The sequence below is a fragment of the Enterobacter cloacae complex sp. IR5418 genome (genome assembly GCF_049238105.1).
GTDB lineage: Bacteria > Pseudomonadota > Gammaproteobacteria > Enterobacterales > Enterobacteriaceae > Enterobacter > Enterobacter hormaechei.
In genome coordinates, this window is record NZ_JBMKHS010000005.1 from 169,133 (window position 1) to 212,652 (window position 43,520).

Annotated in this window: 42 protein-coding genes and 1 pseudogene (1 of these 43 cut by a window edge); 21 read left to right on the forward strand and 22 right to left on the reverse strand. The window is 55.2% G+C overall.

Features of this window, described 5'->3' with window-relative positions:
• On the forward strand, window positions 1-25 hold the 3' end of the coding sequence (locus ACOTX7_RS06505) for an NADP(H)-dependent aldo-keto reductase (protein ID WP_221256417.1). Its footprint begins 1,016 nt before the window's first position; only the last 25 of its 1,041 coding nucleotides appear in the window; its start codon lies beyond the left edge, outside the window; it ends in the stop codon at window positions 23-25.
• A gap of 93 nt (window positions 26-118) precedes the next feature.
• On the opposite strand, the gene lplT is transcribed toward ACOTX7_RS06505, so the two are convergent.
• Window positions 119-1,312 (reverse strand): lysophospholipid transporter LplT, encoded by a 1,194-nt coding sequence (lplT, locus tag ACOTX7_RS06510; protein WP_221256418.1) that lies wholly within the window; start codon window positions 1,310-1,312, stop codon window positions 119-121.
• Window positions 1,305-3,464 carry a bifunctional acyl-ACP--phospholipid O-acyltransferase/long-chain-fatty-acid--ACP ligase gene (gene aas / locus ACOTX7_RS06515; RefSeq protein WP_221256419.1) on the reverse strand — a complete coding sequence of 720 codons (2,160 nt, stop codon included), beginning with the start codon at window positions 3,462-3,464 and terminating at the stop codon, window positions 1,305-1,307. Before aas ends, lplT begins: the two co-directional genes overlap by 8 nt.
• Before the next feature lie 617 nt (window positions 3,465-4,081).
• Between aas and galR the strand changes: the two genes are divergently transcribed.
• Window positions 4,082-5,104, forward strand: coding sequence for an HTH-type transcriptional regulator GalR (gene galR, locus ACOTX7_RS06520; protein WP_221256420.1), 1,023 nt, complete (start codon window positions 4,082-4,084; stop codon window positions 5,102-5,104).
• On the opposite strand, the gene ACOTX7_RS06525 is transcribed toward galR, so the two are convergent.
• From ACOTX7_RS06525 to ACOTX7_RS06540, 4 genes are all read right to left on the reverse strand, one after another.
• Window positions 5,059-5,535 carry a GNAT family N-acetyltransferase gene (locus ACOTX7_RS06525; protein ID WP_221256421.1) on the reverse strand — a complete coding sequence of 159 codons (477 nt, stop codon included), beginning with the start codon at window positions 5,533-5,535 and terminating at the stop codon, window positions 5,059-5,061. The genes galR and ACOTX7_RS06525 overlap by 46 nt on opposite strands.
• Entirely contained in the window at window positions 5,532-6,305 is a 774-nt protein-coding gene (locus tag ACOTX7_RS06530; RefSeq protein ID WP_003862809.1) for a GntR family transcriptional regulator, read from the reverse strand. Before ACOTX7_RS06530 ends, ACOTX7_RS06525 begins: the two co-directional genes overlap by 4 nt.
• A 78-nt stretch (window positions 6,306-6,383) precedes the next feature.
• Window positions 6,384-7,811 (reverse strand): glycoside hydrolase family 1 protein, encoded by a 1,428-nt coding sequence (locus ACOTX7_RS06535; protein ID WP_221256422.1) that lies wholly within the window; start codon window positions 7,809-7,811, stop codon window positions 6,384-6,386.
• Window positions 7,812-7,818: 7 nt separating this feature from the next.
• Window positions 7,819-9,144 (reverse strand): PTS sugar transporter subunit IIC, encoded by a 1,326-nt coding sequence (locus tag ACOTX7_RS06540; protein ID WP_006811828.1) that lies wholly within the window; start codon window positions 9,142-9,144, stop codon window positions 7,819-7,821.
• A gap of 299 nt (window positions 9,145-9,443) precedes the next feature.
• Between ACOTX7_RS06540 and ACOTX7_RS06545 the strand changes: the two genes are divergently transcribed.
• Complete coding sequence (locus tag ACOTX7_RS06545; protein WP_032674031.1) at window positions 9,444-10,481, forward strand: LacI family DNA-binding transcriptional regulator; 1,038 nt, start codon at window positions 9,444-9,446, stop codon at window positions 10,479-10,481.
• Here the strand turns inward: ACOTX7_RS06545 and lysA are convergent.
• Window positions 10,451-11,713, reverse strand: coding sequence for a diaminopimelate decarboxylase (lysA, locus tag ACOTX7_RS06550; protein WP_001137906.1), 1,263 nt, complete (start codon window positions 11,711-11,713; stop codon window positions 10,451-10,453). The two genes, ACOTX7_RS06545 and lysA, sit on opposite strands and share 31 nt — an antisense overlap.
• A gap of 120 nt (window positions 11,714-11,833) precedes the next feature.
• On the opposite strand from lysA, the gene ACOTX7_RS06555 reads away from it, so the two are divergent.
• A complete protein-coding gene (locus tag ACOTX7_RS06555; RefSeq protein WP_221256423.1) occupies window positions 11,834-12,760 on the forward strand; it encodes a LysR family transcriptional regulator in 927 nt (308 codons plus the stop codon).
• Here the strand turns inward: ACOTX7_RS06555 and ACOTX7_RS06560 are convergent.
• Window positions 12,755-13,447 carry an aspartate/glutamate racemase gene (locus tag ACOTX7_RS06560; protein ID WP_221256424.1) on the reverse strand — a complete coding sequence of 231 codons (693 nt, stop codon included), beginning with the start codon at window positions 13,445-13,447 and terminating at the stop codon, window positions 12,755-12,757. The two genes, ACOTX7_RS06555 and ACOTX7_RS06560, sit on opposite strands and share 6 nt — an antisense overlap.
• A gap of 135 nt (window positions 13,448-13,582) precedes the next feature.
• Here ACOTX7_RS06560 and ACOTX7_RS06565 point away from each other — a divergent pair, with 135 nt between their 5' ends.
• Window positions 13,583-13,906 carry a cupin domain-containing protein gene (locus tag ACOTX7_RS06565; protein ID WP_000469517.1) on the forward strand — a complete coding sequence of 108 codons (324 nt, stop codon included), beginning with the start codon at window positions 13,583-13,585 and terminating at the stop codon, window positions 13,904-13,906.
• Between the two features lie 34 nt (window positions 13,907-13,940).
• Here the strand turns inward: ACOTX7_RS06565 and wzz(fepE) are convergent, their stop codons facing one another.
• Window positions 13,941-15,077: an LPS O-antigen length regulator Wzz(fepE) gene (wzz(fepE), locus tag ACOTX7_RS06570; protein WP_047353882.1), complete on the reverse strand. Its 1,137-nt coding sequence runs from the start codon at window positions 15,075-15,077 to the stop codon at window positions 13,941-13,943.
• A gap of 545 nt (window positions 15,078-15,622) precedes the next feature.
• Between wzz(fepE) and ACOTX7_RS06575 the strand changes: the two genes are divergently transcribed.
• From ACOTX7_RS06575 to ACOTX7_RS06590, 4 genes are read left to right on the forward strand one after another with little or no spacing between them, the layout of a single operon-like run.
• Window positions 15,623-16,513, forward strand: a complete 891-nt coding sequence (locus tag ACOTX7_RS06575; RefSeq protein WP_063451951.1) for a carbohydrate ABC transporter permease — start codon at window positions 15,623-15,625, stop codon at window positions 16,511-16,513.
• Window positions 16,506-17,408, forward strand: coding sequence for a carbohydrate ABC transporter permease (locus ACOTX7_RS06580; RefSeq protein WP_221256426.1), 903 nt, complete (start codon window positions 16,506-16,508; stop codon window positions 17,406-17,408). The genes ACOTX7_RS06575 and ACOTX7_RS06580 overlap by 8 nt, the downstream gene beginning before the upstream one ends.
• 12 nt (window positions 17,409-17,420) lie before the next feature.
• Window positions 17,421-18,548: an ABC transporter ATP-binding protein gene (locus ACOTX7_RS06585; protein WP_205924561.1), complete on the forward strand. Its 1,128-nt coding sequence runs from the start codon at window positions 17,421-17,423 to the stop codon at window positions 18,546-18,548.
• A gap of 13 nt (window positions 18,549-18,561) precedes the next feature.
• Window positions 18,562-19,848 (forward strand): ABC transporter substrate-binding protein, encoded by a 1,287-nt coding sequence (locus ACOTX7_RS06590; RefSeq protein ID WP_006811837.1) that lies wholly within the window; start codon window positions 18,562-18,564, stop codon window positions 19,846-19,848.
• An 84-nt stretch (window positions 19,849-19,932) separates the two neighbouring features.
• Here the strand turns inward: ACOTX7_RS06590 and ACOTX7_RS06595 are convergent, their stop codons facing one another.
• The 3 genes from ACOTX7_RS06595 to kduI all read right to left on the reverse strand — a co-directional run bounded on the left by ACOTX7_RS06595 (window position 19,933) and on the right by kduI (window position 23,322).
• A complete protein-coding gene (locus ACOTX7_RS06595; protein WP_006811838.1) occupies window positions 19,933-21,348 on the reverse strand; it encodes a sugar porter family MFS transporter in 1,416 nt (471 codons plus the stop codon).
• Between the two features lie 312 nt (window positions 21,349-21,660).
• Window positions 21,661-22,422, reverse strand: a complete 762-nt coding sequence (kduD, locus tag ACOTX7_RS06600) for a 2-dehydro-3-deoxy-D-gluconate 5-dehydrogenase KduD (RefSeq protein ID WP_221256427.1) — start codon at window positions 22,420-22,422, stop codon at window positions 21,661-21,663.
• 63 nt (window positions 22,423-22,485) lie between these two features.
• Window positions 22,486-23,322 carry a 5-dehydro-4-deoxy-D-glucuronate isomerase gene (gene kduI / locus ACOTX7_RS06605; protein ID WP_214592091.1) on the reverse strand — a complete coding sequence of 279 codons (837 nt, stop codon included), beginning with the start codon at window positions 23,320-23,322 and terminating at the stop codon, window positions 22,486-22,488.
• Between the two features lie 300 nt (window positions 23,323-23,622).
• Here kduI and ACOTX7_RS06610 point away from each other — a divergent pair, with 300 nt between their 5' ends.
• The gene (locus ACOTX7_RS06610) at window positions 23,623-24,798 is read left to right on the forward strand and encodes an oligogalacturonate lyase family protein (protein ID WP_125358953.1); all 1,176 of its coding nucleotides are present in this window, start codon (window positions 23,623-23,625) and stop codon (window positions 24,796-24,798) included.
• 154 nt (window positions 24,799-24,952) lie between these two features.
• Here ACOTX7_RS06610 and ACOTX7_RS06615 read toward each other — a convergent pair whose 3' ends face one another.
• The 3 genes from ACOTX7_RS06615 to ACOTX7_RS06625 all read right to left on the reverse strand — a co-directional run bounded on the left by ACOTX7_RS06615 (window position 24,953) and on the right by ACOTX7_RS06625 (window position 28,093).
• Window positions 24,953-25,636, reverse strand: a complete 684-nt coding sequence (locus ACOTX7_RS06615; protein ID WP_003862842.1) for an oligogalacturonate-specific porin KdgM family protein — start codon at window positions 25,634-25,636, stop codon at window positions 24,953-24,955.
• A 319-nt stretch (window positions 25,637-25,955) separates the two neighbouring features.
• Complete coding sequence (locus ACOTX7_RS06620) at window positions 25,956-27,134, reverse strand: acetyl-CoA C-acetyltransferase (RefSeq protein WP_047355222.1); 1,179 nt, start codon at window positions 27,132-27,134, stop codon at window positions 25,956-25,958.
• 92 nt (window positions 27,135-27,226) lie between these two features.
• Window positions 27,227-28,093, reverse strand: coding sequence for a LysR family transcriptional regulator (locus ACOTX7_RS06625; RefSeq protein WP_047355221.1), 867 nt, complete (start codon window positions 28,091-28,093; stop codon window positions 27,227-27,229).
• Window positions 28,094-28,194: 101 nt separating this feature from the next.
• Between ACOTX7_RS06625 and ACOTX7_RS06630 the strand changes: the two genes are divergently transcribed.
• Window positions 28,195-28,659 carry a multidrug/biocide efflux PACE transporter gene (locus ACOTX7_RS06630; RefSeq protein WP_205924557.1) on the forward strand — a complete coding sequence of 155 codons (465 nt, stop codon included), beginning with the start codon at window positions 28,195-28,197 and terminating at the stop codon, window positions 28,657-28,659.
• Between the two features lie 116 nt (window positions 28,660-28,775).
• Window positions 28,776-30,005: an amino acid permease gene (locus tag ACOTX7_RS06635; RefSeq protein WP_221256428.1), complete on the forward strand. Its 1,230-nt coding sequence runs from the start codon at window positions 28,776-28,778 to the stop codon at window positions 30,003-30,005.
• Between the two features lie 33 nt (window positions 30,006-30,038).
• Here the strand turns inward: ACOTX7_RS06635 and ACOTX7_RS06640 are convergent, their stop codons facing one another.
• Together ACOTX7_RS06640 and yjdI are read right to left on the reverse strand one after the other, a co-directional pair.
• Entirely contained in the window at window positions 30,039-30,311 is a 273-nt protein-coding gene (locus ACOTX7_RS06640; protein WP_006811846.1) for a GNAT family N-acetyltransferase, read from the reverse strand.
• Between the two features lie 10 nt (window positions 30,312-30,321).
• Complete coding sequence (yjdI, locus tag ACOTX7_RS06645; protein WP_006811847.1) at window positions 30,322-30,552, reverse strand: 4Fe-4S mono-cluster protein YjdI; 231 nt, start codon at window positions 30,550-30,552, stop codon at window positions 30,322-30,324.
• 453 nt (window positions 30,553-31,005) lie between these two features.
• Here yjdI and ACOTX7_RS06650 point away from each other — a divergent pair, with 453 nt between their 5' ends.
• The 7 genes from ACOTX7_RS06650 (at window position 31,006) to ACOTX7_RS06680 (ending at window position 37,361) form a co-directional block, all read left to right on the forward strand.
• Window positions 31,006-31,194 carry a general stress protein gene (locus ACOTX7_RS06650; protein WP_000840442.1) on the forward strand — a complete coding sequence of 63 codons (189 nt, stop codon included), beginning with the start codon at window positions 31,006-31,008 and terminating at the stop codon, window positions 31,192-31,194.
• Between the two features lie 92 nt (window positions 31,195-31,286).
• The gene (locus ACOTX7_RS06655) at window positions 31,287-31,784 is read left to right on the forward strand and encodes a ferritin-like domain-containing protein (protein WP_001056449.1); all 498 of its coding nucleotides are present in this window, start codon (window positions 31,287-31,289) and stop codon (window positions 31,782-31,784) included.
• A gap of 62 nt (window positions 31,785-31,846) precedes the next feature.
• Window positions 31,847-32,353, forward strand: a complete 507-nt coding sequence (locus ACOTX7_RS06660; RefSeq protein WP_001017015.1) for a ferritin-like domain-containing protein — start codon at window positions 31,847-31,849, stop codon at window positions 32,351-32,353.
• Between the two features lie 17 nt (window positions 32,354-32,370).
• Window positions 32,371-33,243: a manganese catalase family protein gene (locus ACOTX7_RS06665; RefSeq protein ID WP_006811848.1), complete on the forward strand. Its 873-nt coding sequence runs from the start codon at window positions 32,371-32,373 to the stop codon at window positions 33,241-33,243.
• 70 nt (window positions 33,244-33,313) lie between these two features.
• On the forward strand, window positions 33,314-34,717 hold the full coding sequence (locus tag ACOTX7_RS06670; RefSeq protein ID WP_221256429.1) for a cytochrome ubiquinol oxidase subunit I: 1,404 nt from the start codon (window positions 33,314-33,316) through the stop codon (window positions 34,715-34,717).
• Window positions 34,717-35,727: a cytochrome d ubiquinol oxidase subunit II gene (cydB, locus tag ACOTX7_RS06675; RefSeq protein ID WP_221256430.1), complete on the forward strand. Its 1,011-nt coding sequence runs from the start codon at window positions 34,717-34,719 to the stop codon at window positions 35,725-35,727. The genes ACOTX7_RS06670 and cydB overlap by 1 nt, the downstream gene beginning before the upstream one ends.
• An 8-nt stretch (window positions 35,728-35,735) precedes the next feature.
• Entirely contained in the window at window positions 35,736-37,361 is a 1,626-nt protein-coding gene (locus tag ACOTX7_RS06680) for an alpha-amylase family protein (RefSeq protein ID WP_221256431.1), read from the forward strand.
• On the opposite strand, the gene ACOTX7_RS06685 is transcribed toward ACOTX7_RS06680, so the two are convergent.
• From ACOTX7_RS06685 to ACOTX7_RS06700, 4 genes are read right to left on the reverse strand one after another with little or no spacing between them, the layout of a single operon-like run.
• Complete coding sequence (locus ACOTX7_RS06685) at window positions 37,362-38,348, reverse strand: SDR family oxidoreductase (protein ID WP_213828027.1); 987 nt, start codon at window positions 38,346-38,348, stop codon at window positions 37,362-37,364.
• A gap of 16 nt (window positions 38,349-38,364) precedes the next feature.
• Entirely contained in the window at window positions 38,365-38,883 is a 519-nt protein-coding gene (locus ACOTX7_RS06690) for a 2-oxo-tetronate isomerase (RefSeq protein WP_047355216.1), read from the reverse strand.
• 11 nt (window positions 38,884-38,894) lie between these two features.
• On the reverse strand, window positions 38,895-39,341 hold the full coding sequence (locus ACOTX7_RS06695) for a DUF421 domain-containing protein (protein WP_221256432.1): 447 nt from the start codon (window positions 39,339-39,341) through the stop codon (window positions 38,895-38,897).
• Between the two features lie 9 nt (window positions 39,342-39,350).
• Window positions 39,351-39,854 (reverse strand): hypothetical protein, encoded by a 504-nt coding sequence (locus ACOTX7_RS06700; protein ID WP_006811855.1) that lies wholly within the window; start codon window positions 39,852-39,854, stop codon window positions 39,351-39,353.
• A 139-nt stretch (window positions 39,855-39,993) separates the two neighbouring features.
• Between ACOTX7_RS06700 and ACOTX7_RS06705 the strand changes: the two genes are divergently transcribed.
• On the forward strand, window positions 39,994-40,383 hold the full coding sequence (locus ACOTX7_RS06705) for a YdeI family stress tolerance OB fold protein (RefSeq protein WP_047355214.1): 390 nt from the start codon (window positions 39,994-39,996) through the stop codon (window positions 40,381-40,383).
• A gap of 61 nt (window positions 40,384-40,444) precedes the next feature.
• Window positions 40,445-41,329 (forward strand): SDR family oxidoreductase, encoded by an 885-nt coding sequence (locus ACOTX7_RS06710; protein WP_006811857.1) that lies wholly within the window; start codon window positions 40,445-40,447, stop codon window positions 41,327-41,329.
• A 102-nt stretch (window positions 41,330-41,431) separates the two neighbouring features.
• On the opposite strand, the pseudogene ACOTX7_RS06715 reads toward ACOTX7_RS06710, so the two are convergent.
• A pseudogene (locus tag ACOTX7_RS06715) lies at window positions 41,432-43,414 on the reverse strand (alkyl/aryl-sulfatase).
• Window positions 43,415-43,520: the final 106 nt, after the last annotated feature.

The window sequence follows — 43,520 nt, forward strand, 5'->3', positions numbered from 1 at the left end:
GGTTTATACCTACCCGGCACCGTAATAAAAGCAAAACGGCAACGCACGTTGCCGTTTTTAGGGTTTTCACCCTCTCCCCGTGGGAGAGGGCCGGGGTGAGTGCATCAGGCCGCACAATTCACCGCCGACGCTGCCAGACCCACAGCCCGCTAATCGCCAGCGCGAACAGCGCGCCGAATCCCACACCGATTGCCACAACCGGCGCACCTGCTTTTACCGCCAGCGAGTAAATCCCCAGCATCAGTAACATCGCCATGTTTTCACCAAGGTTTTGCACTGCAATGGCGTTGCCCGCCCCAACGGTCTGCTTGCCGCGCTCCTGTAACAGCGCGTTTAGCGGCACCACAAAGAAACCGCCTAATATGCCAATCAGTAACAGCAGGGCATAGGCTGGCAATAGGGCATGTTGCAGGGAGAAGAACAGAACACCGACGCCGATCAGGATCCCCGCAGGCATGCAGCGCGCGACGGTTTCCAGCGTCACCAGTTTTGCCGCAGCCCCGGCCCCGACAACAATCCCGACGGCGACCATGGCATTCAGGTAAGTCGGCGTGGCGTTGTCAGTTATACCCAGCGCCACCGGCACCCACAGCACCAGCAGGAAACGCAGCGTAACACCGGCCCCCCAGAACATGCTGGTGCCCATCAGTGAGAAGCGCGTTTCACCGTTACGCCACAGTACGCGGCAGGCGTTGAAGAAGCTGCCGGTCATGGGCCCGAAGCGCCAGGATTGCCCCGGACGCGCCACGGCCAGTTTGGGGATAAACAGGTTGGCGATCACCGCGCCGCCGTACATCAGGGCGCAGATGCCAAGCGCGGCGAGCACATGCCAGTCTGCCAGTACGCCTCCCGCCACCGAACCCAGCAGAATAGCCGCAATGGTGGAGGACTCCATCAGGCCGTTGGCCTTCACCAGCTTATCACCGGTGGTCAGTTCCCCCAGAATGCCGTATTTCGCCGGGGAGTAGGCTGCCGCGCCAATGCCTACCAGCGTGTAGCCGACAAACGGGTTGATACCAAAGCAAATGCTTGCCGCGCCCAGAAGCTTAAGGCTGTTGGCAAACATCATGACCCGACCTTTCGGGAAGCTGTCCGCCACCTGCCCGACAAACGGTGCAAATACAATGTAAGCACCCACAAACACCATCTGTAGGATCGGCTGGCTCCAGTCGGGATAAAACTCCGCTTTCAGCAACGCCAGCGTGGCAAACAGCAACGCGTTATCGCCGAACGCGGAAAGAAACTGGGCGGCAATCACCGCCATCATGCCTTTCGACCAGATTGAAGTGTTAGTGTGCACTGACTCACGCATTTTGCTGTTCCGCCTCTTCAACCATGCCCTTTAGGGTCACGAAATCGGGTTTACCGCTGCCCAGCACCGGTAACTGTTTGAGGTAGCGAATATCGCGGGGCACCGCCAGCTCGGGGATACCGTGTTCGCGCGCATACCTGAGCAGCGCGTCACGCTTCAGTTCACCGTCGGTGGTAAACAGCACCAGCGCCTCGCCTTTACTGGCATCACTTTTCACCACGGTCGCATGCATTTTCTCCGCTGAGACGGCGGTTGCCAGCGTCTCGACCATTTCAAGTGAGACCATTTCCCCGGCGATTTTGGCGAAGCGTTTTGCACGTCCCTGGATCTGCACGAAGCCCTGATCGTCGAAGCGCACGATATCGCCCGTGTCGTACCAGCCCGTTTCAACCTCGCCGTTGACGTTTTCAGCCGTCGGCGCCTCAAGCACGCCCGGATTTTCCACACGCAGATAGCCGTTCATGACGTTCGGCCCTTTCAGCTGAAGGCGTCCGCCATCTTCAATGCCCGGCACCGCCAGCAGACGCGCATCCAGCCCAGGCAGAATGCGGCCAACCGTGCCCGGTTTTGCCGCCATCGGTACGTTGATGGAGACCACCGGGGCGCACTCCGTCACGCCATAGCCTTCCAGAATGCGCAGGCCAAACTTGTCCTGCCAGATCTGGCGCGTGCTGTCCTGGAGTTTTTCCGCCCCCGCCACCACGTAGCGCACGCGGAAGAAATCATACGGGTTGGCGAAGCGCGCGTAGTTACCGAGGAAGGTGGATGTCCCGAACAGCACGGTACAGTTACGGTCATAGACCAGCTCCGGCACAATGCGGTAGTGCAGCGGGCTTGGATAGAGGAACACTTCGGCACCGGTCAGCAGCGGCGTAAAGAGCCCCACGGTCAGACCAAATGAGTGGAACAGCGGCAGCGCCGACATAAAGCGATCGTTGGCGGTAAAATCAGCGATAGTTTTAATCTGTTCGACGTTCGCCAGAATGCTTTTATGACTGTGAACCACACCTTTCGGATGACCTTCAGAGCCGGAGGTAAAGAGGATAATGGCATCGTCTTCCGGCTGCTGCCTGACCTGCGCCAGACGTGGCATCAGCAGGTGCGCGAAAATCCACAGCTTGTCGGCGGCCGTGACGTCTGCTTTCAGATCTTCCAGGAACACCCAGCGCACCTGAGTCAGCTGTTCCGGCAGGTGCCACAGCTTGCCTTTTTCCAGGAACTGGCGGGAGGTAAAGACGGTGTTGATTTGTGCTGCGGTAATCGCGCTGGAGAGCCCTTTCACGCCCGCCGTGTAGTTCATCATCGCCGGAATGCGGCCCCGGGAGACGGCACCAAAGATCACCGCCGCGCTGATCCCCGCGTTCGGCAGCATCAGGCCGATCTTTTCACCCTGTTTGCTGTACTTCTCGAGGATACGCCCGACAAACAGCGTTTTGGTCAACAGCTTACGGTAGGTATCCGGCGTGAAGTTGATGTCTTCAATGCAGTTTTTCTTCGCGCCGTAGCGATACTGCGCCGACAGCAACGATTCATACAGCGTTTCGCGCGGACGAACGGCCATACGCGCTTCCATCATAATCTGGTGCAGCATTTCTCCGGCGATTTTACGGCGGTCACGCGCGCGCGGCGCCTCGGGCATCGGCAGTGACGTCGGCGGTAAAATATGCAGCGTGATTTTCGGGAACAGACGCTGCTTCACCAGCCCTTTCAGGCGGCTGAAAAAGGTCAGCTCGGCCCCATCAATGCGTAGCGGCACGACGGTGGCCTGAGACTTCGCCGCGACAAAACCGGCTCCGTCATAAATTTTCATCAGGGAGCCCGTCACCGAAATCCGCCCTTCCGGGAAGATAACCACCGGACGCCCCTGCCCAATCAGACGCACCAGATGTTTAATCATCATCGGTTTGGTTGGGTCGAGCGGCACAAAATCAATCAGCGGCCTGAGCCAGCGCATGTACCATTTTTCACTGATGGAGCTGTACACCGCGAAGACGGGCCGCACGGGCAAGAACAGCGCCAGCAATACGCCATCAATAAAAGAGACGTGATTCGGTGTGATTAGAACACGCTCGCCATAAAGTGCCTGCGTATCGCCAGTTACGCGGATGCGAAACAGGAGACGGAACAGTGTGCGGAAGAACCCAAAAAGCATTTCAACTCCCTTTGCCAGCCAGTGTGAAAGGTATAAATGGTGGCAGATTACACGAGAAGTCGTGAGGGGGCGATAGCAAAAACAGAGGCAAAAAAAAACCTGCGCATCCGCGCAGGTTGGTGCAAGAGAAGAGTACGAAAACGTACCAGAAATTCTCACCAATCAATACCTCTGGGATCTTGATTGTGGCCTCCGGCGACGGGCTTCGCCAGCGGGAAAACGCAAGGGAATGAGCCGAAATGCAACCAGGTGTGAATATTCTCTGTTGCTGTTACAGGTTGAACTTACAGGCAAAAAAAAACCTGCGTAAAACGCAGGTTGGTGTAAATCGTGTTAATCAACCGAAGTTGATTCCACCTATCAATACCTCTGGGATCTCGACTCTAGCAATTCACGGTGCATCGTTGCTAACGGACAATCGCAACAGCCTGAGGCAAAGTGTAACTAAAGGTTCGGAATGACATTATTCAGACATGACTGGCCGTGTAACGCTTACACCGCGAGGGATGTTCTGCATCACGTTTGCAGTGGACGCTCACCCGCTCCCCTTGAATGCGCGCCGCTTTTCCGCAACACTAGCTAGTGTGTAAACGCTTACCCCTATAAGAAGGTATTGAATGGCGACAATTAAGGATGTGGCTCGTCTGGCGGGTGTTTCCGTCGCGACCGTCTCCCGCGTGATCAACAACTCCCCTAAAGCCAGTGATGCATCGCGCCAGGCCGTGCAGGACGCCATGGAAAACCTGAATTATCACCCAAACGCCAACGCGCGTGCCCTTGCCCAACAGTCGACAGAAACCATCGGGCTGGTGGTCGGGGATGTGTCCGATCCGTTTTTTGGTGCGATGGTCAAAGCCGTAGAGCAAGTCTCTTATCACACCGGTAATTTCCTGCTGATTGGTAATGGCTACCACAATGAACAGAAAGAGCGCCAGGCCATTGAGCAACTGATTCGTCATCGCTGTGCGGCGCTGGTGGTCCATGCCAAAATGATCCCCGATGCCGAGCTGATCCATCTGATGAAACAGATGCCGGGGATGGTGATTATCAACCGTATTATTCCCGGTTTCGAAACCCGCTGTGTGGCGCTCGACGACCGTTACGGCGCATGGCTCGCAACCCGTCATCTCATCCAGCAGGGCCATACCCGAATTGGTTATCTGTGCTCCAACCACCCAATTTCCGATGCGGAAGATCGCCTTCAGGGCTATTACGACGCGCTGCGCGAAGCCGGTCTGCCGTGCAACGATCGTCTTGTGGCGTACGGTGAACCGGATGAAAGTGGCGGCGAGCAGGTGATGACGGAGCTGCTGGGCCGCGGGCGAAATTTCACCGCCGTGGCCAGCTATAACGACTCCATGGCCGCAGGCGCAATGGGCGTGTTAAATGACAACGGGATTGACGTTCCGGCCGAAATTTCGCTGATTGGTTTTGATGATGTGCTGGTGTCGCGCTACGTGCGCCCTCGCCTGACCACCGTGCGCTACCCGATTGTAACCATGGCCACGCAGGCGGCAGAACTGGCGTTAGCGCTGGCCGAGCGTCGTCCGCCACCGGAAATTACTCACCTGTTCAGCCCAACCTTAGTGCGCCGTCACTCGGTGGTCTCGCTCGCGGAAGCCGCAAGCGAGCAGCGATAGAGATGGACGGTTTTATCCGGGTATTCCAGCGCATCGCCGATGTAGTGCCAGCCGTAACGTTCGTAGAAGTCGCGGCAGGCAGACCAGAGATGAAGCTCGTGATACCCGGCGCGTCGCGCATAGCCCTTCACATGCTCCTGAAGTTTTCCCGCCAGCCCGTTTCCCCGGGCCGCTTCATCGACATACAGCGCAGCCAGCCACGGGTGGAGATCCTGCCGGGAAATCAAATCGCAGCGCCACAGCCCAACGGTGCCCAGCAGCTGGTCATTCTCAACGGCAATAAAGGTGAGCGGTAACGCGCCTGGCGTCAGGCTGTGCCCGACGATGCTCTGGAAAAAGGCGCGCGGCAATCCTTCACCAAAAGCTTCCCAGATCCAGTCGATTACCTGCTCTGTAAACTGCGGCGCAGCGTGAAGCGGCAGAATATTCACACCAGCTTCCCCTGGAAAAGGGGAACCGATTCGAAGAGATAGCCGTCAAAATCCGGTGCGTCTTCGTCTGACAGTTCAAGCAGGCTCTTTTTGACGTTTTCAAGATGCTGGAACATCGCCTGCCATGCTCCCATTACGTCGCGGCGGCGGAGCGCAGCGAGAATGGTTTGCCTGTCGCCGAGCCACTTCAGACGCCAGGCGCGGCTGGCGATGTGGCCGTTGAACTGCTGCCACAGCGGGCTGCTGTCCATGTGATGCCAGACGCTCTCAACGGTCGCCAGCAGCATCTGGTTTTGTGTGGCCCCCGCCAGCACCAGGTGGAACATTTTGTTGTTGTCCTGGCTGCGGTCGTCGGCGGCAATCGCCCGTTGCTCCTGCTCGATGATGCGGCGCAGGTTATCGATATCCGCCCGCGTCGCCATTTTTGCGGCAAAGGCAGCAATGTTGCTTTCAAGCAGCTGACGCGCCTGGAGAATTTCAAACGGACCCACGTCACTGTTCAGAAAACGCTCCTCCTCGTTTTCATGCTCCTCCGGAATGCGCATCACGTACACGCCCGATCCCTGACGAATATCCACCGTCCCCTGTAGCTCAAGCATCAGCAGCGCCTCTCGCACAATAGTGCGGCTCACGCCATACGTCTCGGCGATGTTGCGCTCCGGCGGCAGACGCGATCCCACGGGATAATGTCCCTGGATAATCTGCGCCCGTAAATCCTCGCCAATCTCCTGGTACTGTTTTTTTTCCGGCAGGATGACAGCCTTATCCACGTTTTCACCTGTGTTTTTCAGTTAATGCGCGGGCCGGACGTCCTCCCGGCCAGTTTGTGCGCTATTTTACCAGAAGGCTTACTTCCATTCATCGTCTACCCTGAGCGTCAGCACACGCTCATCGCGCAACTGGCGGAACCAGGACGCTGATTTCTTTGCCCGCCGTGCGCGATGATTTTCAAGGTCGATCTCAATCAGCCCATAGCGGTTTTTAAACGCGTTCATCGGCGAGACGTTGTCGGTGAAGGCCCACAGCATATAGCCGTGACAGTTCGCCCCCGCCTCCCGCGACAGCAGCGTGTAGTAGAGATGTTCGCTGATAAACGCGATGCGGTACGTGTCATCGATAATGCCGTCGCGATTGCGAAACTGCGCTTCGTTCTCCACGCCCATCCCGCTTTCCGCCACGAACCAGTCAATGTTGCGATAATCGTTTTTTATCCGCATCGCCATGTCATAAATAATGCGCGGAAAGATCTCCCAGCCGCGGGAGGTGTTCATCCGCCGTCCTGGCAGCTCAAACGGCTCGTAGTAGTATGCCGGATGGAACGGCGTCTCCGGGTGCCAGGCGCGGGACGGGGCTTTGACGCGATGCGGGTAATAGAGGTTAATGCCCAGTTCGTCGACGGTGTTGTCGGCAATCAGCGCCAGCTCGTCAGCCGTGTAGTCCCACTGCACCTGATGCTGCGCCAGCAGGGTAAAAAGCGCCTGTGGATAGCGCCCGTGCACCAGCGGGTCGAGAAAGACACGGTTGTAGAACAGATCGTACATCTCTGCCGCCCGCACGTCATGCGGCGCGCGCGAGCGCGGATAGGTCACTTCCGGGTTCAGGATACAGCCCACCGAGCCGTTATACCCTTTCTCACGAAACAGCTTCACCACTTTCGCCGTCGCCAGCACCTTATGGTGGTTCCACTGCATCCATGTGCTGGTGTTCTGCTCATAGGGCCAGCGCAGTGCGTCAAGGTAGACGCGCGTCTGGACCACAATCGGCTCGTTGAAGGTAAACCAGCGGATGACTTTGCCATGAAAACGCTCAAACACCTTTTCCGCATAGCGAACGAACAGCTCGACGACGTGCTTCGACGCCCAGCCGCCGTAGGTCTCCAGCAGCACACCCGGCAATTCGTAGTGTTCCAGGCAGATCATCGGCTCAATGCCCTGACGGTGCATTTCATCGAACAGCGCGTCGTAATACGCGGCATACTCTTCATCTACGGTGGCGTTTTCGTAGTCGGTCAAAAAGCGCGACCAGTTGATCGAGGTGCGATAGTGCGTCAGTCCCGCCTGCTTCATCAGCGCCACGTCTTCGCGGAAGCGGTTGATAAAGTCGGTTGCCACCGCCGGACCATAGCCGTTGTGCCAGACGTGACGATCGTTCTTGTACCAGAGATCGATCCACGAATCCTGCCCCGGCTTTTTGCCGCTCCAGCCCTCGGTCTGCCAGGCCGATGCCGCCGCGCCCAGCATAAAATCTTGCGGTATGGCTATCTGTTTTGTGCTCATCGTATCCTCATGCATTATCGGTGGCTTGTTGCAGTGCGGCCTGCTCTGCGCGGCGTGAAGCGATCTTCACAAACGGCAGATAGATAATCACCGCGGTCACGATGCAGATAAACTGGGTGATCACCGCCCCCATGGAGCCCGCGGTTGACAGCCAGGCGTTAATCAGCGGCGGGGTGGTCCAGGGCACCATCACCACGGCTTTACCGGCAAATCCGGTCACGGTGGCAAAGTAGCCAATGGAGCCTGTCACCAGCGGCGTGATGATGAACGGGATAGCCAGGATCGGGTTGAGCATGATTGGCATGCCGAAGATCACCGGCTCGTTGATGTTAAAAATGCCAGGGCCAATGGAGAGTTTGGCGATCTCCTTCATCTCTTTACGTTTGGTGGCAATCATGACGGCTATCAGCAGGCCGATGGTCAGGCCGGAGCCGCCGATGCTCATATAGACGTCCCAGAACGGCATGGTGATGATGTTTGGCACCTCTTTGCCCTGCTCGAACGCGCTCATGTTAACGGTGATCGCCCCCAGCAGCAGCGGCTCGCGGATCGGCTTGATCATCTGGTTGCCGTGAATACCAATCACCCAGAACAGCTGGGCGACAAACATCAACAGCAGGATCCCCGGCAGGCTTTGCACCACGCGCTCCAGCGGCTGTTGCACCACCTGGTAAACCGCGTCGTAAAGATACATACCGGTCACCTGATGAAACACGAAGCCAAAGGTGGCGATGGCGGTAGTGGTGATAATGGCCGGGATCAGTGCAGAGAACGACGCGGCGACGTTCGGCGGCACCGTGTCCGGCATCCTGATTTTCAGTCCTTTACGGTTTTCCAGCCAGCAGTAGATCTCCACCGACAGGATAGCGATAAACATACCGAGGAACAGGCTGCGGGTATCCGAGAACTGGCGCAGCAGCACGTCTTTCACTACGTGCATCTCGCCGTCCACCAGCATTTCCACCGTGGTCGGCGTCACGCAGATAAAGCAGATCACCGCCAGCAGGCCGGGGAAAAGGGACTTGATACCGTTTATACGCCCCAGCTCAATACCGATCAAAAACACCGCGCCGATGTTGAGAAAGTTCAGCGTGGCATAGTTGAGCGCGCTGGTGATCGGCTTTAACGCCGCGAGAAACGACAGGGACTGAAAGCTCGCCAGACCGTTCTTCGGATCCAGCACCATATTGGAGATCAGTACCGAGAACGCCCCCACAATGATGACCGGCATTAAGGTAATAAACGCAGACTTGATCGCCTGGATATAGCGATAGCTGTTGAAGGTGGTGGCAAAACTGCCCAGAGCGTCGATCAGTTTTTCCTGAAATGCCATAGGGTAATACCTCAGTAAAAGGGCTTTTATTGAATAAGATGGACAGCCGGATACTATTGGTATGCCAAAAATAGCGTCCGCAGGCGCTTTATTCTGTGATTAAGCTCTCAGCGAGGTAAGAGGTATTCCAGATTGTGATTTATCACTATTTTGGCATGCCAATAACAGCCATTTATCCCGCGGACGAGGATCGTTACCGAAAAGCGTGATCGTTATGGGGTTTTGCCCTTCCCACGTCGCTTATGCGCCGGATGGTCTGTGTTAAACTGCGAACCATTACGTGGAAACAGGAATTTCGAATGGCAACAATGCTGGATGTCTCACTGCGTGCGGGCGTGTCGAAGGCCACCGTTTCGCGCGTGCTGAACGGCACAGGTCAGGTTAAAGAGAGCACGCGTCAGCAGGTATTTCGTGCGATGGAGGAGCTGGGCTATCGTCCGAATTTTCTCGCGCGTTCGCTGGCTAACCAGACCAGCAACAGCATTGGTCTGGTCGTCTCGACGTTCGACGGTTTTTACTTTGGCCGTTTGCTTCAGCAGGCGTCGCGGCAGACCGAAACGCACGGTAAACAACTGATTGTTACCGACGGTCACGATGCCCCTGAGCAGGAAGAACAGGCGGTGCAGATGCTTGCCGACCGCAAGTGTGACGCCATCGTGCTGTACACGCGTTACATGAGCGAAAAGACGATCCTGAAGCTTATTAACAGCGTGCAGACGCCGCTGGTGATCATTAACCGTGAAGTGAGTCAGGCGGCGGATCGCTGCGTCTTCTTTGAACAGCAGGACGCGGCCTTCAAAGCGGTGGATTACCTGATAAGCCAGGGCCACCGGGAGATCGCCTGTATCACCGTCCCGATCCACACGCCGACGGGCAAAGCGCGGCTGATGGGCTACCGTAAGGCGCTGGAGAAGCACGGTATTCGTCTCGATGAGCGGCGGATTAAGTACGGCGATGCGGGCATGACGCGGGGTTACGAGCTGTGCAAGGAGCTGATTGCGGAAAAGACGCCGTTCAGCGCCCTGTTTGCCTGTAACGATGATATGGCCCTGGGCGCCTCCAAAGCATTACACCAGGCCGGGCTGAAGATCCCGCAGGATATTTCGCTGTTTGGTTTTGACGATGCCCCCAGCGCAAAGTGGCTGGAGCCTGCCCTGTCGTCGGTGTATCTGCCGATCGACAGCATGATCGTCACGGCGATCGACCAGGCGATCCGGCTGGCAAAAAACCAGCCGGTTGAGGCGATCCCGCCGTTCACCGGCACGCTGGTGTTACGCGATTCGGTGACAACAGGCCCGTGGTTTAATCAGACCAGCTCTAACGCCAGCAGCTCCTGAATGGTCTGGCGACGGCGAATCAGCCGCGCCACGCCGTTATCAAACAGCACTTCCGGCAGCAGCGGGCGGCTATTGTAGTTCGAAGACATCGACGCCCCGTACGCACCGGTATCATGCAGCACCAGATAATCTCCCGGTTTTACCTCTGGCAGCGAACGGGTTTCGACTTTCCCGCCTTCCTGTTGAGTAAAGACGTCCCCGGATTCACACAGCGGCCCGGCAACGACGGTCTCGATACGTGGGGCGTTGAGCAGGTCGCGGCCATCGGCGGCAAGCGCGGTGATGTGATGGTAGCTGCCATACATGGACGGGCGCATCAGGTCGTTGAAGCCAGCATCAATCAGCACAAAGTGACGGCTTCCCATCTCCTTAACGCTCCGCACCTGCGCCACCAGCACGCCAGCTTCGGCGACCAGGAAACGACCCGGCTCAATTTCCAGCTTCACCGCATGGCCCAGATGGGCGGCGATGCTGTCACGCGCGGCGCTCCACAGGCCATAATAGTGATCCGTGTCGATCGCCTCTTCCCCTTCGCGGTAGGGGATCGATAGCCCTCCCCCGGCGGAGATCGCCTCCAGATCCTGACCAAAATCGATAACCTGACGCACCATTGCGCCACAGACCTGCTCAAGATGGCCATAATCCACGCCGGAACCGATATGCATGTGAATGCCCACCAGCTTGAGGTTGTAGCGTTGTAAAACCTCCAGCGCCGCAGGCATATCGGCATACCAGATCCCGTGCTTGCTGTTTTCGCCGCCGGTGTTGGTTTTTTGACTGTGACCATGACCAAAGCCCGGGTTGATGCGCAGCCAGACGCGATGGCCCGGGGAAACCTGACCAAGCTGCTCCAGCATATCCACCGAACCGGCATTGACCGGGATTTGCAGCTCGTGCACACGCGCCAGCGTGGCGTCGTCTATCAGGTCAGCGGTGAAAACAATCGCGTCGCTGTCGGCTTTGGGATCAAACCCGGCCGCCAGCGCACGTTCGATTTCCCCCAGCGATACCGAGTCAACCTTCACGCCCTGCTCGCGCATCAGGCGCAGGATATGAATATTGGAACAGGCCTTTTGCGCAAAACGCACCACGTCAAACTGATGCAGCGCGGCGATCTTCTCGCGGACAATCTGCGCATCGTAGACCCACACCGGGCAGCCAAATTCGGCAGGCAGGCGCAGCAGGTTATCGGCGTTCAAATCGGTCTCGGTCTGGTTGAGTGGGCGTGGCATGGTCATCTCCGGAAAGCTGTTTTTTATCATTACGCCATAGCCTGAAGAGAATAAAAAATATCGTTTTATCGTGAGTCTATGCAAAAATGATATGGATAACGCTCAGCCACCAGGTGCCCTATGCCCGCCGTTAACCTACGCCATATCGAGATTTTTCATGCGGTGATGACCACCGGCAATCTCACAGAAGCCGCGCACATGCTGCACACCTCGCAGCCGACGGTCAGCCGCGAGCTGGCACGCTTTGAGAAAGTGCTGGAGCTGAAGCTGTTTGAACGCACCCGCGGCAGGCTGCATCCGACGGTGCAGGGTCTACGTCTGTTTGAGGAGGTTCAGCGCTCCTGGTACGGGCTGGACAGGATCGTGAGCGCGGCGGAGAGCCTGAGGGAGTTTCGCCAGGGCGAGCTGTCCATTGTCTGCCTGCCGGTCTTTTCCCAGTCATTCCTGCCGGTGCTGCTACAGCCGTTTCTGGCCCGCTACCCGGAGGTCAGCCTGACCATCGTGCCGCAGGAGTCGCCGCTGCTGGAGGAGTGGCTTTCGGCTCAGCGCCACGATCTGGGTCTGACCGAAACCCTCGTCACGCCAGCGGGGACGGAACGCACGGAGCTACTGTCGCTGGATGAGGTCTGCGTGCTGCCTGCCAGCCACCCGCTTGCCCACAAAGCGGTGCTGACCCCGGCGGATTTCCACGGTGAGAACTATATCAGCCTGTCGCAGACCGACAGCTACCGACAGCTTCTGGATGGCCTGTTTGCCGAACATCAGGTGAAGCGGCGGATGGTGGTGGAAACGCACAGTGCGGCATCAATCTGCGCGATGGTGCGTGCGGGCGTGGGGATTTCGGTGGTGAACCCGCTCACGGCCATGGACTACGCCAGCAGCGGCGTGGTCCTGCGCCGTTTCAGCGTTTCCGTTCCATTTACCGTGAGCCTGATCCGCCCCCTGCACCGGCCTGCCTCAGCGCTGGTTGATGCGTTTAGCGAACACCTGATTGCGCACGCGCGTCAGGTGGCGCTTCGCTTACCTGACCTGCAAAAACCCCTATGACAGCATAAACTCCACCGCATCCGCAGCATGGATGGCGGCGGTATCGAAGACCGGGATCGGGCTTTGGTCTGCCGGCACCAGCAGGCCAATTTCGGTACAGCCGAAGATGACCCCTTCCGCCCCCTGCTGCGCCAGTTTCTCAATCACGCTGACGTACCAGGCGCGCGACGTTTCGCTGAAGGTGCCCAGGCACAGTTCATCAAAAATAATCTGATTAATGCGCGCCCGGTCAGACTCATCCGGGATCAGGCTTTCAATACCAAACTGACTGCTCAGCCGTCCACGGTAAAAATCCTGCTCCATGGTGTAGCGCGTCCCCAGCAGCGCCACGCGCGTCATGTCGGTGGCACGAATGGCACGCCCGGTGGCATCCGCGATATGTAAAAACGGCAGCGAACAGCGGTCTTCAATGTGTGACGCCACCTTATGCATGGTGTTGGTACACAGCAAAATTCCCTGCGCGCCCGCGCGCTCCAGCCCAAGCGCGGCGTCCGCCAGCATCTGCCCGGCTTTGTCCCACTCCCCGCCCGACTGGCAGGCTTCTATCTCATGGAAATCCACGCTGTGCAGCAGCAGGCTGGCCGAATGCAGACCGCCCAGACGCTGTTTGACGCCTTCATTAATCAGGCGGTAGTACGGGATCGTTGATTCCCAGCTCATGCCCCCTAACAGACCGATCGTTTTCATCTTTCCTCCTGTGCGTTTCACCTAGTGAAGCAAACTTGTGATCGCCTTTCCAGTTATTTGGCCAGACGTTTCCTTTTCGCTGCGGGTGAGATAAGTTAATTGAAACAATGTTTCATTACATAACAGGGCGAAAATATGTTTATTTTCCATAAAGAGACCACGCTTGAGGATCTGGGCAATGGCGTGACGCGTCGTATTCTGGCGCACGACGGCAGGATGATGGCGGTTGAAGTGAATTTTGAGCAAGGCGCGATTGGCCCGATGCATAACCATCCGCATGAGCAGCTTACCTACGTTCTCTCGGGGGAATTTGAGTTCACCATTGGCGAGGAGAAGCATGTGGTGACGGCGGGCGACACCCTCTACAAAGCGCCACACGTGATGCACGGCTGCGTTTGCCTGAAACCCGGTACCCTGCTGGATACCTTTACGCCGATACGCGAAGACTTCCTGAAATAAAAAAAGGCGCTCATCTGAGCGCCTTTATTTGCTGTTATTCCGTAACCGGCTCAGGAAGTTGTTCCGGCAGCGGGTTGCGGGTGCTCATTGCCTCGCGCAGCAGCACGCTGCCGCAGGCAAACAGTCCACCCAGAATACACGCCAGCAGCACGATCAGGGCTTTGCCCGGGCCATCTTTTTTCACCGGCATGGAAGGCGAGAGCTGGTATTTGAACGGCTCCAGGCTCACATCTTCGAAGGAGAGTTTTTGCAGCTGTGCCAGATAGTATTCGCGGTTCTGGAATTCGGCGTTCAGCTCAGAAACGTCCTTCAGATTTTTTTCAATCTGCAATTTCTGCGCAATCCCGTCCGCGCCGAGCGCCACGGAGTAATCCGGATCGTCTTTCACCGCCTGTCCATTGCTGTACACCGGCTTTTTGATCCCTGCCGCGTTCGCCACTTCCAGCGAGTAGTTCAGGCGTTGCAGGTTGGTATTGTGGATATTGGTCAGACGAACCCGATCCAGCTCCAACTGCTGTTGTACCGTTTTGGTTCTCAGGATCAGCTGGTCACGAATGTTCTGCATGGTCTCCTGCTCAACGATGCGGGAGATGTACTGAATGTAACCGTTCAACACTTTCTGCGCGTCCTCTGCCGTTGGGGCAGTGAAGCTTAATGTCCAGGAGAGATACGGCGCTTTATCAGCATTTTTTTCCTGCGTGTTATCAATAGCCTTCATCTTTTCGGCAATATTGACCACCGCGCGGTGCAGCTCCAGCGGGTCAACCTCGGCGCCATCGAGCTGGGCCATCACGTAAGGTGAGCTTTTCATGTACTCTTCAAGCAGGGACTGGGACTGAAACTTTTTGATAAACAGATTAAACACATCCGCCCGTGTTATTTTCACGTCGACGTCAAGCACCTGTAGCGCCACCATCATCTGGCGCAGCGAACTCCACTGCGTCTGTTCCGCTGGCGTAATGACGGCTTTACTGGTCCATTTTTGCGGTATCAGGAAGGCGATTGCCAGGCCGACCAGTGCAAAGGCAAAGACAATGGTGATAATGCGTTTTTTGGCTGCCAGCAGGACGTCCAGCAGACCCAGAAGATCTATTTCTTTAGCGCTGACCGCCGGGGGAGCATAGTGAGGAAAGTTGAGATCCGTATGTTTTTTGAAATCCATCGCTGACATAACTGTTCTTCTTTTAAGGATGCAGTGAATTTCTGCCTGACTGGTTCCGGTGTAACAAATCATACAAGAATGTAAGAATTATCTGAATGGCGAATTGGTACATCTGTAGACCTGCTATCAGATCTGGTAGTTAGCCACGCTGCGTGACTATTCTTATTCCCGCTCCCCTTTTGCTTCGTTATCTCTTCCTCATGGCCCGCGGCGAACGTTCGTGAAAAGTCAAAAATGCCACCTCCCTCACTATATTGAAACAGCGTTTCGACGCTGATCACATTTCCACCATTAAGCGAATGACGCAGAAATAAATCGCAATAATATAAAATAAAACGATGTTTTAGTATCCAAGAACACCGGTTCATCTCTTTTGAAATCAAAAGCACTTATAGCAGGAAGAAAGACAAAAAAGCGTTAAAAAACAAACGCAGGTTTTTGCCGTTGCCAGACGTTGCACCCTGAATTTCAGCTCTCATGCCGCGTATTGCAGGCCTGGGAAAATGTAACAAAGCAGATTTCGTATTAAACCATTGATTGCCAGGTAGGTATGTATGAATGAAAACAAGCTGCTGGGGCTCGCATGGATATCACCCTACATTATCGGGCTGATACTCTTTACGGCATTCCCCTTCGTCTCATCGTTTTTCCTCAGCTTTACGGATTACGATTTGATGAGTCCGCCGGTGTTTAACGGCATCGAAAACTATCGCTACATGTTTACCGAAGACACGCTCTTCTGGAAATCCATGGGCGTGACCTTTGCCTATGTATTTTTAACCATCCCGTTAAAGCTCGCCTTTGCATTAGGCATTGCCTTTGTCCTGAACTTTAAATTACGCGGCATCGGCTTTTTCCGAACTGCCTACTATATTCCGTCGATCCTCGGCAGCTCCGTCGCCATTGCCGTCCTGTGGCGCGCCTTATTTGCCATCGATGGTCTGCTGAACAGTTTTATCGGCGTATTGGGTTTTGACCCGGTGAACTGGCTGGGTGAACCGTCGCTGGCGCTGATGTCCGTTACCCTGCTGCGCGTCTGGCAGTTCGGTTCCGCGATGGTCATCTTCCTGGCCGCGCTGCAAAACGTACCGCAATCCCAGTATGAAGCGGCGATGATCGATGGCGCATCGAAATGGCAGATGTTCATGAAGGTGACCGTGCCGCTGATTACGCCGGTGATCTTCTTCAACTTCATCATGCAGACCACGCAGGCGTTCCAGGAATTTACCGGGCCGTACGTGATTACCGGCGGCGGTCCAACCTATTCGACTTACCTGTTCTCGCTCTACATCTATGACACCGCGTTTAAGTATTTCGATATGGGCTATGGCGCGGCGCTGGCGTGGGTCCTGTTCCTGGTGGTGGCCGTCTTCGCCGGTATCGCCTTTAAGTCGTCGAAATATTGGGTGTTCTACTCCGCCGATAAAGGAGGCAAAAATGGCTGATATCCAACAACTCTCCACGGCACGCAGCGTCGCCGAGCGCGAAGTGGCCCGCACGCTGCGCAGAGAGAAAATCAACGCCACCGTTCGCTATGTGATCCTGCTGGTTGTCGGCCTGCTGATGCTTTACCCGCTGGTGTGGATGTTCTCGGCGTCGTTCAAACCGAACCACGAGATCTTCACCACCCTGAGCCTGTGGCCTGCCCACGCTACCTGGGATGGCTTCGTCAACGGCTGGAAAACCGGCACCGAGTACACCTTCGGCCACTACATGCTGAACACCTTTAAGTATGTGATCCCGAAAGTGATCCTGACCATTACCTCCTCCACCATCGTGGCGTACGGCTTTGCCCGCTTCGAAATCCCGTGGAAGAAGTTCTGGTTCGCCACGCTCATCACCACCATGCTGCTGCCCAGCACCGTGCTGCTGATCCCGCAGTACCTGATGTTCCGTGAAATGGGCATGCTCAACAGCTATATGCCGCTGTACCTGCCGCTGGCCTTCGCCACCCAGGGGTTCTTTGTTTTCATGCTGATCCAGTTCCTGCGCGGCGTCCCGCGTGACATGGAAGAGGCGGCGCAAATCGACGGCTGTAACTCCATTCAAGTGCTGTGGTACGTGGTCGTGCCGATCCTGAAACCGGCCATTATCTCCGTCGCCCTGTTCCAGTTCATGTGGTCCATGAACGACTTTATCGGGCCGCTGATTTATGTCTACAGCGTGGATAAATACCCCATCGCACTGGCGCTGAAAATGTCCATCGACGTCACCGAAGGGGCGCCGTGGAACGAAATTCTGGCAATGGCGAGCATCTCCATTCTGCCATCCATCATTGTCTTCTTCCTGGCACAGCGCTACTTCGTACAGGGCGTCACCAGCAGCGGAATTAAAGGTTAAGAGGGAAATACCATGGCTGAAGTTATTTTCAACAAGCTGGAAAAGGTCTACTCCAACGGCTTTAAAGCAGTACACGCTATCGATCTTAAAATCGCCGAAGGGGAATTCATGGTGATTGTCGGCCCATCCGGCTGCGCTAAATCCACGACCCTGCGCATGCTGGCGGGGCTGGAAACCATCAGCGGCGGCGAGGTGCGCATCGGCGACAAGATCGTGAACAACCTCGCGCCGAAAGAGCGCGGTATTGCAATGGTGTTCCAGAATTACGCCCTCTATCCGCACATGACGGTGCGCGAGAATCTGGCTTTTGGCCTCAAGTTAAGCAAGCTGCCGAAAGATCAGATTGAGTCTCAGGTGAATGAAGCCGCCAAAATTCTTGAGCTGGAAGAACTGCTCGACCGCCTGCCGCGCCAGCTTTCCGGCGGCCAGGCGCAGCGCGTGGCGGTAGGCCGAGCGATTGTGAAAAAGCCGGACGTCTTCCTGTTCGATGAGCCGCTTTCAAACCTCGACGCCAAACTGCGCGCCTCAATGCGTATCCGTATTTCTGACCTGCACAAGCAGCTGAAGAAGTCCGGAAAACCGGCCACCACCGTTTACGTGACCCACGACCAGACCGAAGCGATGACCATGGGCGACCGCATCTGCGTGATGAAGCTCGGTCACATCATGCAGGTGGACACGCCGGACAACCTCTACCACAAGCCGAAAAACATGTTCGTGGCGGGCTTTATCGGCGCGCCGGAAATGAACATCCGTAAAAGCGTACTGGTGGAAAAAGCGGGCCAGCTGCACATCGCCATTGGCGGTGAAACCATGCCGCTGAACGCGGAGAAGCAGGAGAAAGTCGCGGCTTATGCGGGTCAGGAGATCTTCTACGGCGTGCGCCCGGAATTTGTGTCGCTCTCTGATGAGCCGTTCCCGAACGGCGGCTGTAGCGGGGAGATGGTGCGCGTTGAGAATATGGGCCACGAATTCTTCGTGTACCTGAAGGTCGCGGACTACGAACTGACCGCCCGAATCCCGTCCGATGAAGCTAAACCAATGATTGATAAGGGCCTTCATCGTAAGGTGTATTTCACGTTTGAGATGAACAAGTGTCATATTTTTGACGCAAAAACTGAACAGAACCTCTCTCTCTGATGGAGTAATAAAAATGAAAAAAGTGCTTTTAAGCGCAGCAATCTCCGCGACCCTGGGCCTTACCGCTTTGCCATCGATGGCGCAGAATGTGGATTTACGGATGTCCTGGTGGGGCGGCAATGGCCGTCACCAGGTCACCCTGAAAGCGCTGGAAGAGTTCCATAAGCAGAACCCGGACATCAACGTGAAAGCGGAATACACCGGCTGGGACGGGCACCTCTCCCGTCTGACCACCCAGATTGCGGGCGGCACTGAGCCGGACGTGATGCAGACGAACTGGAACTGGCTGCCAATCTTCTCCAAAACCGGTGACGGCTTCTACGATCTGAACAAGATGAAGGACGTGATCGACCTGTCCCAGTTCGATCCGAAAGAGCTGCAAACCACCACCGTGAACGGCAAGCTGAACGGCATTCCAGTCTCGGTGACGGCGCGCGTGTTCTACTTCAATGACGAGACCTGGAAAAAAGCGGGCATTGCATACCCGAAAACCTGGGACGAGCTGATGGCGGCCGGTAAAACCTTCGAGAGCAAGCTCGGCAAGCAATACTACCCGGTCATACTGGAGCACCAGGATACGCTGGCGCTGCTGAACTCGTACATGATCCAGAAGTACAACATTCCTGCGGTGGACGAGAAAACCAAAAAGTTCAGCTACACAAAAGAGCAGTGGGTAGAGTTCTTCCAGACCTACAAAAAGCTGATCGACAGCCACGTGATGCCGGACACCAAATACTATGCCTCGTTCGGTAAGAGCAACATGTATGAGATGAAGCCGTGGATCCAGGGCGAATGGGGCGGCACCTACATGTGGAACTCCACCATCAACAAGTATTCCGACAACCTGAAGCCACCGGCGAAACTGGAGCTGGGCAGCTACCCGATGCTGCCGGGCGCCACTGACGCGGGCCTGTTCTTCAAACCGGCGCAGATGCTGTCGATTGGTAAGACGACCAAAAACCCGGAAGCAGCAGCGAAGCTGATTAACTTCCTGCTCAACAGCAAAGAAGGGGTTGATACGCTGGGCCTGGAGCGCGGCGTGCCGCTGAGTAAAGTGGCGGTGCAGTATCTGACCGAAGACGGCACCATTAAAGAGGACGATCCTTCCGTGGCGGGCCTGCGCCTGGCGCAGTCTCTGCCAGCGAAACTCACCGTCTCGCCATACTTTGACGACCCACAGATTGTGGCGCAGTTCGGTACCTCTTTGCAGTATATCGACTACGGGCAGAAAACCGTGGAAGAGACCGCCGCTGACTTCCAGCGTCAGGCGGAGCGTATTTTGAGACGTGCGATGCGGTAAAAACAAAGCCGGGTGGCGGCTACGCCTTACCCGGCCTACACGGTATCGTAGGCCCGGTAAGCGAAGCGCCACCGGGCAATGACATTACACGCCGATATTACGCAATTTCTCCCCACTCATCAGCTTGCGTTCAATATGCTCCAGGGTCACGCCTTTGGTTTCCGGAATCAGCCAGAAAGTCACGCCGATAAACGCCACGTTAAGCACCGTATAAAGCCAGAAGGTTCCCGCCGCACCAATTGCGTCCAGCAGCGTCAGGAAGGTCGCGCCAATGATCATGTTCGACACCCAGTTGGTGGTGGTGGAACAGGTAATACCAAAGTCGCGGCATTTCAGCGGCTGAATTTCAGAGCAGAGGATCCACACCACCGGCGCGGCACTCATTGCGTAACCGGCGATGCACATCATGGTCATGCCGACGGAGAGCCAGGATAGCCCGCTGGATGCGGTGCCGTTATCGAACTGCATCAGGCAGTAGCCGAGGATCAAGGTGCCGAGCGCCATTACGCTAAAGCCAATTTTCAGGGCCGGTTTGCGTCCGGCTTTATCCACGGTAAACACCGCGATAAAGGTGGCGAACATAAAGGTCAGCCCCACCACCAGCGTGGCGATCATCTGCTGTTCGGTGGTGGTAAAACCGGCCATTTTAAAGATGCGCGGGGCGTAATACATGATGATGTTCATCCCCGTAAACTGCTGCATCGCCTGTAAAAGCATGCCGAGGAACACCGCGCGGCGCACGTTGCGGTTCGCCTTAAACAGGGACCAGCCACCCTGCTTCAGCTTCAGGCTTTCGCGGATTTCGTTCAGCTCTTCACGCGCTTTTTCAGACGTGTCGCGCAGCATGCGCAGCACCTCTTCCGCCTCCACGTGACGCCCTTTTTGCGCCAGCCAACGCGGACTGTTCGGCAGGAAAATGACTAACACAATCAGCAGTACCGCGGGAAGCGCCAGTACGCCAAGCATTGCCCGCCAGTTGCCGCTGTAGCTGAAGTACGTATCCGACAGGAACGCCAGCACGATACCGAGCGTCACCATCAGCTGGTACATGCTGATCATCTTCCCGCGCACGTTTTCGCTCGCCATTTCGGAGAGGTAAAGCGGCGCGGTGTAGGAGGCGATACCCACCGCCACGCCCAGCAGCACGCGGGAGAGCAGGAGCACTTCAACGTTGGTGGCAAACGCCGAGCCAATGGATCCGGCAACAAACAGGATCGCCCCGACCATCAGGCTGTATTTGCGCCCGAGACGGAACGACAGCCAGCCGTTAAAGAGCGCGCCAATGGCCGCGCCAAGCATCATGCTGCTCACCACCCACTCTTGCAGGCGGTTGCTTAACGTAAAGTGGTCGGTAATAAAGGGCAGTGCGCCAGCGATAACGCCGATATCCAGACCAAACAGTAAACCGGCCACGGCAGCCGCGACAGAAACAAACTGGTTCATGCGTCGGGTATCGCGCAGCGCAGCGGGCATAAGGGTAGAGTCATTTATAGATGTCATAGTTTCCTGCCTCAACAGCGAAATTCGTTAAGTGAAATTACGAGATACCGGAAGAAAGTGTCAGGTCGGAACTGGTGAAGATATGGATTTTTTCGCTACGACATACCGATCTGTGATGGACATTACAATTTCAAATCAAGGTGGATTATCCTTATTTTTTATTAATCAGTTAATTTTTAAGCAATAAATATGTGATACCCATCATTCATTCCATTTTGGTATGGATTTTTCATCTTTAAGGATATGGATAAAGCCAATTTTGGCGCAAAAAAAACCTCCACCCGAGGGCAGAGGTTCTTTATTCGGGCTGAATTAACGTGCCAGCCAGCCGCCGTCTACGGCAACGGTGTAGCCGTTAATGTAATCCGACGCCGGGGATGCCAGGAAGACAATCGGGCCCATCAGATCGCTCGGTAGCCCCCAGCGCCCCGCAGGGATACGCTCCCGGATAGCCGCACTGCGCTCTTCATCCGCACGCAGCTGCTGGGTATTGTTGGTGGCCATGTAGCCCGGCGCAATCGCGTTGACGTTAATGTTGTGCTGCGCCCACTCGTTCGCCAGCAGACGGGTCACGCCCATCACGGCGCTCTTCGATGCGGTGTAAGACGGTACACGGATGCCGCCCTGGAAAGAGAGCATGGAGGCAATGTTGATGATCTTGCCGCCTTTCCCCTGCGCGATGAAGTGCTTGGCTGCCGCCTGAGACATGAAGAACACGCTCTTGATGTTCAGGTTCATCACATCGTCCCAGTCCGTTTCGCTGAAGTTAATCGCGTCTTCACGACGGATCAGGCCTGCGTTGTTAACCAGAATGTCAATATGACCGAACTCCGCCACCGCGCGATCCAGCAGCTCAGGGATCGCATCGATTTTGCGCAGGTCAGCAGTCAGGCTCAGGAAACGACGGCCCAGCGCGGTGACGCGCTCGATGGTTTCCGTTGGCTCAACAATGTTAATCCCGACGATATCACAGCCCGCTTCCGCCAGACCTAACGCCATACCTTGCCCCAGCCCGGTGTCACAACCGGAAACCACAGCCACTTTACCTTGCAGAGAAAATGCATCCAGAATCATGTTTGTTCCTTAATCGTTCAGCGCCTGTCACCAACAGGCAGATTTATGCTTAACTGCCTGCGACTAGCGCAGATCCTTAACAGCGACGTGGTCCATGTCATCGAAGACCTGGTTTTCACCGACCATCCCCCAGATGAAGGTATAGGCTTTCGTTCCCACGCCAGAGTGAATAGACCAGCTCGGGGAAATGACCGCCTGCTCGTTATGCATGACGATATGGCGCGTCTCCTGCGGCTGTCCCATCATGTGGAACACGCAGGCATCTTCATCCATATTGAAATAGAAGTAGACCTCCATGCGGCGCTCGTGGGTGTGGCACGGCATGGTGTTCCACAGGTTACCCGGCGCAAGCTCGGTCAGCCCCATGCTGAGCTGGCAGGTTTCCAGCACATCCGGAACGAAGTATTTGTTGATGGTGCGACGGTTGCTGGTGAGGTTATCGCCCAGCGTCACCGGGGAAACGTCCGCAGGGGTCACTTTTTTGGTGGGATAAGTAGTATGTGCTGGCGCGCAGTTGTAGTAAAACTTCGCCGGTTTGCTGCCGTCAACGCTGGCAAAGACCACTTCCTTCGCCCCTTTACCCACGTACAGCGCGTCGCGGTGGCCAATTTCGTAGCACTGGCCGTCGACGGTAATGGTGCCCGGCCCGCCGATGTTAATCACGCCCAGTTCACGGCGTTCGAGGAAGTAGCTCACGCCCAGCTGCTTGCCCACTTCACCGCCTACGGAGACGGTTTTCGCCACTGGCATAATTCCGCCCACAATAATGCGGTCAATATGGCTGTAGACCATGGTGTATTTATCGGCTTCGAACACTTGCTCAACTAAAAACTCACTGCGCAGCCCCTGAGTATCCAGCGTTTTAGCGTGCGCACTGTGGATGCTTTGTCTGACGTCCACGTAAACCTCCAGAATGGATCGTGCCCGAAGGCAAAGATAATTAACGAAACAACGTTCCGTTTTCGCGATGAACACATATTATCCCCTGATAAAGGGGTTTTCAATTACATTTAAAACAACGTTTCATTTTTTCTGTGTGTTTATCTCAGAAATGGTGTCCCGATCACGATAACTCTTTTAAACCCTCACGCCGGGCAATGAAACTGAGAAATTGCGCTGTCAGTCACACATAATGAAACATCGTTTTGATAATTTAACACCCAGTTTTCAACCCATTTTACGCGTTCAAAGGAGTGCATTATGGCTAAAGGTATGCGGGTCAAGCTGAACTACGAGGTCAGCCGCGATCCGGATACAGGCGTGGAAGTCACCCGCCTGACCCCACCGGAAGTAACCTGTCATCGCAACTACTTTTACCAGAAGTGCTTCTTTAACGATGGCAGCCACCTGCTGTTCGCCGGGGAGTTCGACGGGCACTGGAACTATTACCTGTTGGATCTGAAAAACGCTGAAGCGGTGCAGCTGACCGAAGGCGCGGGGGATAACACCTTTGGCGGGTTCCTCTCCCCGGACGATAAATCCCTCTACTATGTGAAGAACGATCGCACCCTGCTGGAGGTGGATTTACAGACGCTGGCAGAGCGCGAAGTGTACCGCGTCCCGGAAGAGTGGGTCGGCTACGGTACCTGGGTGGCAAACAGCGACTGCACCAAACTGGTGGGCATTGAGATTGCCAGACGTGACTGGACGCCGCTCAACGACTGGAAAATTTTCCACGACTTCTTCCACAAAGGGCCGCACTGCCGCCTGCTGCGCGTTGATCTGAAAACGGGTGAAAGCACCACCATCCATGAAGAGAAGATCTGGCTGGGACATCCGATTTATCGCCCGTTCGATGACAATACCGTAGCCTTCTGCCATGAAGGGCCGCACGACCTGGTTGACGCCCGCATGTGGCTGGTCAATGAAGACGGCAGCAACGTGCGGAAAGTCAAAACGCACGCAGAAGGTGAAAGCTGTACACATGAATTTTGGGTACCGGACGGCTCCGCGCTGGTGTACGTCTCGTATCTGAAAGGTCAGCAGGGGCGCACCATCTCCCGCTTCAACCCGGACACCGGCGTGAATGAAGCGGTAATGAACATGCCCGCCTGTTCGCACCTGATGAGCAACGTTGACGGCACCATGCTGGTCGGCGACGGTTCCGGCACGCCTGTGGATGTGAAAGACACGGGCGGCTACACCATTGATAACGATCCTTATCTGTATGCCTTTGACGTGGCGAAGAAAGCCTATTTCCGCATCGCCCGTCATGACACGTCCTGGGCTACGGTGGCGAACAGCCGCCAGGTCACCCACCCGCATCCGTCCTTCACGCCGGACGAAAAAGCGGTGCTGTACAGTTCCGATAAAGACGGCAAACCGGCCCTCTATATCGCGAAACTCCCCGAGCAACCTGAAATGTTGCATGCCTGACTTGAGTTAGTGTTTCTGTAACTGGCCTTGCCCTCTGATTCGGAGGGCTTTTTTTTGGGGTAATTGCGCGACATACGAAACGACGGCGTGGAAGGGAGGTGCAGGCCGGGTAAGCGAAGCGCCACCCGGCGGTTTTAGCGAAGAAGATGAATTATCAGAAGGAGTACGCCACGCCTAAACGGAAACGGGTCTGGCGTTCGTCGGTGTCTTTAACCCCCACGTTGCCCACCTCAACATACGGTGCCCAGTTTTTATCCCATTTGTAGGCCAGCTTGGCATTATATTCGTTGGAATAATCTTTATTGTTATTTCGGGCCACGCCTTCAGAGCTTTTCGCGTAAACATAGTTCAGCTCGGTACGCCAGTCGCCTAATACCCAACCGACCCATGCATCGCCACGGTTAACTTTATCATCATCCTTATTTGAGCTTGACGGGTAGCGGGTATATTCGTAACGGTAACGCGCGGCTACGTAGAAGCCATTATCGAAACTATATTGCACATGCAGATTCGGTTTATAAATGGTGCGACTGTCTGTGCTTTCAATCGTAAACGCGGGCGTCAGGGCGATATTGTCTGTCGCTTTCCAGCGCCAGCTGATCTGATCTTCATGACCGTTCCCTACCACATCCGCGAATGGCTGATCTGCCTTGTCCCCGCCTGATTTCCACTTCGCCTCGACTGAAAAACCAAAGCCATTATCAAAGCGGTGCGAGACGGCAACACGGTCAGCATTCGAGCCGCTGTCGATATATTCGTGACGCAGATCGACAGTGACGGCGCTAGCCGCAAAAGAGGCACTAATAAGGGAAGCAAGGAGCAGAGATTTCTTAAACATGAAAAAACCCTCAATTAAAATAACGTTTCGCTTTTATGAAACTTGAGTTTATTTTTTATGCACCGTTATTTTAGTGACAAGGATCGAAATTATTTGTTTCATTTTTTTTGGCAAAGATCGACGTGAGCCTCATCAACAAAAAAAGCGTTTTAAGCGGAAATTTCAGGCGTCAGATCACATTAAGCACTTAGCAAAGCGAATAATTGACCGCGCAATAATTATTGTGGACTTAAGAAAGAACGCATAAGTGTTAAAAAAGGATTCAGCGGACACAAAAAAACCTCCCGAGGGAGGTTTTCTTTGCACAGAGAGGGGGAAACTACCGTTCGATCGCCAGGGCCACCCCCTGCCCTCCGCCAATGCAGAGCGTTGCGATCCCTTTTCGGGCGTTACGCTTTTTCATTTCGTGGACTAACGACACCAGAATGCGGCAGCCAGAGGCGCCAATGGGATGACCCAGCGCGATTGCACCGCCGTTGACGTTGACCCGCAGCGGATCCCATTCCAGCATTTTTCCGACCGAGATTGCCTGTGCAGCAAAAGCTTCGTTGACTTCAATCAGATCCACGTCGTTCAGCTGCCAGCCCGCCCGATCCAGACAGCGGCGCGTGGCATAGACCGGAGCGATCCCCATTAACGCGGGATCAACGCCCACGCTGGCAAACGCTTTGATCCGCGCCAGCACCGGCAGCGCCAGCTCCTGGGCTTTGCTTTCACTCATCATCATCACCGCCGCCGCACCGTCGTTAATCGATGAAGCGTTGCCTGCCGTCACAGAGCCCAGCGTTTCGAAGGCCGGATCGAGTTTTGCCAGCCCTTCTGCACTGGCATCGGTACGCGGCTGCTCGTCGGTATCGACGATAAGCGCTTCTCCGTTATGGCGCAGAATACTGACCGGGACAATTTCGTCGCGAAAACGGCCGGAGTCGATCGCCGCACGCGCTTTTTGCTGCGAGCTAAGGGCATACGCATCCTGAAGCTCGCGGCTGATGCCGTATTCCCGCGCCAGGTTCTCCGCCGTTACGCCCATATGGTAGTCGTTGAAGGCGTCCCACAGCCCGTCGTGAACCAGGCTGTCAAGCAGCTGACTGTTCCCGAGCTGCGCGCCGGTCCGGCTGTCGGTCAGGACATGCGGGGCGCGGCTCATATTCTCCTGCCCACCGGCAATGACCACGTCCGCTTCACCGCACTGGATGGCCTGCGTCGCAAGATGAAGCGCTTTCAGACCTGAACCACAGACGTCGTTGATGGTGATCGCCGATACGGTGTTAGGCAGGCCGCCCTTCAGCGCCGCCTGGCGCGCAGGGTTTTGTCCCGCGCCAGCGGTCAGTACCTGGCCCAGGATCACCTCATCAATTTCATGTGCGGCAATCCCGCTGCGTTCCACCAGCGCTCTTACCACCACGCTGCCAAGATCAACCGCAGAATGACGCGCAAGCGCTCCCTGAAAACAGCCGATAGCCGTACGTAACGCACCCACTATAACGACATCTTTCATCACGACCTCTGTGCAAAATGACATGACGATAGTAGAGGATTGTTATCAACAATTGACGCAAATGTTTAAAAATAGTGAGTTTAGTCACAGGATTAACGTGCGTCCTGCAAGTACTGGCGCAGCCAGCTTCCGGCGACGCCGGGCGGGGTTCGTTTGTTCCATACCAGATCGATGGCAATCGACCTCGGCCAGCCCGGCACGTTCAGTTGCACCAGCGATTTCGACGCGGCAAATTCGTCGACCAGCGCACAGGGGAGCGCGCACCAGCCAAAGCCCTGTACCGCCATGCTCAACAGCAGCAGGTAATTCGGCGCAGACCAGACCGGCCCGCGCGCAACGGTCGCTTCCCGTTCGAGATAGGTACTCAGCCGCAGTTCGCGCCAGCCATGCAGCTCGTCCGCCTGTGTCTCATGTTGTCCTGCCAGAGGATGTCCGGCAGACACGTAGATAGCCATCCGCGTCTGCATGGGCAGACGGGTCGCGCCTATATCGGTCGGGTAGCTGTCGCGCGCTTCCGTCAGGCCAATTTGCGCCCGCTCCTTTTGCAGCAGATCGATCACGTCCTCCTCTTCCCCAATCAGACACTCGAATTCGGTGTGCGGAAATCGCTGGTCGAACTGGCTCATCATCTCTTCCAGCACGGCCGGGTTAAGCGTATCGGAGAGGACAAAGGTAAAACGCGCCTCCGTTTGCGCCGTTAAGGATACGGCCAGCTCATCCAGGCGTGCGCTGGCGGCGAGGATCGACTGGACATAGCCCAGCACCTGTTCACCCTGGGCAGTTAATACCGGGTGACGCGCCGAACGGTCAAATAACTCAAACCCAAGGTCAGCTTCAAGGTTGGCGATGGAGGTGCTGATGGTGGACTGGCTTTTACGCAGCCGTCTTGCCGCAGCAGAAAACGAACCTGCGGCGACCGTTTCCACAAATGCGGTGAGGGCTTCGGGGGAATAACGCATGATGTATCTACTTTATCGATGGACAGTATCTTTTATATATCAGCTTAAGCGATAAGAATAGGCCGCATCAACGCCCATACTGGCGTCTACATGAGGTAACTATGCAACATCAGGATGCACTCCAACGTAAATTGCCGGAGCGGATCTTCCACGCCGTCTGTTTTGAAGGTATTGCTACGGCGATCCTCGCCCCAACGGCCGCGTGGCTAATGCAGCGCTCGGTGGTGGAAATGGGAGGTCTCACCATAATTCTGGCGACCACGGCAATGCTCTGGAACATTATCTATAACTTTGGCTTCGACCGTTTCTGGCCCGTCCAGCGGGTGAAGCGCACGGCGAAGGTACGCGCCCTGCATGCCCTGGGTTTTGAATGCGGCTTTATTGTGATTGGCGTAACCCTCGTTGCCGCCGTGCTGGGCGTGACGCTGCTTCAGGCCTTCACGCTGGAGTTGGGTTTCTTCCTGTTCTTCCTGCCGTACACCATGCTCTACAACTGGGCGTACGATGCTCTGCGGGAGAAAATCATCAAGCGCCGCCAGCAACGACGCGCCCTGGCAAGCGAATGACCTTCTGGCCGGAGACCTGCTCCGGCCCACCCCCTGCGAAGCAACGGCGACCTCAACGCATAATTATGGTAAATTGCACTCCTTTTTGTTCGTTTTATAGTTGATACGTTGCTCTAATGTCGAAAATTTGGTCAAAAGAAGAGACTCTCTGGAGTTTCGCCCTCTACGGTACTGCCGTGGGCGCAGGAACCCTGTTCTTGCCCATTCAGCTCGGCTCTGCTGGCGCGATTGTCCTGCTGATCACCGCCCTTGTGGCGTATCCCCTAACCTACTGGCCGCATAAAGCGCTGGCGCAATTTATTCTGTCGTCGAAGACGAAAGGCAACGAAGGCATTACCGGAGCCGTTTCCCATTACTACGGCAAAAAGATCGGCAACCTGATCACCACGCTCTATTTCGTGGCCTTCTTTGTGGTGGTCCTGATTTACGCGGTGGCGATAACCAACTCACTCACTGAACAACTGGCGAAACGGATGACGGTGGATACCGGCATGCGGATGCTGGTGAGCTTTGGCGTGGTGTTGATTTTGAATCTGATCTTCCTGATGGGGCGGCACATCACCATTAAGGTAATGGGATTCCTGGTCTTTCCGCTGATCGCCTATTTCCTGTTTGTCTCGCTGTATCTGACGGATAGCTGGCAGCCGTCGCTGCTGACCAGCCAGATGGCCTTCAACCAGCATACGCTGCACCAGGTGTGGATTTCGATCCCGGTGATGGTTTTCGCTTTTAGCCATACTCCGATCATCTCGACCTTCGCCGTAGACCGTCGCGAGAAATACGGTGAAGAGGCGATGGGTAAATGCAAAAAAATCATGAAAGTGGCATACCTGATCATCTGCCTCAGCGTGCTGTTCTTTGTGTTTAGCTGCCTGCTTTCGATTCCACCGTCCTATATCGTGGCGGCAAAAGAGGAAGGGGTGACGATCCTGTCCGCGCTGTCGATGATGCCTTCGTCCCCGGCATGGCTGGGGATTTCCGGCATTATCGTGGCGATTATTGCGATGTCGAAATCGTTCCTCGGCACCTATTTTGGCGTGATTGAAGGGGCGACGGAGATTGTGAAGTCGTCGCTGAATCAGGTGGGGGTGAAGAAAAGCCGCGCCTTTAACCGGGCGGTTTCGATTCTCGGCGTGTCGCTGATTACCTTTGCGGTCTGCTGCATCAACCCGAATGCCATCTCGATGATTTACGCCATCAGCGGTCCGCTTATCGCCATGATCCTGTTCATCATGCCGACGCTGTCAACGTACCTGATCCCGTCGTTAAAACCGTACCGTTCCATCGGTAACCTGCTGACGCTGATTGTGGGTGTGCTGTGTGTGTCGGTGATGTTTGTGGGTTGAGTGTGCTGCCCGGCGCAATGCCGGGCATCTGTTTTACGCCCGAATATCGTCATACTCCCGCGTATTATCAAACTCATGCTTCGCAAACGGACACAGCGGGATAATTTTACGGTTCTCCCCGCGCATCTTCTCTACCACCTTCGCCACCAGCTGTTTACCCACACCCTGCCCTTTCAGGCTCGGATCCACATCGGTGTGCTCGATGATGCTCAGATGCTCGCCGGTCGGGACAAAGACGATCTCCGCGACCTGATTGCCTTCGGCGTCGTTGACGTAAAACTTGTTATGGCCTTCAAGAATATCCATGGTTCCTCGCTTATTTTTGACGGTACTTCAGCGCACCGCTCGGGCAGGTATCAATTACGCGTATAACCGTTTCTGTATCCACTTCATCCGGGGCGATCCACGGTTTACGCTTCAGGTCGAACAGCGCCGCGCTGCCGCGCACGCAATTGCCTGAGTGTTTGCAGATCCCGGTGTTGAAGTAAACATCGATTTTCTCACCGGTATAGGCCCGGTAGCCCGCATCCAGTAGCTCCTGATCCATGACATTGCCTCTGTAATTATTGTGGTGACAAAAGAAGCATACCCTCACCCGATCCGCCTTACCACGTCAAAAACGAGGTTCGTTCACACGCTTTTCAACGCGTTATTTTGTCACGCTCATAAGATTATTCCGAATACAGAGCCACCCGTTGCGAAGATATATTTTTGCGCTGCGTCAATTCTTGTAATTATTCCCGCCACGTTCACATTAGGATTATTAGCTAAGCGCAATCTTAACTTCCTGCTTTATTTTCTCCTAACCGATGGATTTAGCGTCCATTTTTAAAATTCATAACGAAGCGGTATTTCATCGTTCCCTGCACAAATACCGCAAAACAACCGAGACAAGAAATTTGACTCTTCTCACATAACGACTAATGTTAATTCCTGAACGACAAATGATACGAATTACTTATCGTATCTCCTGACATAAACGCAACATGAGGGTTGATATATGGCAGAGCAACATCGTGGTGGTTCCGGTAATTTCGCTGAAGACCGTGATAAAGCATCAGAAGCTGGACGTAAAGGTGGCCAGCACAGCGGTGGTAATTTCAAAAACGACCCACAACGCGCATCTGAAGCGGGTAAGAAAGGGGGACAGAACAGTCACGGCGGAGGCCGTAAATCTGATAACTCCTGATCTTATTTAAAGCTCTTATAAATATACCAAGAGCATGCTGCGGGCCTGGCGGCTCGCAGTACCCTTACTTTATTTTACTGGAGCGTAGAAATATGAATATGAAAAGTGTCGAAGATGTGTTTATTCACCTTCTGTCCGATACCTACAGCGCTGAGAAGCAGCTGACCCGTGCGCTAGGCAAACTCGCCCGCGCCGCCTCCAGCGAGAAGCTGAGCGCCGCGTTCACGGCCCACCTCGAAGAGACGCAGGGACAGATCGAACGTATCGATCAGATTATTGAGCAGGAATCCGGCATTAAGCTCAAGCGAATGAAATGTGTTGCGATGGAAGGCCTCATTGAAGAGGCAAACGAAGTTATTGAGAGCACTGAAAAAAATGAAGTGCGTGACGCTGCACTAATTGCCGCTGCACAAAAAGTCGAACACTACGAAATTGCCAGCTACGGCACCCTGGCCACCCTGGCTGAACAATTAGGCTATAAAAAAGCCGTTAAACTTCTTGCCGAAACACTGGAAGAAGAAAAAGAGACCGATCTCAAATTAACCGATCTGGCTGTCGGCAATATTAATCAAAAAGCCCAGAAAGGATAAATAATAATTTGATGAGCATCAGCACCAAAAATTAACCAGAAAATAAATCACAGGAGTTAATTATGAATCATGTAGAACACTACCATGATTGGCTACGCGATGCCCATGCGATGGAAAAGCAAGCCGAATCAATGCTGGAATCAATGGCCAGCCGTATTGATAATTATCCCGACTTACGTGCACGAATTGAACAACACGTTAATGAGACTAAACACCAAATTACCGTGCTGGAAGAAATTCTCGACCGCAATGATATTTCCCGTTCGGTCATAAAAGATTCCATGAGCAAAATGGCGGCGCTCGGCCAGTCCATTGGCGGCATGTTCCCTTCCGATGAAATTGTTAAAGGCTCCATCAGCGGCTATGTTTTTGAGCAGTTTGAAATTGCCTGTTACACCTCTCTGCTGGCTGCGGCCCAAAAAGCGGGCGATACCGCTTCCATTCCTGCCATTGAGTCCATTCTGGAAGAAGAGCGCCAGATGGCTGACTGGTTGATTCAACATATTCCACAGACGACGGAACAGTTCCTGCTGCGCTCCGACGCGGACGGCGTTGAAGCGAAAAAATAACGAAAGAGGGAGAATGTATGTTTCGACACGTAAAACAGCTGCAATACACGGTACGCGTTGCCGAACCGAATCCGGGCCTGGCCAATCTTCTGCTTGAGCAGTTTGGCGGGCCACAGGGCGAACTTGCCGCGGCATGTCGTTACTTTACGCAAGGATTGAGCGACGACGATCCCGGTCGTAAAGATATGCTGATGGATATCGCGACCGAGGAGTTAAGTCACCTGGAAATTATCGGCACCCTGGTGGGTATGCTGAACAAGGGTGCCAAGGGTGAACTGGCGGAAGGCGTTGAGAATGAAGCGGAGCTGTACCGGTCCATGACCGAGAACGGCAACGACAGTCATATCACCTCCCTGCTTTACGGGGGCGGTACGCCGCTTACTAACTCCGCAGGCGTCCCGTGGACGGCGGCGTACGTGGATACCATTGGCGAGCCTACCGCCGATCTGCGCTCTAACATAGCGGCCGAGGCGCGCGCCAAAATCATCTACGAACGGCTGATTAACGTAACGGACGATCCGGGTGTTAAAGATGCGCTGGCGTTTTTAATGACGCGTGAGGCAGCACACCAGCTCTCGTTTGAGAAGGCGCTCCAGTCGATCCGCAACAATTTCCCACCGGGTAAATTGCCGCCAATCGAAGAGTACACCAACAAGTACTACAATATGTCTGAGGGGGGAGAAGTGCGCGGCAGCTGGAACAGCGATAAGCACTTCGACTACGTGGAATCTCCTCAGCCAGCGGTCGATGGCGGTGACGGTGGCGCAAGCGTAACGCTCACAACAGAGCAGGCCACGCTGGTCAAAGCGATGTGCGCACGCACGAAATCCGACCCCAATGCCGATCCGCTTACCGGTGCCGAGCTGGGCGCGGGTAAGAAAAAACCGTAACCGGTTTTGCCAGGCAGCCTGAGGCTGTCTGGCAATGCCTTGTGCGCTATCAGTTCCAGAGGTACGGAGCATGTTCGAGCTTGATGCGTTTCATCTTGCCAGGATACAGTTCGCCTTTACCGTCTCTTTTCATATTCTCTTCCCGGCGATCACCATCGGGCTTGCGAGCTATCTGGTGGTGCTCGAAGGCATGTGGCTTCGCACAAAAAATGATGTCTGGCGCTCGCTATACCATTTCTGGCTGAAAATTTTCGCCGTTAACTTTGGTATGGGCGTGGTTTCCGGGCTGGTGATGGCTTACCAGTTTGGCACTAACTGGAGCGGCTTTTCCCAGTTCGCGGGCAGCATTACCGGCCCCCTTCTCACTTATGAAGTTCTGACCGCCTTCTTCCTGGAAGCCGGTTTCTTAGGCGTGATGCTGTTCGGCTGGAACAAGGTCGGCCCCGGCCTGCACTTCTTTGCCACCTGCATGGTGGCGCTGGGCACGTTGATGTCCACCTTCTGGATCCTCGCCTCCAACAGCTGGATGCATACTCCGCAGGGCTTCAGTATTCAGAACGGCCAGGTCATTCCCGAAGACTGGCTTGCCATCATCTTTAACCCCTCTTTCCCTTACCGCCTGATCCATATGTCCATCGCCGCCTTCCTGTGCAGCGCCTTGTTTGTGGGCGCGTCCGGGGCATGGCATCTGCTGCGCGGTAACGATACGCCCGCGATCCGCAAAATGTTCTCGATGGCCATGTGGATGGCGCTGCTGGTTGCCCCCATTCAGGCCGTCGTCGGGGATATGCACGGCCTGAATACGCTTGAGCACCAGCCTGCCAAAATCGCCGCGATTGAAGGCCACTGGGAAAACCCGCCCGGCGAAGCCACCCCGCTGCTGTTGTTTGGCGTACCGGATATGGAAGAGGAACGCACCAAATACGGGCTTGAAATTCCCGCGCTCGGCAGCCTGATCCTGACGCACAGCCTGGATAAACAGGTCCCGGCGCTGAAGGATTTCCCGAAAGAGGACCGCCCTAACTCGCTCATCGTCTTCTGGTCCTTCCGCATTATGGTCGGCATGGGGCTGCTGATGATTACCCTTGGCGTGCTGAGCGTCTGGCTTCGCTATCGCCGCCGACTCTATCATTCGCGGCCCTTCCACTGGTTTGCCCTCTTCATGGGACCAGCGGGGCTGCTCGCGCTGCTCGCCGGATGGGTCACCACCGAAGTGGGCCGCCAGCCGTGGGTCGTTTACGGCTATCTGCGGACGATAGACGCGGTATCTCTGCACAGCACGTTGCAGATGAGCATCAGCCTGCTGGCGTTTATCGTGGTCTACTGTTCGGTCTTTGGCGTGGGCTATGTGTATCTCGCCCGGTTGATTAAGAAAGGGCCGCAGCCTGTGGGCACGCTAACGTCTACTACGTCGGGCACCCCTGCCCGTCCGCTGTCCGCCGCCGAGTCTGTTCCGGAAGAGGAGAAGATCTGATGGGCGTCGATATCCCGGTCATCTGGTTTGCCATTATTGTCTTCGCCACGCTGATGTACATCATCATGGACGGTTTCGATCTCGGTATCGGCATGCTGTTCAGCTTTGTGGGAGATGCCAAAGAGCGCGACGTGATGGTGAACAGCGTCGCCCCGGTGTGGGACGGAAATGAAACCTGGCTGGTTCTGGGCGGTGCAGGGTTGTTCGGCGCGTTCCCGCTGGCCTATGCGGTTATTATCGATGCCCTGACCATCCCGCTGACGGCCATGCTGATCGGGCTTATTTTCCGCGGCGTGGCGTTTGAGTTTCGCTTCAAGGCGACCCCCTCCCACCGCAAATTCTGGGACTACTCCTTTGCTGGCGGCTCTCTGCTCGCAACCTTCAGCCAGGGGATCGTGGTTGGCGCGATGATCAACGGCTTTGACGTGGAAGGGCGACGCTTCGTCGGTTCCTCGCTGGACTGGCTTACCCCGTTTAACCTGTTCTGCGGGCTGGGCTTAATTGTCGCCTATACCCTGCTGGCCACCACGTGGCTGATCATGAAAAGCGAAGGTGCGCTGCAACACCGGATGCGTGAGCTGACCCGCCACGTGCTGCTGGCGCTGATCGCCGTCATTGCTGTAGTGAGTATCTGGACCCCGCTCGGCTGGCGGTTTGTCGCCGAGCGCTGGTTTACGCTGCCTAACTTCTTCTGGTTCCTGCCGGTTCCGGTTCTGGTGGCCGTATTCAGCCTGTGGATCTGGCGGCTGACGCGCAATCCCGACAGCCATGCCCGCCCGTTCCTGTTAACGCTGGGCCTGATCTTCCTCGGCTTTAGCGGGCTGGGCATCAGCCTGTGGCCCCACATTATTCCGCCGAATATCACCCTGTGGGAAGCCGCAGCGCCGCCTGCCAGCCAGCTGTTTATGCTGATCGGCACGCTGTTGATCATCCCGGTGATTCTGGTTTATACCGCCTGGAGCTACTACGTCTTCCGGGGCAAAGTGTCTGATACCGAAGGTTATCATTAAGGATTGCTATGGCAGGCTGGCATACACGCGCCATTATTTACCAGATTGATACCGCCCTGTTTTACGATCTTAACGGCGATGGCTGTGGCGACATCGCCGGAATCGCCGCGAAGCTGCGCTATATCCGCCGGATGGGTGCGACGGTTATCTGGATCACCCCGTTTTACCTCACGCCTTTTCTCGATGAAGGGTATGACGTGAGCGACCATTTGCAGGTCGATCCCCGCTTCGGCAAGCTCAACGATATCATCGCTTTTATTGAACTGGCGCGCGAGCTGGGGATGCAGGTCATTATTGAGCTGCTGATCCAGCATACTTCCGATGCGCATCCCTGGTTTCAACAGGCACGCCGCAACCCGCAATCCCCCTACCGTGACTATTATCTGTGGTCCGACACGGACGATGACGATACGCCGCCGATGTTCCCCGGCGTGGAGAAGAGCATCTGGACATGGGACGACGAGGCGGGGCAATACTACCGGCATATGTTTTATCACCACGAGCCGGATCTCAACCTGGCCTGCCCCGCCGTGCTGAAGGAGGTGGAGAACATCATCATCTTCTGGCTAAAGCTCGGGGTGTCGGGCTTTCGCCTGGATGCGGCATCGCACCTGACAAAACAGGCCGGACGTGGGGATGAAAAACGCGGGCTGTGGATCCTGGAGCATCTGCGCCGTCTTATCGAGCAGCGTAACCCGGACGCGATCCTGCTAGGCGAAGTCGACGTGGAGGTCGAGGCCTACAAAGATTATTTCGGTCAAAACAACCGGCTCAATCTGGTGCTGAATTTCTGGCTCAACAAGTACTTTTACGTCAGCCTGGCAGAGAAGAGCGCTCGGCCGCTGCGCAACGCGGTGAAGAAGATGATTGTGCCGCCGGACTCCTGCTGTTTCGCCAACTGGCTGCGCAATCATGATGAACTGGATCTGGCTGGGATAGGTAAAAAAGACAGACAAACCGTCATCGATGCCTTTGCTCCTGACGAAGAGATGAGTGTCTATCAGCGCGGGATCCGCCGCCGTCTGGCGCCGATGCTCAATGGCGATCGAAAGCGGCTGGCCTTTTGCCATGCGGTCTTGTTCTCGCTGCCGGGCGTGCCGGTTATGCGCTACGGGGATGAGATTGGCATGGGGGATGATTTAGCGCTGGAGGAGCGTTACGCCGTACGCACCCCAATGCAATGGGCCGGATCGCAAGGCGGTGGTTTCTCAGATGCCGACCCGGAAACCTTTGTCGCCCCGATGATTGACCGCGGCCCGTACCGCTATCAAACAATCAACGTGGCGGATTCGCTGCTGCACCGTAACTCGCTTCTGCACTGCATTATCGACATCGCCAACACGCGCTCGGAGTTTCCAGAAATCGGCATCGCGCCGTTTCGTCTTATTAATATCGACAGCGATGCGGTACTGGGGATCTATTACGAAACTGACACGCGCAGCATTCTGACCTTCGTAAACTTCAGCGATAAGCCCGTTAATTTTACCGCCAGAGGGATCCGACATGCGACCTGGACCGCTTGCCTGGCGGATAAACACTACAGCGACGTGCTGGAGTGCGGCAAAACCGTCGCGCTTAACCTCAGCGGCTATGGCTACCGCTGGTTCTGGACCGATCGTACCGCACTACGCTGATTATCGTCTCCGCGAGAGCAGGAGACGGGCCACGATCGCGCCCGTGACGGCAAGGGAGCCGAGCAACACTTTCCCCGGCATGCCGGAGGTGACGCTGGTGGCGCGCGCTTTTGCTTCGTTGGTGAAGTGCCCGTGGATTTTATGCAGGTCATTAACCGGCTGATCCAGATAGTCCTGACGGTCATCCGCATTTAGCGTATCGGTCATCTGCCCTTCCCAGGCTTTTTTGACCATCAGCCGGTCCAGAAAGCCGGGGAAAAGAAACTGCCCGACAATCGACTGGACAGTGCTGCTTCCCACCCACAGTTCCCGCACCGGTTTTTGCGCCACCTTAAAAATTGCGCTGGCAGCCACTTCCGGCTGAAAGACAGGAGGAACCGGGCGCATTGCCCAGGCAAATTTATTCCTCGCCCACTCGAACTGCGGCGTGTTGAGGCCCGGCATCTGTACCATTGCGATCTGCACCCGGCTGTTTTCATGCATCAGCTCGGTGCGCACGGCATCGGTAAATCCGCGGATCGCAGCTTTCGCCCCGCAGTAGGCTGACTGCAAGGGAATGGAGCGGTAGGCCAGCGCGGAGCCAACCTGAATAATCGTCCCGCGATCGCGTGGGGTCATTAACTCCAGCGCGGCACGGGTGCCGTTAACATAGCCCAGATAGGTCACCTCGGTGACGCGGCGAAACTCCTCAGGGGACATGGTGCGAAACGGCGCCAGCATCCCGCCCATGGCGTTATTCACCCATACATCGATGGCTCCCAGCCGATATTCAATCTCGTTAGCAGCATCCGTCACCGCCTTGCTGTCCGCCACGTCGGCCTGAACGGCACAGGCGTTGATCCCGAAACGGCGCAGTTCCTCTTCTGTGGAGCGCAGGCTCTGCTCATCGCGGGCAATGATGCCCACATCGTAGCCTGCTTTGGCAAAATGCAGCGCCGTGGCTTTTCCCACGCCCGCCGTACCGCCGGTAATCACGATGACAGCCATAGCCTTTCTCCTTGTTTCAGACGTTATCCCAGCCGGAGAGGATTTCGATCAGTTCAGACAGGGAATAACGTACCGCTTTATCCACCACATCCTGACATTCACCGGAAAACAGCACGGTGCGGGTGACCGTCTTTCCGCGTATATTCCAGCCAAAGCAGACCGTACCGGCAGCCGTGCCATCGTCTCCGCCTTCCGGCCCCGCATAACCGCTGATGGCAACACCGATATCCGCCTCGGCAATTTCACAAATTTTAGCGGCCATTTCGGTTACCGTTTGTTCACTGACGGCAGTGAAGCGCTCAATGGTTTCGTGACGCACGCCGAGGATCCTCTCCTTCGCCGCATCGCTGAACACCACCATGCCAACGTCATAAAATTCCGCCGTGTTCTCTTCGGCACAAAGCGCAACCGCCAGATTACCGCCGGTACAGGACTCTGCGGTGGTTAACCGTAAACCTCTGTCCGTGAGCTGAGTGGCGAGCTTTTTCGTCAGTTCACTGATGGTGCTGTTGTTATCGTGAATAAGATTGCTCATACCGTGGCCCCTTAATTTTTGTCAGGAATAATAGAAATATGACCATTACGCTCAAGAATAGCGTATTTAATCTCTTTCAATTCTGTAATGCCGTGGTTCTGGCGGGCTGATACCAATATATCATCACAGGACACTTCGACTTTTTTTAGCTTATCGGCAAGGGGAACACCGTTCTCCACCAATATCACCGGCGTACCATCAAGAATATTCTCAACCGTGGAAAAATATTTCTTCAGCAGGCCAAAAATAATATCCACCACCACCAGCGTTGTTATTGTAATCATTGCTCCGGTGACGGAAAAATCTTCGCCTAACAGCGCCTGCTGTGTCGCCTCACTGATAATTAAGAGCAAAATAAGGTCAAAGCTGGTCATTTGCAGCAGGGCGCGTCGCCCGGCGACTTTAAACACAATGACCAGAAACAGGTAAATTGCCAGGGCACGAAAAACCATGTCCATATTTGACTCCTAGGGGTAAATAAACTGCCAGAAACGAATATCCGGCTCGTTGTTTACGCGGATGCTGTTTGTCCACTTCCCTGCTTTTGACGGCGTGATGAATAACAAAACGGTAAATTTATCGGTCTGTTTTAAACGATCGTAGACGAGAAACAGGGTATTCCCCCGGCTGTACATGCTGTCCGGCTGTGGCCAGACGCTGCCAGGCTCATACGTGTCGCTGGTTTCGCTGGTCAGACTGAGGGTATATTTCCCCTCAGACGTTACCGGGAATGTCAGCGCCATCCGCGATTCGGTCTGGCGGCGGCCGAACCGCTCATAGTTCAATGTCAGAGAGTTTGCTGAGTTTGTTTTTTCCTCGTCACTCACCAGGCCGCTGGAAAACAGCCCGGCAATCGCCGCCAGGATAATAGCTAACAGCACAATAAAACCCACCTGGCGAAATGCGTACTCAAACGTCAGTAAACGATAACTCTCTTTTATCCCAGGCACTTTTTCATTTTTTGGTTCCATGGCTGTCGTCACCGTTTCGCTTAATAGCCGAAATTTATGATTTTACTGTGCAAATGCTTTTAAGACTTATCACATTTGCCACATAAAGGAATAGCAACAATACTTAATAAGTCAAGACATCCAAAATGAAGGATAACAGATGAAATTATCAGTGATTTCAGCCTTGTTAATATTAATTATCCCTTCCGCATGGGCAGATAATAACGGCGGGTTACAAAAGGGTGAAGCGCCCCCACCACCACATGCGCTGGACAGCGGTTATCGTGGTACCGATGATGCGCGCATTATGACCATTACTCAGGCGAAAGAGATGCATGATGGTGCCTCTATTTCACTGCGCGGCAATCTTATTGATGGCAACGGCGATAAATACGTATTCCAGGATAAAACTGGGAAAATCGACGTTATTATCCCGAAAGCGGTATTTGACGACAGAACCGTGGAACCTGACAACATGATCAGTATTAGCGGCTCGCTCGATAAAAAGACATCCCCCCCTGTAGTGCGGGTCAGCCACTTGCAAAAATAATTCAGCGAAGCGTTAACGCTGTACCTATCCATCAAATCTCACCCCTAACAAGGAGTTAGCTATGAGTGATAATGAACAACGTACGAACGCTTACCCAACGCCTCCTTTCCCGGAGCAGCCCCAGACGCCACCGGGCCTGGCGTCAGAAATGGAACCCGTACCCGACCACGGCGAGAAAAGTTACAAAGGGCATGGCCGTCTTGCCGGTAAGAAGGCGCTGATTACCGGGGGCGACTCCGGCATCGGGCGCGCGGTCGCCATTGCCTATGCCCGCGAAGGGGCAGATGTCGCCATTAACTATTTGCCGGAAGAGGAAGAGGACGCAGCGGAAGTGATCGCCCTGATTAAAGCGGAAGGTCGGAATGCCGTCGCGCTTCCGGGCGATGTGCGGGACGAAACCTTCTGTCAGAACCTGGTGGAACAGGCCGTCGGGAAACTGGGCGGGCTGGATATCCTGGTGAATAACGCTGGCCGCCAGCAGTACCGTGAGTCGCTGGAAGAACTGACTACGGAAGATTTTGACGCGACCTTTAAGACTAACGTCTATGCGCCTTTCTGGATCACAAAGGCGGCGCTGCGCCACATGAAAGCCCCCGCTTCCATCATTAACACCTCCTCCGTACAGGCGGTAAAACCAAGCGCCGTACTGCTTGACTATGCGCAGACCAAAGCCTGTCTCGCGGTGTTTACCAAAGCGCTGGCGAAACAGCTGGGGCCGAAGGGGATACGCGTGAACGCGGTAGCGCCCGGACCTTACTGGACCGTGCTTCAGCCCAGCGGTGGGCAGCCACAGGAAAAAGTGAAACATTTTGGCGAGAGTACCCCGCTGGGACGCCCGGGTCAGCCCGTGGAGATCGCACCGCTGTATGTCACCCTGGCCTCGGATGAGTGTTCATACACCTCCGGGCAGGTATGGTGCTCAGACGGCGGCGACGGCGTTATCTAACGATCAAGGCGCGCAGAGTGTAGGCCGGGTAAGGCGAAGCCGCCATCCGGCAAATTGTTGCAGGCGAATGCTAAAGGGCTGCGAAAGCAGCCTTTTTTATGGTTAAGGGGTGACGACAGGAAACCAGAAGCTGAAGCTCTCCATGCAGCGCAGCATTTCGTTCACCTTCGCGGCATTGCCGACGATCGTCACCTCACCTGCCTGTTGCGCCTTTTTCAGCGTGGTCTCTTTAAGGATGATGTTGTTCAGCGTGTCGCGGCTGAGCGTAATGGTTGCGTCCGGATTTTCAGCCTGGCTGTTGGCGCTATGGTTTAGCACGCCATTCTCCAGCTCCAGCTTGTACTTTCCGCCCTCGCGGCCTAAATCAACGTTAAATACGCCTCTGGTATTCGCCGCGCTGACGCCGTTAAGGTGCACGCCGAAGTAGTCAAAAATCATCTCAGCCGACATGGCACGGACCGCATCCGGGCTGGCCGTATTGGGCGTCGGCATTCTCTTCACGCCGTTACGCAACTCCTGCGCACCGGTGAGGTAGGCGTTACGCCACGGCCCTGACTCCGCCTGGTATCCCAGCTGTTCAAACGCGTCCGCTTCGAGTTCGCGCGCTGCCTTATTATTCGGATCGGCAAAGACGACTTTACTGACCACCTGCGCCACCCAGCGGTAATTCCCACGGGCATAATCAACCCGGGCTTTTTCAAGGATCGCGCTGGCTCCGCCCATGTATTCGACATACTTTTTCGCCGCCTCGACCGGAGGGAGTTCATCAAGCGTCGCCGGATTACCGTCGAACCAGCCAAGATAGTAGACATAGGTGGCTTTGACATTGTTGCTTACCGAGCCGTAATAGCCACGGCCTGCCCAGGATTTTGCCAGCCCGTAAGGCAGGGCGAAATTAGCGGCTATTTCATCCCTCGTCAGCCCTTTATTAGCCAGTCTCAGCGTCTGGTCGTTGATATAGCGGTATATATCACGCTGGCTTTTCATCAGCTTCACCACTTTCTTATTACCCCACGTGGGCCAGTGGTGCTGCGCGAGGATAATGTCCGCTTTATCACCCCAACGATCGATGGCGTTATTGATGTACTTTGACCATGCGAGCGGATCGTGAATTTTCGCCCCGCGTAGCGAGTAAGTATTGTGCAGGGTGTGAGTGACGTTCTCTGCGGCTTCAATCAGCTTTTTCTCCTCCACATACCAGAGCATTTCCGACGGCGCTTCCGACCCCGGCGCCAGCATAAAATCATAGGTGAGACCGTCGATGACCTCTTTCTGCCCGTCTTTGGTAATGGCATGAGTCGGCGCGATGAGCGTGACCGTTCCGGCTGAAGTGGTCGTCCCCAGACCCGCCCCTACCTGACCTGTTGCATTGGGCTGCAACAGGTTTCCGTAGATATAACTGGCACGGCGGCTCATGGTATTTCCGGCCATAATGTTTTCCGATACCGCCTCTTCCATAAAACCTGCTGGGGCATAGACTTTCACTTTGCCGGACGTCACCTCAGCGTCATCCACCACGCCACGCACGCCGCCATAATGATCGACGTGGCTATGGGTATAAATAACGGCAACAACCGGGCGCTTGCCGCGATGCTTAACGTAAAGATCCATGCCCGCTTTGGCCGTTTCCGCAGACACCAGCGGATCGATAACCGTGATCCCCTTTTGGCCCTCTATGATCGTCATATTCGACAGATCGAGGTTGCGGATCTGGTAGACCCCGTCCGTGACCTCAAACAGACCACCGATATTATTCAGCTGTGCCTGACGTCACAGGCTCGGGCTGACGGTATCCGGCGCTTTTTGCCCTTCTTTGATAAAAGCGTATTGCTGGGGGTCCCAGATAACGGCGCCTTTTTCGCCTTTAATCACCTCAGATGGCAGCGGGGCAATAAAGCCTTTGTGCGCATTTCGGAAATCGGTTTTATCAAAGAAGGGCAGTTGACCGTAAAGTGCTTCATTCATTTCTTTGGTATGGGCAGTGGCTCCCTTCCCCTCCTTTTGTGCCAGGACAGGCAATGAGACCAGTGAGGCCACTACCAGACCAGCCACAACCGTTGCACTAACGAGAGTTTTAAATTTCATATATCCTCGAGGAGTCATATTCACGCTGGCGGTACATGGGGGGAAAGGAGGGGCTTTGTTGAATAAATCAGATTTCGGGTAAGTCTCCCCCGTAGCGGGTTGTGTT

What these genes read in the sequence shown, in the direction of transcription:
- ACOTX7_RS06545 (WP_032674031.1), top strand. Translation starts at nt 9,444, where the DNA reads ATGGCAACAATGCTGGATGTCTCACTGCGTGCGGGCGTGTCGAAGGCC.
- ACOTX7_RS06695 (WP_221256432.1), bottom strand. Translation starts at nt 39,341, where the DNA reads ATGGACATGGTTTTTCGTGCCCTGGCAATTTACCTGTTTCTGGTCATT.
- ACOTX7_RS06635 (WP_221256428.1), top strand. Translation starts at nt 28,776, where the DNA reads ATGTCGAAAATTTGGTCAAAAGAAGAGACTCTCTGGAGTTTCGCCCTC.
- ACOTX7_RS06620 (WP_047355222.1), bottom strand. Translation starts at nt 27,134, where the DNA reads ATGAAAGATGTCGTTATAGTGGGTGCGTTACGTACGGCTATCGGCTGT.
- ACOTX7_RS06630 (WP_205924557.1), top strand. Translation starts at nt 28,195, where the DNA reads ATGCAACATCAGGATGCACTCCAACGTAAATTGCCGGAGCGGATCTTC.
- ACOTX7_RS06650 (WP_000840442.1), top strand. Translation starts at nt 31,006, where the DNA reads ATGGCAGAGCAACATCGTGGTGGTTCCGGTAATTTCGCTGAAGACCGT.
- ACOTX7_RS06685 (WP_213828027.1), bottom strand. Translation starts at nt 38,348, where the DNA reads ATGGCTGTCATCGTGATTACCGGCGGTACGGCGGGCGTGGGAAAAGCC.
- ACOTX7_RS06580 (WP_221256426.1), top strand. Translation starts at nt 16,506, where the DNA reads ATGGCTGATATCCAACAACTCTCCACGGCACGCAGCGTCGCCGAGCGC.
- lysA (WP_001137906.1), bottom strand. Translation starts at nt 11,713, where the DNA reads ATGCCACGCCCACTCAACCAGACCGAGACCGATTTGAACGCCGATAAC.
- ACOTX7_RS06560 (WP_221256424.1), bottom strand. Translation starts at nt 13,447, where the DNA reads ATGAAAACGATCGGTCTGTTAGGGGGCATGAGCTGGGAATCAACGATC.
- ACOTX7_RS06555 (WP_221256423.1), top strand. Translation starts at nt 11,834, where the DNA reads ATGCCCGCCGTTAACCTACGCCATATCGAGATTTTTCATGCGGTGATG.
- ACOTX7_RS06565 (WP_000469517.1), top strand. Translation starts at nt 13,583, where the DNA reads ATGTTTATTTTCCATAAAGAGACCACGCTTGAGGATCTGGGCAATGGC.
- ACOTX7_RS06595 (WP_006811838.1), bottom strand. Translation starts at nt 21,348, where the DNA reads ATGACATCTATAAATGACTCTACCCTTATGCCCGCTGCGCTGCGCGAT.
- ACOTX7_RS06705 (WP_047355214.1), top strand. Translation starts at nt 39,994, where the DNA reads ATGAAATTATCAGTGATTTCAGCCTTGTTAATATTAATTATCCCTTCC.
- ACOTX7_RS06665 (WP_006811848.1), top strand. Translation starts at nt 32,371, where the DNA reads ATGTTTCGACACGTAAAACAGCTGCAATACACGGTACGCGTTGCCGAA.
- ACOTX7_RS06700 (WP_006811855.1), bottom strand. Translation starts at nt 39,854, where the DNA reads ATGGAACCAAAAAATGAAAAAGTGCCTGGGATAAAAGAGAGTTATCGT.
- galR (WP_221256420.1), top strand. Translation starts at nt 4,082, where the DNA reads ATGGCGACAATTAAGGATGTGGCTCGTCTGGCGGGTGTTTCCGTCGCG.
- ACOTX7_RS06585 (WP_205924561.1), top strand. Translation starts at nt 17,421, where the DNA reads ATGGCTGAAGTTATTTTCAACAAGCTGGAAAAGGTCTACTCCAACGGC.
- cydB (WP_221256430.1), top strand. Translation starts at nt 34,717, where the DNA reads ATGGGCGTCGATATCCCGGTCATCTGGTTTGCCATTATTGTCTTCGCC.
- ACOTX7_RS06615 (WP_003862842.1), bottom strand. Translation starts at nt 25,636, where the DNA reads ATGTTTAAGAAATCTCTGCTCCTTGCTTCCCTTATTAGTGCCTCTTTT.
- ACOTX7_RS06610 (WP_125358953.1), top strand. Translation starts at nt 23,623, where the DNA reads ATGGCTAAAGGTATGCGGGTCAAGCTGAACTACGAGGTCAGCCGCGAT.
- ACOTX7_RS06670 (WP_221256429.1), top strand. Translation starts at nt 33,314, where the DNA reads ATGTTCGAGCTTGATGCGTTTCATCTTGCCAGGATACAGTTCGCCTTT.
- ACOTX7_RS06710 (WP_006811857.1), top strand. Translation starts at nt 40,445, where the DNA reads ATGAGTGATAATGAACAACGTACGAACGCTTACCCAACGCCTCCTTTC.
- ACOTX7_RS06660 (WP_001017015.1), top strand. Translation starts at nt 31,847, where the DNA reads ATGAATCATGTAGAACACTACCATGATTGGCTACGCGATGCCCATGCG.
- ACOTX7_RS06590 (WP_006811837.1), top strand. Translation starts at nt 18,562, where the DNA reads ATGAAAAAAGTGCTTTTAAGCGCAGCAATCTCCGCGACCCTGGGCCTT.
- lplT (WP_221256418.1), bottom strand. Translation starts at nt 1,312, where the DNA reads ATGCGTGAGTCAGTGCACACTAACACTTCAATCTGGTCGAAAGGCATG.
- aas (WP_221256419.1), bottom strand. Translation starts at nt 3,464, where the DNA reads ATGCTTTTTGGGTTCTTCCGCACACTGTTCCGTCTCCTGTTTCGCATC.
- kduD (WP_221256427.1), bottom strand. Translation starts at nt 22,422, where the DNA reads ATGATTCTGGATGCATTTTCTCTGCAAGGTAAAGTGGCTGTGGTTTCC.
- ACOTX7_RS06690 (WP_047355216.1), bottom strand. Translation starts at nt 38,883, where the DNA reads ATGAGCAATCTTATTCACGATAACAACAGCACCATCAGTGAACTGACG.
- ACOTX7_RS06535 (WP_221256422.1), bottom strand. Translation starts at nt 7,811, where the DNA reads ATGAGCACAAAACAGATAGCCATACCGCAAGATTTTATGCTGGGCGCG.
- ACOTX7_RS06540 (WP_006811828.1), bottom strand. Translation starts at nt 9,144, where the DNA reads ATGGCATTTCAGGAAAAACTGATCGACGCTCTGGGCAGTTTTGCCACC.
- ACOTX7_RS06575 (WP_063451951.1), top strand. Translation starts at nt 15,623, where the DNA reads ATGAATGAAAACAAGCTGCTGGGGCTCGCATGGATATCACCCTACATT.
- yjdI (WP_006811847.1), bottom strand. Translation starts at nt 30,552, where the DNA reads ATGGATCAGGAGCTACTGGATGCGGGCTACCGGGCCTATACCGGTGAG.
- ACOTX7_RS06655 (WP_001056449.1), top strand. Translation starts at nt 31,287, where the DNA reads ATGAATATGAAAAGTGTCGAAGATGTGTTTATTCACCTTCTGTCCGAT.
- ACOTX7_RS06640 (WP_006811846.1), bottom strand. Translation starts at nt 30,311, where the DNA reads ATGGATATTCTTGAAGGCCATAACAAGTTTTACGTCAACGACGCCGAA.
- ACOTX7_RS06625 (WP_047355221.1), bottom strand. Translation starts at nt 28,093, where the DNA reads ATGCGTTATTCCCCCGAAGCCCTCACCGCATTTGTGGAAACGGTCGCC.
- ACOTX7_RS06680 (WP_221256431.1), top strand. Translation starts at nt 35,736, where the DNA reads ATGGCAGGCTGGCATACACGCGCCATTATTTACCAGATTGATACCGCC.